Origin of the sequence: Polaribacter sp. R2A056_3_33, from assembly GCF_019278485.1 — a bacterium.
Lineage (GTDB): Bacteria > Bacteroidota > Bacteroidia > Flavobacteriales > Flavobacteriaceae > Polaribacter.
Map to the genome: position 1 here is coordinate 230,686 of NZ_CP058984.1, position 57,671 is coordinate 288,356.

The 57,671-nt window shown below is 29.7% G+C and carries 55 protein-coding genes, 1 pseudogene and 1 CRISPR repeat array (2 of these 57 only partly in view); of the genes and pseudogenes, 4 read left to right on the top strand and 52 right to left on the bottom strand.

What is annotated here, in order from left to right:
* Positions 1-543, top strand: the 3' portion of a protein-coding gene (locus H0I29_RS01150; protein WP_218754122.1) for a DUF6371 domain-containing protein. Its footprint begins 315 nt before the window's first position; 543 of the gene's 858 nt are visible here — the last part of the coding sequence; its start codon lies off the left edge, out of view; the stop codon is at positions 541-543.
* Positions 544-770: 227 nt separating this feature from the next.
* Here the strand turns inward: H0I29_RS01150 and H0I29_RS01160 are convergent.
* From H0I29_RS01160 to H0I29_RS01170, 3 genes and pseudogenes are all read right to left on the bottom strand, one after another.
* Positions 771-1,775 (bottom strand): annotated as a pseudogene (locus H0I29_RS01160) (IS30 family transposase).
* A gap of 163 nt (positions 1,776-1,938) precedes the next feature.
* Positions 1,939-2,787 carry an IS3 family transposase gene (locus H0I29_RS01165; RefSeq protein WP_254712741.1) on the bottom strand — a complete coding sequence of 283 codons (849 nt, stop codon included), beginning with the start codon at positions 2,785-2,787 and terminating at the stop codon, positions 1,939-1,941.
* Complete coding sequence (locus tag H0I29_RS01170; RefSeq protein WP_218761396.1) at positions 2,733-3,191, bottom strand: helix-turn-helix domain-containing protein; 459 nt, start codon at positions 3,189-3,191, stop codon at positions 2,733-2,735. Before H0I29_RS01170 ends, H0I29_RS01165 begins: the two co-directional genes overlap by 55 nt.
* 203 nt (positions 3,192-3,394) lie before the next feature.
* Between H0I29_RS01170 and H0I29_RS01175 the strand changes: the two genes are divergently transcribed.
* Positions 3,395-3,955 carry a hypothetical protein gene (locus H0I29_RS01175; RefSeq protein WP_218754124.1) on the top strand — a complete coding sequence of 187 codons (561 nt, stop codon included), beginning with the start codon at positions 3,395-3,397 and terminating at the stop codon, positions 3,953-3,955.
* Positions 3,956-4,046: 91 nt separating this feature from the next.
* Here H0I29_RS01175 and H0I29_RS01180 read toward each other — a convergent pair whose 3' ends face one another.
* The 21 genes from H0I29_RS01180 to H0I29_RS01280 form a co-directional block, all read right to left on the bottom strand.
* On the bottom strand, positions 4,047-4,868 hold the full coding sequence (locus H0I29_RS01180; RefSeq protein ID WP_218754125.1) for a M20/M25/M40 family metallo-hydrolase: 822 nt from the start codon (positions 4,866-4,868) through the stop codon (positions 4,047-4,049).
* Positions 4,858-5,943 (bottom strand): phytanoyl-CoA dioxygenase family protein, encoded by a 1,086-nt coding sequence (locus H0I29_RS01185; protein ID WP_218754126.1) that lies wholly within the window; start codon positions 5,941-5,943, stop codon positions 4,858-4,860. Before H0I29_RS01185 ends, H0I29_RS01180 begins: the two co-directional genes overlap by 11 nt.
* Positions 5,940-7,544, bottom strand: coding sequence for an arylamine N-acetyltransferase (locus tag H0I29_RS01190; RefSeq protein WP_218754127.1), 1,605 nt, complete (start codon positions 7,542-7,544; stop codon positions 5,940-5,942). The genes H0I29_RS01185 and H0I29_RS01190 overlap by 4 nt, the downstream gene beginning before the upstream one ends.
* Complete coding sequence (locus tag H0I29_RS01195) at positions 7,531-8,328, bottom strand: polysaccharide deacetylase family protein (RefSeq protein ID WP_218754128.1); 798 nt, start codon at positions 8,326-8,328, stop codon at positions 7,531-7,533. The genes H0I29_RS01190 and H0I29_RS01195 overlap by 14 nt, the downstream gene beginning before the upstream one ends.
* Positions 8,321-8,818, bottom strand: coding sequence for a TIGR00725 family protein (locus tag H0I29_RS01200; RefSeq protein ID WP_218754129.1), 498 nt, complete (start codon positions 8,816-8,818; stop codon positions 8,321-8,323). The genes H0I29_RS01195 and H0I29_RS01200 overlap by 8 nt, the downstream gene beginning before the upstream one ends.
* Entirely contained in the window at positions 8,800-10,065 is a 1,266-nt protein-coding gene (locus H0I29_RS01205) for a hypothetical protein (protein WP_218754130.1), read from the bottom strand. Before H0I29_RS01205 ends, H0I29_RS01200 begins: the two co-directional genes overlap by 19 nt.
* Before the next feature lie 73 nt (positions 10,066-10,138).
* Complete coding sequence (locus tag H0I29_RS01210) at positions 10,139-13,351, bottom strand: type I restriction endonuclease subunit R (protein WP_218754131.1); 3,213 nt, start codon at positions 13,349-13,351, stop codon at positions 10,139-10,141.
* Entirely contained in the window at positions 13,348-14,334 is a 987-nt protein-coding gene (locus tag H0I29_RS01215; protein WP_218754132.1) for a type II toxin-antitoxin system HipA family toxin, read from the bottom strand. Before H0I29_RS01215 ends, H0I29_RS01210 begins: the two co-directional genes overlap by 4 nt.
* Positions 14,334-14,660: a HipA N-terminal domain-containing protein gene (locus H0I29_RS01220; RefSeq protein WP_218754133.1), complete on the bottom strand. Its 327-nt coding sequence runs from the start codon at positions 14,658-14,660 to the stop codon at positions 14,334-14,336. The genes H0I29_RS01215 and H0I29_RS01220 overlap by 1 nt, the downstream gene beginning before the upstream one ends.
* Positions 14,657-14,875 (bottom strand): helix-turn-helix domain-containing protein, encoded by a 219-nt coding sequence (locus tag H0I29_RS01225; protein ID WP_218754134.1) that lies wholly within the window; start codon positions 14,873-14,875, stop codon positions 14,657-14,659. The genes H0I29_RS01220 and H0I29_RS01225 overlap by 4 nt, the downstream gene beginning before the upstream one ends.
* Before the next feature lie 186 nt (positions 14,876-15,061).
* Positions 15,062-16,513: an McrC family protein gene (locus H0I29_RS01230; RefSeq protein WP_218754135.1), complete on the bottom strand. Its 1,452-nt coding sequence runs from the start codon at positions 16,511-16,513 to the stop codon at positions 15,062-15,064.
* On the bottom strand, positions 16,513-18,627 hold the full coding sequence (locus tag H0I29_RS01235; RefSeq protein ID WP_218754136.1) for an AAA family ATPase: 2,115 nt from the start codon (positions 18,625-18,627) through the stop codon (positions 16,513-16,515). The genes H0I29_RS01230 and H0I29_RS01235 overlap by 1 nt, the downstream gene beginning before the upstream one ends.
* Positions 18,628-18,788: 161 nt before the next feature.
* Positions 18,789-19,619: an HNH endonuclease gene (locus H0I29_RS01240; RefSeq protein ID WP_218754137.1), complete on the bottom strand. Its 831-nt coding sequence runs from the start codon at positions 19,617-19,619 to the stop codon at positions 18,789-18,791.
* 18 nt (positions 19,620-19,637) lie between these two features.
* The gene (locus tag H0I29_RS01245; RefSeq protein WP_218754138.1) at positions 19,638-20,900 is read right to left on the bottom strand and encodes a restriction endonuclease subunit S; all 1,263 of its coding nucleotides are present in this window, start codon (positions 20,898-20,900) and stop codon (positions 19,638-19,640) included.
* Entirely contained in the window at positions 20,897-22,501 is a 1,605-nt protein-coding gene (locus H0I29_RS01250; protein WP_218754139.1) for a type I restriction-modification system subunit M, read from the bottom strand. The genes H0I29_RS01245 and H0I29_RS01250 overlap by 4 nt, the downstream gene beginning before the upstream one ends.
* A gap of 63 nt (positions 22,502-22,564) precedes the next feature.
* The gene (locus H0I29_RS01255) at positions 22,565-22,915 is read right to left on the bottom strand and encodes a hypothetical protein (RefSeq protein ID WP_218754140.1); all 351 of its coding nucleotides are present in this window, start codon (positions 22,913-22,915) and stop codon (positions 22,565-22,567) included.
* A gap of 478 nt (positions 22,916-23,393) precedes the next feature.
* Positions 23,394-24,182 (bottom strand): hypothetical protein, encoded by a 789-nt coding sequence (locus H0I29_RS01260; protein ID WP_218754141.1) that lies wholly within the window; start codon positions 24,180-24,182, stop codon positions 23,394-23,396.
* A gap of 224 nt (positions 24,183-24,406) precedes the next feature.
* Entirely contained in the window at positions 24,407-25,042 is a 636-nt protein-coding gene (locus H0I29_RS01265; protein WP_218754142.1) for a hypothetical protein, read from the bottom strand.
* The gene (locus H0I29_RS01270) at positions 25,032-25,493 is read right to left on the bottom strand and encodes a DUF6884 domain-containing protein (protein ID WP_254712674.1); all 462 of its coding nucleotides are present in this window, start codon (positions 25,491-25,493) and stop codon (positions 25,032-25,034) included. Before H0I29_RS01270 ends, H0I29_RS01265 begins: the two co-directional genes overlap by 11 nt.
* A gap of 173 nt (positions 25,494-25,666) precedes the next feature.
* Positions 25,667-28,338: a CRISPR direct-repeat array (repeat unit 36 nt; unit sequence GTCTTAATCCTTGTTTTAATGGAACTTACTCTTTGA).
* A 250-nt stretch (positions 28,339-28,588) separates the two neighbouring features.
* Positions 28,589-28,789 (bottom strand): hypothetical protein, encoded by a 201-nt coding sequence (locus H0I29_RS01275; protein WP_218754143.1) that lies wholly within the window; start codon positions 28,787-28,789, stop codon positions 28,589-28,591.
* A gap of 28 nt (positions 28,790-28,817) precedes the next feature.
* On the bottom strand, positions 28,818-29,138 hold the full coding sequence (locus tag H0I29_RS01280; protein WP_218754144.1) for a hypothetical protein: 321 nt from the start codon (positions 29,136-29,138) through the stop codon (positions 28,818-28,820).
* 87 nt (positions 29,139-29,225) lie between these two features.
* Here H0I29_RS01280 and H0I29_RS01285 point away from each other — a divergent pair, with 87 nt between their 5' ends.
* Positions 29,226-30,299, top strand: a complete 1,074-nt coding sequence (locus tag H0I29_RS01285; protein WP_218754145.1) for a YafY family protein — start codon at positions 29,226-29,228, stop codon at positions 30,297-30,299.
* 4 nt (positions 30,300-30,303) lie between these two features.
* Here the strand turns inward: H0I29_RS01285 and H0I29_RS01290 are convergent, their stop codons facing one another.
* The 19 genes from H0I29_RS01290 to H0I29_RS18290 form a co-directional block, all read right to left on the bottom strand.
* Entirely contained in the window at positions 30,304-30,621 is a 318-nt protein-coding gene (locus tag H0I29_RS01290) for a hypothetical protein (RefSeq protein ID WP_218754146.1), read from the bottom strand.
* 796 nt (positions 30,622-31,417) lie between these two features.
* Positions 31,418-31,570 carry a hypothetical protein gene (locus tag H0I29_RS01295; protein WP_218754147.1) on the bottom strand — a complete coding sequence of 51 codons (153 nt, stop codon included), beginning with the start codon at positions 31,568-31,570 and terminating at the stop codon, positions 31,418-31,420.
* A gap of 95 nt (positions 31,571-31,665) precedes the next feature.
* The gene (locus H0I29_RS01300; protein ID WP_218754148.1) at positions 31,666-31,905 is read right to left on the bottom strand and encodes a hypothetical protein; all 240 of its coding nucleotides are present in this window, start codon (positions 31,903-31,905) and stop codon (positions 31,666-31,668) included.
* A gap of 76 nt (positions 31,906-31,981) precedes the next feature.
* Positions 31,982-32,221 carry a hypothetical protein gene (locus H0I29_RS01305; protein WP_218754149.1) on the bottom strand — a complete coding sequence of 80 codons (240 nt, stop codon included), beginning with the start codon at positions 32,219-32,221 and terminating at the stop codon, positions 31,982-31,984.
* Positions 32,222-32,297: 76 nt separating this feature from the next.
* Positions 32,298-32,537 (bottom strand): hypothetical protein, encoded by a 240-nt coding sequence (locus H0I29_RS01310; protein ID WP_218754150.1) that lies wholly within the window; start codon positions 32,535-32,537, stop codon positions 32,298-32,300.
* Between the two features lie 176 nt (positions 32,538-32,713).
* Positions 32,714-34,084 (bottom strand): ATP-dependent RecD-like DNA helicase, encoded by a 1,371-nt coding sequence (locus H0I29_RS01315; RefSeq protein ID WP_218754151.1) that lies wholly within the window; start codon positions 34,082-34,084, stop codon positions 32,714-32,716.
* A gap of 62 nt (positions 34,085-34,146) precedes the next feature.
* Positions 34,147-34,539 (bottom strand): CRISPR-associated protein Csx20, encoded by a 393-nt coding sequence (gene csx20, locus H0I29_RS01320; protein ID WP_218754152.1) that lies wholly within the window; start codon positions 34,537-34,539, stop codon positions 34,147-34,149.
* Positions 34,540-34,557: 18 nt separating this feature from the next.
* A complete protein-coding gene (gene csx2, locus H0I29_RS01325; protein WP_218754153.1) occupies positions 34,558-35,775 on the bottom strand; it encodes a TIGR02221 family CRISPR-associated protein in 1,218 nt (405 codons plus the stop codon).
* Between the two features lie 2 nt (positions 35,776-35,777).
* Positions 35,778-38,171: a TIGR03986 family CRISPR-associated RAMP protein gene (locus tag H0I29_RS01330; protein ID WP_218754154.1), complete on the bottom strand. Its 2,394-nt coding sequence runs from the start codon at positions 38,169-38,171 to the stop codon at positions 35,778-35,780.
* Between the two features lie 10 nt (positions 38,172-38,181).
* Positions 38,182-38,595, bottom strand: coding sequence for a TIGR04423 family type III CRISPR-associated protein (locus H0I29_RS01335; protein WP_218754155.1), 414 nt, complete (start codon positions 38,593-38,595; stop codon positions 38,182-38,184).
* Positions 38,595-39,974, bottom strand: a complete 1,380-nt coding sequence (locus H0I29_RS01340) for an RAMP superfamily CRISPR-associated protein (protein ID WP_218754156.1) — start codon at positions 39,972-39,974, stop codon at positions 38,595-38,597. Before H0I29_RS01340 ends, H0I29_RS01335 begins: the two co-directional genes overlap by 1 nt.
* Positions 39,975-39,976: 2 nt before the next feature.
* A complete protein-coding gene (locus H0I29_RS01345) occupies positions 39,977-41,443 on the bottom strand; it encodes a hypothetical protein (protein ID WP_218754157.1) in 1,467 nt (488 codons plus the stop codon).
* Between the two features lie 3 nt (positions 41,444-41,446).
* Positions 41,447-42,022, bottom strand: a complete 576-nt coding sequence (locus tag H0I29_RS01350; RefSeq protein WP_218754158.1) for an RAMP superfamily CRISPR-associated protein — start codon at positions 42,020-42,022, stop codon at positions 41,447-41,449.
* Positions 42,003-43,517 (bottom strand): hypothetical protein, encoded by a 1,515-nt coding sequence (locus tag H0I29_RS01355; protein ID WP_218754159.1) that lies wholly within the window; start codon positions 43,515-43,517, stop codon positions 42,003-42,005. The genes H0I29_RS01350 and H0I29_RS01355 overlap by 20 nt, the downstream gene beginning before the upstream one ends.
* Before the next feature lie 16 nt (positions 43,518-43,533).
* Positions 43,534-44,202, bottom strand: a complete 669-nt coding sequence (locus H0I29_RS01360) for a CRISPR-associated endonuclease Cas6 (RefSeq protein WP_218754160.1) — start codon at positions 44,200-44,202, stop codon at positions 43,534-43,536.
* 142 nt (positions 44,203-44,344) lie between these two features.
* Complete coding sequence (locus H0I29_RS01365) at positions 44,345-45,379, bottom strand: YafY family protein (protein ID WP_218754161.1); 1,035 nt, start codon at positions 45,377-45,379, stop codon at positions 44,345-44,347.
* A 153-nt stretch (positions 45,380-45,532) separates the two neighbouring features.
* A complete protein-coding gene (locus H0I29_RS01370) occupies positions 45,533-46,732 on the bottom strand; it encodes a Swt1 family HEPN domain-containing protein (protein ID WP_218754162.1) in 1,200 nt (399 codons plus the stop codon).
* 314 nt (positions 46,733-47,046) lie between these two features.
* On the bottom strand, positions 47,047-47,709 hold the full coding sequence (locus tag H0I29_RS18285; protein WP_254712675.1) for a tyrosine-type recombinase/integrase: 663 nt from the start codon (positions 47,707-47,709) through the stop codon (positions 47,047-47,049).
* A gap of 6 nt (positions 47,710-47,715) precedes the next feature.
* The gene (locus H0I29_RS18290) at positions 47,716-48,249 is read right to left on the bottom strand and encodes a phage integrase SAM-like domain-containing protein (RefSeq protein WP_254712676.1); all 534 of its coding nucleotides are present in this window, start codon (positions 48,247-48,249) and stop codon (positions 47,716-47,718) included.
* 624 nt (positions 48,250-48,873) lie between these two features.
* On the opposite strand from H0I29_RS18290, the gene H0I29_RS01380 reads away from it, so the two are divergent.
* Positions 48,874-49,224, top strand: coding sequence for a hypothetical protein (locus H0I29_RS01380; RefSeq protein ID WP_218731082.1), 351 nt, complete (start codon positions 48,874-48,876; stop codon positions 49,222-49,224).
* 215 nt (positions 49,225-49,439) lie between these two features.
* Here the strand turns inward: H0I29_RS01380 and H0I29_RS01385 are convergent, their stop codons facing one another.
* From H0I29_RS01385 to H0I29_RS01425, 9 genes are all read right to left on the bottom strand, one after another.
* Positions 49,440-50,600, bottom strand: a complete 1,161-nt coding sequence (locus H0I29_RS01385) for an alanine--glyoxylate aminotransferase family protein (protein ID WP_218754163.1) — start codon at positions 50,598-50,600, stop codon at positions 49,440-49,442.
* Positions 50,601-50,668: 68 nt separating this feature from the next.
* On the bottom strand, positions 50,669-51,412 hold the full coding sequence (locus H0I29_RS01390) for a hypothetical protein (protein ID WP_218731084.1): 744 nt from the start codon (positions 51,410-51,412) through the stop codon (positions 50,669-50,671).
* Positions 51,413-51,480: 68 nt separating this feature from the next.
* A complete protein-coding gene (locus H0I29_RS01395; protein ID WP_218731085.1) occupies positions 51,481-51,975 on the bottom strand; it encodes a PPC domain-containing DNA-binding protein in 495 nt (164 codons plus the stop codon).
* Positions 51,976-52,001: 26 nt separating this feature from the next.
* Complete coding sequence (locus H0I29_RS01400) at positions 52,002-52,292, bottom strand: putative quinol monooxygenase (protein WP_158838268.1); 291 nt, start codon at positions 52,290-52,292, stop codon at positions 52,002-52,004.
* Between the two features lie 143 nt (positions 52,293-52,435).
* Positions 52,436-52,996: a cupin domain-containing protein gene (locus tag H0I29_RS01405; protein WP_218754164.1), complete on the bottom strand. Its 561-nt coding sequence runs from the start codon at positions 52,994-52,996 to the stop codon at positions 52,436-52,438.
* 725 nt (positions 52,997-53,721) lie between these two features.
* Entirely contained in the window at positions 53,722-54,759 is a 1,038-nt protein-coding gene (locus tag H0I29_RS01410; protein WP_218754165.1) for a glycoside hydrolase family 43 protein, read from the bottom strand.
* Positions 54,760-54,770: 11 nt separating this feature from the next.
* A complete protein-coding gene (locus H0I29_RS01415) occupies positions 54,771-56,189 on the bottom strand; it encodes an MFS transporter (protein ID WP_158838271.1) in 1,419 nt (472 codons plus the stop codon).
* 12 nt (positions 56,190-56,201) lie between these two features.
* Positions 56,202-57,350, bottom strand: coding sequence for an endo-1,4-beta-xylanase (locus tag H0I29_RS01420; RefSeq protein ID WP_218754166.1), 1,149 nt, complete (start codon positions 57,348-57,350; stop codon positions 56,202-56,204).
* 230 nt (positions 57,351-57,580) lie between these two features.
* Positions 57,581-57,671 carry the 3' end of an aldose epimerase family protein gene (locus tag H0I29_RS01425; protein WP_218754167.1) on the bottom strand. It continues 959 nt past the right edge of the window, so 91 of the gene's 1,050 nt are visible here — the last part of the coding sequence; its start codon lies off the right edge, out of view; the stop codon is at positions 57,581-57,583.

Here is a 57,671-nt window from a genome sequence, read left to right on the forward strand (position 1 = left end):
AAAATGGTATCACAAGCAATAGATATGTATCACATAGGGACAACAAACTATTGGTATGGAGCTACAATATTTTGGCTAATAGACACAAAAAACGTAATACGTGGTGGCAAGATTATGTTGTACAATTGTAATACAGGTAAAAGAGTTAAAAAACCTTTTAATCATGTTAGCTGGATACACAAACAACTAAAATTAAATAATTTTGTATTACAACAATGTTTATTTGGGCTACACCTTATAAACAGCATTTCTAAAAGTGATACAATTTGTATTGTAGAATCAGAAAAAACTGCAATCATCATGAGTATTATGATTCCTAATTTCATTTGGTTAGCTACAGGTAGTAAAACAGGTTTTAAAGAAAAAATGCTAAAATCTATTAAAGAATTTAATGTTATTGCTTATCCAGATAAAACTGAATATAAAACTTGGAATGAAAAAGCAATTCTTTTAAATAAACAAGGTTATAATATCCAATGCAGTACAATGTTAGAAAATTTAGAAATTGAAGACGGTGGTGATTTAATTGATTTTTTATTGTAGTACACTTATGTAAGACACTAACACTCAAAATAAATATCACTTTATACAAACATTTAGATAGTATCGGTTTGCGTGTATGAGAAGTATCGGATTAAAAAGCACTTCAGTTTCAGATTGGACTGACTTTTATTAAATGAACTGACCTTTGATTTATCACTGAATCAGCTATTTCTTATACTTGGATTCAATGTTGTAACGCAACAAACCGTTTTTGTTTATTGATGTTACTAAGCTACAAATTTAAGTTCTAAATCCATCATTTCTTTTGGAGTTTTATATCCTATAATTTTTCTTGGTCTGTTGTTCAATTTTTCTTGAATATTTTGGAGTTTATTTACGTCAATTTCATTGAAGTTTGTTCCTTTTGGAAGATATCTTCTAATGAGTCCATTTGTATTTTCATTTGTTCCTCTTTCCCAGGAAGAATATGGATGTGCAAAGTATATTTTCATACCTGTTTTTTTAGTAATCATTTCGTGTCTCGCCATTTCAATTCCGTTATCATATGTCATTGATTTTTTATAAATAGGATTTAATTTGTTTAATATTTTAGAAAACTCATTAGCTACTTAACCTGCTTTTTTAGACTCTAATTTTACTATTAAAGTAAATCTAGTTTTGCGCTCTACAATAGTTCCAATAGCACTTTTATGATTTTTTCCAATCACTAAATCTCCTTCCCAATGTCCCACTTCATTTCTAAGTTCAATATGTTGTGGTCTGTTGTCAATACTGACTTGGTTAATGATTTTACTTCCACCACCACGTCTTTTTTTAGGAGTTCTACGTCTTGTTTTTTTACGTACTAATAGTTTGATTAACTTTTTATTTAAACGAGCTTGTGGTCTAGTATAAATGTGTCTATAAATAGCTTCGTGTGAAATAGACATTATTAGATTATTAGGATACAACTCTTTTAATCTTCCAGAAATTTGTTCAGGAGTCCAGTTTGATAAAAGTCCTTTGTAGACAAAAAATTTGAGTAAAGAATAAGTGCTTATTTTATCTAAATTTCTCTTGTTTAAATAATCTTCTTTAGCACACCAATGAGCAAGTTCAGCATCATATCTATGTTCTTTTTTTTGCACCCATTTATTCACTTCTCTACCGATAGTTGAACGAGATCTATTGAGTTTAATTGCTATATAAGATTTAGACTTTCCTTCATTTAAAAGAGTCTGAATAATCACTCTTTCTTTCAAAGTTAATCGTCTATGTTTTTTTACTTCCATTTTACAAATCTATAATTTTAGATTTGTTGCGTTAAGTTATTGAATGGAGGTAACTTTGTGTATTATACTGATATAGGTTGACCTTTTTTAGGTTAATTTATACCGTTCAAAAGATTTTTTTAGCCGTTTAGAAGGCAAAAAATATTTTGAACTAGTTTTGTTTTCAAATTGTTAGTTCAGTCAAATTTACATTATTTCTTCGATATGATTTGTATTTGATGTTTGGATTTAAATGTACTTCAGCTGGTTTTCTTAATTCTAAGCTAAAATGGGTTCTTAAATTGTTGTAAATATATACTGCTTGTTTTGTTACTTCTTGAGCAATGGCAGTGTTTTTAATGCAATTTCTAAGTCCATATTCATATTTTAAAGTTCTATTAATTCGCTCTGCAACTGCGTTTTCATAAGGATCATATTGTTCTGTCATGCTCATCATTATGCCATTTTCTTCTGCGAATGCTGTGTATTTGGGGTTACAGTATTGAAAACCTCTGTCAGAATGATGTATTAATTTTTTATCAGGGTATTTTCTATTTTTAATAGCCATTTCTAGCGCTTCTGAACAAAGTGATGTCTTCATGTTGTTATCTAATTTATAGCCCATAATTTGTTTAGAATATGCATCTGTAACGATTGCTAGGTAATTGTGTCCATTGTCTGTTTTAATGTATGTTATATCGCTTACCCATAGTTGTTCTGGTCGAGTAGGAACTTGGTCTTTAATTAGGTTTTTATATTTTCTAAATTGATGATTAGAATTTGTTGTTGTCACATAGTTTTTAAGCTTAGGAACAAGTAAATTATGAAGCCTTAACACATCGTACAACTTATCTCTACCGATTTTAATACCTTGTTTTATAAAGTCTTGTTTAAGTTCATCATATAACTTAATTCCGCCAGTTCTCATACCAACTAATTTTCGATATTCTTGTATCATTGCGATGACTTTTTCATCGTTTAGTCGTTTGTTTTCTTGGGTTTTGAGTCTTTTGTAGAAGGCTTGTTTACTAATCCCAAAACACTCATAGAACCATTTTCTTTTAAACGGTTTTTCTTTTTTAGTTCTATCTCTTTCGCTAATGTTTTGGGCAACGACTTTTTTGACAAATCGACTCCAGTTATGATTTCCATGTCAGCAATAATATCTTGTTGAAATTCCTTTACAAACTCCAATTCTTCAATACGTTCCTTTAGTTTTTTAATCTCATCTAATTTACTCATACCTGTATTTTGTTGGACTAAAGTACTATATTTTTTGATCCAATACCCAATTGTAGTTCTAGGAACATCATATTTTTTGGAAGCAAAGTTCGTGGAAATCTGTCCATTCTGAATTTGGTCAACGACGAATAATTTGAGTTCTAAAGTTGCTTTTTCGTACGTTTTTTTTCGCCAGGGTTGTTTTTGAGCTTTCATAAGTGACTATAATTAAGTGTTTAATTTTTAGTCAACCTATTTCAGGAAAGTACATCATAAATAAACTGTATAACGTGTTGAATATTTAATGAGACCTTATAACTAGACATAAAAACAATTTTTAAACAAAGATACAATACACTTCGACAATCATTGTCGTACTTAGATGATAGTTTTGCCTAAATTTTACAAATACTTCTAAAATGATTACCATAAAATGTTACGGACAAGGCTGCTGGATTCACTTATTAGAATCAAATGAAAATGCGATAAAATCTTACCAAATTATTGCCTCTAAAATAAAACTGCCTATTGAGGAAGCATTATTAGATATTTCATTTTATCAATACTTTAAAAATAATATACAAGAAATTGATGATTTAATTATTGATACTTTTGGAGGTTTGTTGCACTTGCAAAATGCTACAATAGAGATTTGGTTTGGTAGAAAAAAATTAGCCAAAATTCCTTTTGAAGATTTAGTTACCACCACTACTCTATTTCCCCTTTATAAAATAAATAAAATAGACTTTAAAAAACAACAATTTGAAAAAGGAATCTACTTAAAAGAAACTGTGATTGGTTGTGTAGGGGTTTATAAAATAGGTTTTGACAATTTTGATATCAATCTACTTTCATTTCAACTTCTTAATTCTTTTTTTAACAACAATACGCTTTTAATCAACTTTACTTATCAAAATGTAATACTAAAAAAGGTTAAAGATGATTGCTTAACAAGACATCAAGAAATTGTAATTATATAATGTTTTTAATCCAAAAATATTATGAACCTAACAAAGGTAAAATAATCTTTTATAGATAACAATAAAAATTTTACTGAACAAGCTTTACCAATTACATTTTTAATTCTTTCACATAATACCTTAACAATTCCTTAAACTGCTCAAATGATTTTTCAATTAAAGGCAGAGATAAACTCTCATTCGGCTCATGAATCTTTGAATACTCATCATTAGGACCAATAGCCAAATAAGGCTGCTTTTTTAAAATATGTGTTAAAAAAGGACAAGCATCAAATTTAGTTAGACTTCTGTTTTCTGTGTAAGATGTAAATTCATATTCAGATAGAAGAGATGTTACCATTTCTTTTCCTTTAACCAGTTTAGCGTCTTCATTTAAAGTCAGAAAACGTTGACGAGAAGTACTTAAATCAAAATAACCGGTCTCCTCTATCCAAACATCTACTTCTGGTATTTTTATTAAAGGAAATTGCTCATGTGCAAATGGTGACCCTATCTCTTCTTGACCTTGAAACAACCAATGAATTTCAGGTCTTTCATCTTCTTTTAATTCTTCAATCGCATACATTCTTAAAAGCCAAATACCTAAATTGTCTGCAACACCTCTACCAAATATACGTTCGTCGTTTAGAGTTAATTCAGTAGAAAGAGAATTCCATTTTTCTTCATTTGTTGGTTCTACATCATAATGACTATATATACCTATTTTTGGTGCATCTTTATAGCTTTTTTTTACTGCATAAATAATTGGTTCATTCGTGTTTTTACCAATTATTTCAACTTTAAAATCAAGCGTCTTTAATTTTTCCATTATAAAATCCACATTATTATTAAGACCTTTTAAATTAGTTGGAACCGCATTATTAGCTACTAAATAACTTAATTCCTTTAGATATTTTTTAGTGTTAAATTTCATTTTTAAATATTTTTTTAAACTTTAAATAAGATTTATTATATACGTTTCTTCCTCTGTGATTTTGATAAGCAATACCATTAATTGCCATTGAAAGCAAAACTTCATTTAATTCATTTATACTATTTTTATTAAGCTTAAATCTAGCTATAAGTATGTCAATTGCTTTGTATCTATTTTGATCTATATACAAATATGTCCAAATATCCTTTTTTAAATTAAGATGTCTTTGAAGGAAATTTTTGGCTATTTTTGAAGCATTGAACATTGTAATTTTCGACATGCTTTCTGTTGAAGAATTATCCATATAAATATGGTTCTGATTGTTTATAACTTCTTTTCCAATAACAGGAAACCAATCATTATTTAATACTTCGTTTTCTTTTACAGTTATATTATCATTAACAGGATGCCAACTAGCGTGTTTAGGAGTATATCTAGAATTTGTAGGTATCCACAATGAAATATATGCTTTTCGTTCCTTTATCGAAATATTCTCTGAAGTTTTATGCCAAGTAAGAGCATCTAAAATAACTAAATCACCCTTTTTTACAGTAAGGTGTTTTATAACATCAGCAGAAAAAAATTTAGTATCATTTATAAAGTCAATCGGTTTTTCTTCACCCCAAAGGTGAGATTTGGGTATAATTTCTAAAACGCCTGCATCTTTATCCAGATCATTAAAAGGCAACCATATTGATAACCCATTTGGATTATCTGTTGGCCAATAAGTATAATCTTGGTGCCAAGGCACTGTTCCGTTGTTCTTAAGAGGTTTGTTTATAACATGATCATGAAGCAACCTACAACTTGCTTCTTTAAAAAATAAAGGAGCTATTTCTGCTATTTCTCCTTCCAATATTAATTGTTCATACTCCTTATCATATTTCCAAATATCTCTTATTTGAGAAATCTCCTTTTGATAATCAGAATATTTTATGAATGATTGTTTTGCTAATTTCTTTCTTAAATTATCATAATTAGTATTTAATTTTTCAATTTTCTGAGTTGACAAAAAATTTCGAATAACTAGGTATCCGTTTTCTTTGTATAATTTAAGATCATTTACAGATATCATAACATCTTTTGTTTAGTAAAACATTTAACTATCTTCTTTTTAAATTTAGGCAAGTACAGAGTTGTAAGTTCTTTTAAATGTGTTTTATTTTTTATTTCAATTTTTTCTATAGAATTGTTCTTTTGAACAATAAAAATCCTATCCCTTACTGCTATTATTTTTTTATCAGGATAAATTGCAAATCTAATTCCATTCCAAAAAGGGCCAAATTCTTTTTGAGTATAATGTTGTTCTAGTGTTTTATATATTTGTTTATATGTTTTAGGGATTAAATGTAATGTTACATCCGTTAACCATTTACCTTTTATTAGAAAATCTATTCTTAGATCACTTGAATTATAAACAGTTCTAAACGTACGAAAAAGGTGCTCCTTAGTGATGTTTTGATCAATAGGTATTGGCTCAAAATAAGGTTGCCCATCTCCTAAATCTATTGTATAAAACTTGTTCTCTAAATTTAATAAAATCGCTATATGGTCATTTTTTTTCATCATTGTTCCATTTATTAATGAAACATTAAATCCTAGCTTATAAAGTACTGCACCTATAAAAATGTTCATAGTGGCACAAGTCCCACCATTTAACGAAAGCATATCTTCTTTAATATCTTTTCCTTTAGGAATATAGTTAAACCCTCTTTCAATCATTTTATAGTTCTGAAAAGGTATTTTGTGCAAAACTTGGCTTGTAAATTTATTTAGAAAAGGCAAACTAATTTCAGTTTTAGATATCTCTATTTTTTCTAAAAACGTATCTAACTCGGATTTTGATACATCAACACCAAACCTTTCAACTAAATTTATTTCTTTCAGTCTTTTAATTGTTTTAGTGATAAGAAATTGGTTTAGAATATTTTTATCAAAATATTCTGGAAGCCTTTTATTAAAAGAACTGCTATTTGTGTGTTTTATCTTATTTATTTTACTGGTATCGTCTTCAATTAGAATAGTAGTACCTTTAATGGCTCTTAATTTTTTATTAGGATAGTAAGCTAAGTGAACTGCTTTCCAAAATGGCCCATAAAAAATATTATTATAATAATTTTCTATTATGCATAAAAAATCAACTTCTTTGTAAATACAGAGATCAAACACATATTGAATTTCCCATTCACTATTCTTTTTTATATATAGATAATATTCCTTTGCTACTCTTTTAATTCTATACGAAATTAATCCCCTTTTTATAATTTTATTATCTATTAAACTTATAGCTTGGTAATAAGGTTGCGCATCACCAAAATCTATAAAATAAGGAATATTACTAATCCTAACAACTATAGCAATATGCCTTTTATCTTTATGGTTTCTACCACATAGAATATATTGAACATCAAAGCCAATTTGACTTAAAAAATAAAACATAAATCTATTAATATCTAAACAAATACCTCCCTTACCGTTAAGCATATTTATTTTAATACTCTCTAAAGTAGGTGTTTTTTTTAAACCATTAGTAATCATTGTAATATTTTGCCAAGGTATATTCTCTGCAACTTTTAATGATAATAAATTCAAAAAATCGATGGAAACATTTTTTAAATCTTTATTGATCTTAATTAAATTCAAAAAAATATTTATTTCAGTATTAGATAATTTCATTTTCAGTCACAAATATTCTTTCTAATTCATAATTATAATTCTTTGCAAGCTTACTAGATTTTATAGCACATGCATAATCTATATTTTCAGCTTTTAATATATCTATGGTTTTAGCGTTATATTGTCCGTCTGTATAGGCATAAGACTTTATATTAATCCCTATTTCTTGCAAAGATTTTCTTGTTCTTTGTACATCTTCTATTATCTCCTTTTTACTCAGTTTAGTGTATATATTATGATAGTAAGAGTGACCACCAATCTCATGGTCTAAATCTTGAAGTTCTCTTAATTGTTTTGTAGTCATATAGGAAACCTTTGTTTTAGGTTCACTAGAAAAAAGGGTATTAACAAATAATTTCTGTTCATTAATAGAAAGACTTAAAAACTCTTTTTTTTGTTTCCCTACAATCCAATCTTCTTTGTTTTCACTGCCTATATTCTTATTAACATATAGATAGTAATAATCTAACGGGGCTATTTTCTGTTCCTTACAATACCCTATAACAGGGTAAAATGTAGCTTTAATATTATATTTTTCTAAAATAGGTTTTACGTATAGAAAATTATCAATATAGCCATCATCAAAAGTTAATACAACCTGTTTAGATCTTGAATTTTCTTTAAAATTTATAATCGTTTTAAAAATAAAACCTTCTTTCAAATATTGAGCTATTATATTTTCTAAACGCTCTTGAGAAATAAGTGTACCTCTAATAAAATAAGCATCATTAACATCTATCTTTTCTCTAGGTAATACCCTATGAAACATTAAAATATCAATCATTAGTTAATAATTTACAAAGTTCCTCAATTGAGTTAAAACCGACTAATAAACCTTCTTTTCGATCGTCTAAATTTTGCCCCGCTAACCTCTTACTCCATCCCTCTACTCCTGTATAACAGAATACTTTTTTACCAAATTGCCAAGCATAACTAATCTCATTTAATGTGCCTGCACCACCTCCTAAGGCTATCAAAATATCAGAAGACAAAACCAACACAGAGTTACGAGCAAAACCAATACCTGTTGGTATTGTTATATCTAAATATTTATTTGCTTTTTTAGCATCTTCAAATGGCAAAACACCAACAACTTTACTTTTTGTATCACCAATAGATTTCACTCCTTTTGAAACCGCCTCCATTGTACCTTGCATTCCTCCATTTAAAACGGTATATCCTTTTTGTCCTAAAAAAGCTCCCAGAGTATAAGCAAATTCATATAACTCATTAGAACACTGGCTTTCGTTTGACCCTATGATGCCAATTTGCATAATTTTATTATTAATTGGTTTTTAATTCTTTTAAAATCTTCAAATTCATTTATAAAATGTTCTTTATCCAAAGAATTAATTTGAACATCTAACTCTTTTAATTTACCTATTTCGGTTCTAAATTCATTTTCATTAATATTTTCATATAACAGTTTTAATATTTTTTTTATGTGGTTTTGATGAAATTGAAAACGATTATCAAATTCTTTTTTTCCCTTATACAAATACTGAATAAGCAAAGAACCAATCATATCTGAAAAGTATTTTTCTGTAGAGTTTTCAATCGATGAATTTGCAAATGATCTATTATGCACAAGTGTAAAATAATTAACATCTACAACATTAAAACCTAATTCCAACAGCAAATGAGAATGTATCATATCGCTACGTCTTGCAGGAATATGATTGTTCTCTGAGAAACCAAAATGTGGTATTCTAAAAACATCTATATTGAAAACAATAAAATTACCACCCCTTAATAGTTTTGACTTTTTTTGCTTAGGTATGAGATTCTCTTTTTCATTAAAAGCAACTTTAGTAATAGGTTTGCCTGCAAGAATACTTTTTACAATTTCATTTTTATCTTGTGTTTCAGAAAGGAAAATTGAGTAATACTTTTCTGTGTTGTTCTGATTATAATAATCATGATACTCCTCTGAATTAAAAGACTCTCTCGCTATATATTCACCATTAAAAACATCTTCTAATTGTGTCTTACAATATAACAAAGAAGGTATTGGAGGCACATAAGATGTGGGAGCAATAATAGCGTCGATACTTTTATTCTCGTTATAAAACTCAACAATTTTCGAAAAGTAATCAATTGTAAAAGTTACAGTATGTTGGTTCTTTTTATAGTTACTTTTCCCAAAAAGAATATCGTCATCTACTTGCCAAATAATTGAATCTTTAAACTGATCATAGTTTTCAATAATATATATCTGTTGTTGTATTCTTGCTCTTTGTATACTGTCTATTTTAGTACTACAATTAGCTGAGTAAATAAATTTAGAATGTTTTTCTTCTAATTCTTTAATTTTAGATTGACCGATTACATTAATACATAAATCAAATTGTTTAATAGCAGTAAGTATATTCTGTGTAAGCGTTTTATCAAAAATGGTTATAGTTAAACTATAATTCTTTATTTTTTTTAAAGAGTATTTTTCAAGAATACTCCACAACAAATTCGTAGTATTTTCAATGTTCTTTGTTGAAAATATTATGTTTATTTCTGTTTTATTCATTTAATTTTTTCTGCCTTTACTTCTTTTTTAAATAATGGAATGAGTGGTAAAGGGATCATATTATTTAAGCCTTTCAACTAGCTCTTTGATTATAAATACTCTTGCTATTACCATAATAATTAGAGTAAATATGTTGATATACACTAGCTGTCTTTAAACCTACTTCTTCATCATTATAAAAATCTTCTGGTAAATACAGTAGATTATCATAAATAGTACTTTTTACTTGCGCTTTTACTTGTCTGCTTTCTCTCCAATTTTCAACTTTAAGCTTTTCTGACTTTAGAGTTTCTAACGTTTTAACAGCAACTTTCTTAACCTCTTTAAGCTCTTTAGTTGTTAATTCCTTTCCTTCTTTTAATAAATCAAAAATAGCTAAAGTTTCTTGGTCTTTAAGATTCTCTCTAACCACACGTTGTTCTTCAAAAGATAAGTCCTTTATAAAATCATTTAAATTATCAAACGTCTTAACCGTATCTTCTAGACTCTTTCCTTTGTTGTATTCATCTATGATTTCTTTGTAACGTTCATAAAATTCAATACGTAATGGATTTTCTTTAAGCATTTGTTCCAATTGCTGTTCTATAGCTTCTTGTAAGTTAAAAACCAATGTGTTTTTACGAGGCGTTTTAGCAAATGCTGCTTTCAATTTATCAAAATCTAAAGAGGATAAATCAACATACACTTCTTCTTCGTCCTCATTTAATTCATTATTTTGAACAACTACACTATCACTTACTATGGTTTGCAATTCCATGATAATTTGTGTTACATCTGCTGATTTTACATTTTGATTTAAAGCTGTATAAATAGCCTCAATTGCATTAAAATCTGAAACATGTTTCTTTAATTTATCATTAGGAAACAAGGCTTTGTATTTTCTAAATACATTTCTTGCCATCATTTCAAAAGTTGTACGCGTGGTTTCATTTAAACACACACAATCTGTAGCATCTTTAATTTTAGCAATTTTAGACATTGGTTTTGCATCCTTTAAATCTTGAAGCGAAAAGTTCAATTCTTTTAAATAGGCTTTAACATCTTTTATAGCTTGTTTTAATTCTACCTCAACATCTTCTAAAGGCTCTACAGGACTTCCTGATCCTTTATCTTTCCCTCCAGATTTCCCTCCTTCTCCATAAACCGAATACGCATGTTCTAATTGCTTATACACATTACCATAATCTACAATTAAACCGTTTTCTTTTTCATCGTCATACACACGGTTTGCTCTTGCAATGGTTTGCATTAACGTATGTCCTTTTATAGGTTTGTCTAAATATACTGTCGAGACACAAGGTGCATCAAAACCAGTTATCCACATAGCGCAAACTATGGCTAAACGAAATGGATTCTCTTCATCTTTAAATTCTTTTTCAAGATTGCGCTCCACCATTTTTCTACGATGCACTTCAATATCTAAATCCATTTTTTTGAATTTATCTACTTCGTTTTGCTCGCTACTTACTACAACGCAAACCTCTGTTTCTTTTACTTTGTTGTATTTACGTTTTAGTTCTTGTTCATCTTGTTGGTCTTCTGCGTTTTTAATGCGCTCTTCTAATTCTTTTAGGTATTCTGGCCAATAGCCTTGAATCATCTGGTACATTCTAACCGCTGTAGGTTTATCTAAAGCAACATACATCGCCTTTCCTTGATAACCTCTTTCGTTAAAATGCCAAACTAAATCTTTTGCAATAGCATCTAAACGTGGCTGTGCTGTAAGAATCGGATAATTCCGACTAAATAAATATTCTAATTTCTTCTTTTGGTCGTCGTCTAAATCTTCATTTTCAAAAACGGCAGCCATTTTATCATCCAACTCCGGATTGGTAATATCTAGTTTTTCACCTCTATTTAAATAACGTAATGGCAAAGTTGCTTCATCTTCAATAGCACGTTTAAAATCGTAAACAGAAACGTACTCACCAAAGATATTTTTGGTTAGCTCTTCTTCTTCCTTTATAATTGGAGTTCCTGTAAAACCTAAATACGATGCATTTGGCAAGCCATGAAAACGCATATTTCTTGCATAAGTTCCAGATTGTGTTCTGTGTGCTTCATCACTAATTACAATCACGTTTTTACGATCTGTAATTAATGGATACTCGGTTTCTAATTTTGGATCTATCGAAAACTTATGAATCAATGAAAACACATATCTGTGATTTTCAGACAATAACTCGCGTAAATGCTCACGACCAGTCATCCCTTTCTTTTTTCCTGCAATACTGTTTTTATCGTTCACTGCGCCAACACCAGAAAAGGTATCGTATAATTGATTTTCTAATTCGGTTCTATCTACAGCAATTAAAAAGGTATAAGAACCTCCTAGTTTTCGGTGAATCTTTTCACATAAAAACACCATAGAATACGATTTCCCAGAACCTTGCGTATGCCAAAACACACCCAACTTTCCTTCTAAATCTTCAATATTATTTACATTTTCTATTACTTTATTTACACCAATGTATTGGTGGTTTTTAGCCATTAATTTCACTATATCACCTTGTGAATTATCAAATAACAAATAGTTTTCAAAAATATCCATTAAGCGATGCTTATCGCAAGTACCACGTAACATGGTATCTAAACTTACTTCGCCTTCTTCATCTTCTTCTATACGTTTCCAGTCTAAAAAGTATTTATACTTACTAGTAATGGTTCCTACTTTTGCATCTAATCCATTACTTAAAATAACAAATCCGTTATTATGAAATACATGTGGAATGGTATCTTTATAATCTTTTAAGTTATCGTTATATGCATGACGTAAATCTTGATGATGTGCTTTTAACTCAAAAAATACCAACGGAATCCCATTCACAAAACCAATAACATCTGGTCGTCTTAAATACAATTCGCCTAAAACTTCTAGTTGACGGACTGCTAAAAAATGATTGTCTGTATAATTATTAAAATTGAAAACCTTTAGTTTGGTTTTTATCAATTCTCCTTTATCATTGGTGTAACTTACAGGAACACCGTTTTTAAGTAAATGGTTTTTTTCTTTATTGATGCTCCCTAATGTTTGATCTGCTACATTTTGAGTGATTCTATCTACAGCTTGCTGATACGCTAACGCTGGATGGTTTGGATTTAATTTTTTAAGCGCTTGTAATAAGTACCGTGTTAGCACTACTTCGCTTTTATCTTCTCTACCTAATAAACCCGTTTCTCCAAAAGATTCTTTATGCCATGCAGTAACCACGGTCCAACCCAATTGTTCTAAAACATCTTGTGTTGCGTTTTCTATTAAACCGTCTTCTGAATATTCGTAGCTCATGGTCTTACTAATTTATTTAATCTGGTTTGATACCCTTGTGTATAATTTCGTTTTGATTTGTCATTTAAAAATGAGGCTTCAATAAGTGTTAAAACTTCATTTTGCTTAGAAGTTAGGTCTTCAAAGACTTTTTTAGCTTGTTTTTTTGAAATTCCAGCCTGTTCAGCTAAAACATAGAACTGTTCAGTTACTTTTCCTTGTGCTAAATTTGGTGGCAATAAACCATCATCTAGCGCAAAATCTTTATCATCTATATGTAATCTGCTATTTAATAAATCGTAAGCAGGACTTAATTTAAAATCTCCTAAAGGCGTTTCTATTAATGAAAAGTTTTTAAAATGTGCATCACCATTAGAGAACAAATAGTTGAAAAGAATGCGCTTAAATAATTTTATAGATTCTACAGTATAAGCAGGTGTGTACTTTTTTAAAACCTGGAAAAGCTCAAAATAATTACCTGAATATTTAAAATCTTCACCATGTGTTTGCGGTGTTCTACCTGCTAACGAAGCAAAATCTTCCTGAGCCCATTTACTACCATCATCTTTAACATCAAAACGTTTTGTAATATACGCTGGATCTCCATTTTTAAAGAAAATAAGCGCATTTTCTGCGGTTTCCATAGCAAATACCTGACGTGCAATTTGCATAGTTACATGCTCATTAGCTGGCATTTGATTCGCGTTTTTACCAACATTTGGAATTGGTTTTAAAATATATTGTCCTTGCTCTCCTTCTTCTATTAAGCGTAATTTATTTTTTTCTAATAAGACCGAAAATTTTTCTTGCACACCAGAAATAGACATTCGACTTCTATTATTGGTAAATAAAGCATCTGTAATAGCGTTACTTGCTGGCGAATCATACGGTAAAATGGCGCTTACCTTTTTACCATTAAATACGCGTCGTAAAGCGGTGTTGCTATACGATATATTGTCAACAGCTAGTGTGCTTGGGCAATTATTTATTTTTGGCAAACCCATTAATTATTTATTTTATGTATTTGAACAGCTCCAATAGTATCATATTTTGCAGTTGTTATTAAAATGCCAAAATGGTCTTTTGTGTCAATTCGATTTTCGAAACAAACCGTTTGTTTATTAGTACCTTCTGGTAACATATTATAAAAAAAAGGAAATAGATATGTCGATGTATAGTCTTGTTGTGTTTTGGGTAAGGTTAAACTAATAGCTGGTTTAGTTGAATCATGAAACCATTTATCATGATAGGTAAATATAAAATTACCATCGTCTAACTGCGTTAACACACCTGCAGCTTCTTTTTTATATAATACTTGGGCTTGTCTCATGAGTTAGCATTTAAGTCTTTAACAGTAAACGTGAGTTCCATACCTAGAGTGTTTCCTATTTTGGTTAACGTCTCTAAGGTTGGATTGCCTTTACCACTTTCAAATTGTTTTAGTGTGCGCAAACCAACATCAGAAAGCTCTGCAAGCATTTCTTGTGTTATTTGAAGCGTTTCTCTACGTGCTTTTACGGTTTCTAATAATGTTTTATAGTGCATTATATGGCTCTTTTAATATAAATATATGCAATTTTATTTATCAACAATACAATAAGTGCTTTTTAACGCACTATTAGAGTTGTTTTGTGATTTATTAATGGTTAATTACATGGATAGTGCTCTTTATCGCACTATTTGTATTTCTTTTTCTATTAAACCGTCTTCTGAATATTCGTAGCTCATAGTTTATATCACTTTTAAATATTGATCTTTTATACTTAGACTATTCTCAATTAATAACTCTATTCTCATTAGAAAAGCTTTTTCTGAATTTAATAAATCTTCCATAGTCATATTTTCATTTACAAAAACACCATCAACAATAAACTTGCTAGTTTTTGAATCTCCTTTACCAAATAAACTATTTGAATATGCTTTTTCTTTGTTTAAAGGTTTAGATAATGGATAAATTAAACCTCCAATAATAACATCGGGTTGATAATATTGCATATAAGTATGAATTTGATAAAAATCACTTCTATCTAAATCTGAATATTTGCTTTGCTTAGTTTCTAATTTCATAGTTTTAAACTTGGCATCAAAAACAATAATTTTATTGGAGTATTTATGCTTTAGAACTAAATCAGGAAGCATCTTTCTACTATAAAATAAGCCATTATATAATTTTAATTCCTCTTGACCTGTTACATACCAATCTTGAAAGTGACGACTTAAAAGCTTCTCTAAATACACTTCAAACAACTGAGAAATATCAAATAAATAACCAGAAGTTTCAAGATTATTGTTTGTTTCTTTTGGACTTAAATCACGTTCTAATAAAATAATCTCCGCATACTCAATCACTTTTTTAAATGAAGCATACATTGGATTGCTAAGTATTCTATGATTTTTTGCTTTACGTAACGTTTCCATATTTGCAAAGCGACCAGAATAATTTTGCTTTAATAATTGACTAACACTAAATAGTTTATTATTAATATCGTTACCAAACTTTTTTTGCAATCTTTTTACAGTAAGATACAAAACATCAATAATCTCTTGAATATAAATTTGCTCTCTATAAGTTGTTGTTAATTTTCCTCTAAACGGAATATCTTTTTTTAAATATGCGTTCAAATCTATTTTACCTCTTACTTTATGACTGCGTTGTGTGATACTTTGGTATTCTTTTGGCAAACCTAAAACTGATGCTTTTTCTAACGATTGTATAAATAAATATGCAATTATGTATTGAAACTCATTTTGTTCTTCTTTTTTAGATGCTTTGGATTTTTCTGTATTTATATAAATATCATTTACAAAATTTAGCATTCTACGAAGAAATACATCGCCATGCCTTGTCGTTATATTGAATTTACAACCTTTATAATAAACTGCTCCAGAAAATAAGCCAGACTGAATGAAATACTCCTTTTCATTATTAGCATTCTCTTTTGTATATAGTTTTAAAATTAAATTTTCTTCTGCAAGGGTATTCTTCTGATTTTTAAAACCAACTATCTGCAATTTCTCTACACTAGCACTGTTCGTTTTTAATTCATAAACAGAAGAAAATAAATCAGAAATTAATTTTCTAGATTTTGTTTTTGAACGTATTCCTGTCTGTTCAATTAAGTGAGTTACACTTAATGGGTTTTCTTCATAATAATTATGATTATTTGGAACACTTAACTCCATTACTTTTGCTTTTTTGAAAATAGATTTTTAAATATATCTAAAGCCAAAAATAGTTTAGCATCTAATTCACTTTCAGGGTATAATGCTCTTAAATATTCTTTTAATGTTGGTTTCAAATAAAGATTAAACAATTGCTCTATATTGTTTTCTGTAATTGATGGTCGTTTTGCTATATCTTTCATCTTCATAAAAAAGGAATGTCCGAATTCATATGATCTACCCAAACCTAAGTCTTGAGATATATAATTATTTAGTTTTTCACATGCTGCTACATATTCTTCAATATTACCAAAATCATTACCATTTTTATATTTAGTCTCATCTAAAACCACATTATAATCACAATCTTTTCTAATCCACTTAAAACGTCGTCTTAGAGCCAAATCAAACGTATCTATACTTTTATCTACATCATTCATCATACCAATAAAATAAACATTACTTGGCACACCAAAATAGGCTTGACCGTTTATTAACTCATAAGCTAATTCACTTTTTTTATCTTTATCTAATTGCTCTATAAGTGATGAATATTGTGTTTTAATTAAATTTAAACCATCTTTATTTGCAACATTATGCCTGTAATCTTTTTCTAATCTTGATAAGGTTTCACCAAATACCGATGATAAATTTGCTCTATTAATTTCATCAACTACAAAATAGAAAGGCTTTGGATCTCTTTTCTTTTCTATAGCCTTTAAACATTCTTTTTTAGCTCTTATACAAAAGAGTTTAAAAACACCGTTAACTAATTCAAATTTAATATTACCATCTTTTGTAACTCCTTTAGGTTTTATCCCCTCTATAAAATCTTCATACGTAAAAGAGGGATGAAATTGTAACATTTCATATCTATTTTGCTCTCCTTGACAAACAAAATCTAAATTATTTGTAACCTCATATGTTTTACCTGTTCCTGGAGGACCGTATAAAATTACATTTGGCGAATTTTCATCAGCTAATCCTTGTGCATTACCATATTTCCATAAAAAGAACGACAGTAAAACACTTTCTACTGGGGTATCTTTTACATCTAATAGCTTATTAACTACTAAGCGTAATTCATGGTTTTTTGCTAAATTACTTGAAGTTTCACTTTTTAAGAAATCACTATGTAAATAATCAATCATGTCAGAATAGATAAACAAGAAATCATTCATATGATCTAATACTGCTAATTTTCGTAATATCTGTTTTGCTTGATATTCACTATTCTCAAAAATACTTGCTTTGTCTATTGCATTTTCACATAAAGCTACTCCTTCAAATAAAGGTTTAATTTTTTCATTAAACTCTTTATTCGCTTCTTCTATGCTTTCATTTGACCTATTTTTTCCTATGGAATAACTTCCATTTTCGTTTAACTTAACACCAAATGCAAGTGCAGAACCAGCAGGTTTAGCTGATCCAAATACTGATTTAGTAGTTCTTTCTAAAAAATTACATAAATAACCACCAGGCATTTGATCTTTATCTTTATCAATACGATTCGTATAATCTTCAATAGAAAAAGTGCCATCAACTATTTTATCTTTATACTTTTTCCATTCTGCTTGAATTTGCTCAATATCATTAGCAATATCATTGAGTTTATTTTCTGAGAATTTCTGTTTATATTTTTCCCATAATTTTTTGATTACTTCAATACGCTGATCTGATAAATTTATACTATTCATAAGGTTTTTCCTTTTTGCCAATTCATACCAATTAATAACTACTTGTGAAGTTTTAGTGCTTAAATCATTACAAATTGACAAAGTGCCTCTTGGTTGAGGAATATAAAAATTGTAATCATCTTGATAAAAGTCTAATATTTCTATTTTTCTTCTAAGGTTAAACCAATCAAAACTACCATCGACAGTATTTAAATGATAGGCATCACCTAAAACACGCACTATAGATATAGGAGTTTGACCTTGTTTAATAACAACAATATCTCCAACTCTAATTTCATTCTTAAATTGCTCAGGTGCTGTAACAGGATCTCCATTTTTATTATTCCAGGAATCACCTAAACCAATAATCTTTTTTTTATTAATTATGTCTTTAATTAAATAAGGAGGGAACTCATCTTTTCTATCACCTGGATGCATTTGCATATGCCAATAATTCATTCTTATCTTTTTCTGTTTAGCTTTTTATTATTTTTCTTTTACTATCCTTCTCCACATTAACTCCATACCTATCACTCCACTCATTAGACATTGTTACAAAATATCACTCGCATCTTTTAAGTGTTTGCCTTGACTATATATTCTATTAAAACTCATATCAATTAATCAAATTTAGGATAATCACTTTTATCTTTAGGCAAGCTAATTCCTTTACCATCATATTTCCAATATTCAGAATCTTTCAAAGATGGATGAACTTCAATCTTAAAATCCGAAGAAATACCAATCAACCTTTTTTCATCTTTATACAAATCAAACAAGTCGTGAATATCTGATCGTAATAAAATGCCATTATTCACAACACTTGTATGAGCTCCATTATAAGGCTCTATATGTGCGGCTTCTAATATTTCTAAAACTCTACTTCCCGTTACAGCGCAGGTATTATTATAGGCTTCTAAAAGTTCTTTTCTAAATTTAGATTGCCCTAAACGCTTCTTTATTTTTTGAAGTGTAAATTCAGGGTCCTCTTCATTAAATTCAGTATCACTCAATACATCAAGTGGGTTTTCAAAAAGTTTTTCTAAATCAAAATTATCTGAATAAACTAATAGTCTCTTAGTACTATTTCCTCCCGTAGTAGATTTTTTTTGTCCAGATTGTTTAATTCCCTTTTTTATATCTTTTAATAAAGCACCAAAGTCTTGTACTTTAGTTAAATCTATTATGTCCTTGCCATTAAATGATATTTTGCGTTCATCAATGTTTGCATAATTTGAAGAATTAGAAGCTACATATATTTCTAAATCTGCAACTTTTGCATTGTGCATTTTTTTTAAAACATCGGTTAGTAATAAACTGTGTTCCGGATTTCTATAATTATTAGAATTTTTTGTTCCTCCACGCGATTCTATAATCAATCCTTTCAGCCCTATTTTGGCCTCTATTCCATAATTTAAAGTTGCTTCAAATTCTGTTTTAATTTCTTTCATTGTTTAACTTTAGATTGACTAATTATATTTCTCACACTCCTCCGCAACCATACCCAAATACTTATCTACCTCCAAACCATCAACAACTTGCCCTGAGCTTCTAGAAGGGTCTATCATCCCACTCATTAAACGTGGTAACAAAATATCGCGTGCTTCTTTTAAGTGTTGGTTTTGGTTTTGAAGATTATATATTAATTCCAAATTTTGCTCCATTGGTATTGAAAATTTCTTTTGAATATCTAATGGTGGTAAATTGATTTGAATACTTTTAAAAGCACCATGATTCAAATCTGGCTGAGCTGAACCTGTTGCAAGTGATTTTGCTGTTTCTACTATAGATGGCGATATTAAAAAATAATAGAGTAATAACCTTTCAATTTTATCATTTGCACTTACTCTGAAACAATTATTATAAATAACTCCTCTTCTTCCCATAAAAGCATGACCAACTTGTCCTGTTCTACTATAAATGATTTCATTTTCATTAACCAAAAACTGCTTTGGAATAGTCTCTTTTACAAACAATGTTTCTGTGCCATTAAATAAATCTCCAATTTTCAATAATGGAAAACCTGTTTTTTCTTTTGAGATATGGTGGTTACTTTTTTTATTTAAAGCAAAACCTTGTTGCAATGAAACTAATTCTTCTAATGTTCTCTTCTCCCACCCAACAGGCAAACCACTAACCGCATCAACATCCACATCCTCATAACCAGGAAATTTAAAACGTACAAACCACTCTTCATAGGTTTGTTGTGCTTGTTCTTCTAATAATTTTATGCGCTTTAGGTTGTTTTCTATTAAATCATCATAAGCTGATAAAATGGATGCTATTTTGCGTTGGGTTTTTAGTGGTGGAAGATTGATTTTATATTGAGGAATAGATTTTTTATTACCACGTGGCATCTTAGTTCCATTTGCTCCCGCCATCATAAAATCAAAGAAATCATCTTTAGATAAATAATAATACAGAAAAGTTGAGTCTGCCAAATTCTGATTAGTTCTAAAAACAATAACATCATTCGAGCATCCTCCATTTTTATCTGCAAACCAAATCTTCTTAAAATAAGGTCGAATATTTGAAACTAATATATCGTTCTTTTTAAAAGTTGTTGCTTTCCCAGAATCTTTTACATAACTTGATTTAGTAACTCCACCTTTGTCAGGAAACATGTTTTCTGCTGAAATAAAGTTATTTTCATCTAATTCCTTAGTTTCAATTTTTCCATTCCAATATGGCGCAACTTTTTTAAGCTTTTCTTCTTTCCAACCTTTAATCATAACTTAACAGATTGTATTTGCTCCATTAAACTATTGGCTTCGGTATTGAGTTGTGCTAATTCGGTATGGATTTCGGTCATACGTGTTTTGTAGTCAAAATCCATATCAATATTTATCTTCACACCAACGTAGCGTCCTGGTGTTAGGCTGTAGTCTTGTTCTACTATTTCTTCAATAGAGGCTATTTTGCATAAGCCTTCTACGTCTTGGTATTTGTTTTCTGGGAAGTGGGTTTTTAGCCATTCGTTATTTTCGAGAGATTGCTTCGTTGTGCCTCCTCGCAATGACAGGTCGTTACTCCTAAACGAATTCATAATAGCGGTTAAGCCTTCTAATTGATCATCGCTAAAATCGTTAATAGTGGTGCTTACTTTTCTGTATACATTTCGTGCATCTATCATTAAGACTTTGTCTTTATTCTCTTTCTTTTTGCCTTTATTAAAAAACCAAACATGGCATGGTAAACTACGTGTGTAAAAAAAGTTGTTGCTAATGGCAACCACACATTCTACATCTCCTGTTTCTATTAATTTTTGGCGTATTAGTTTTTCGGCATTTCCTGCATCGGTTGCAGAACTTGCCATGACGAATCCTGCACGTCCTGTTTCATTTAAATAACTATGAAAATATTGCATCCATAAATAGTTACCATTGCTTATGGTTCCTTTTCCTGTTAATGGTGCTCCAAATGGCAAACGATCATCATCTGCTAAAAACTTATTTTTACCATCAACTTTATCGACATTAAAAGGTGGATTCGCCATAACGAAATCGCACTTTCCTGTTAGGTTATGCGGATTGGTATAAAAACTATTGGCTTCTATAATTTTACCTTCTATACCATGTATGGCAAGGTTCATTTTTGCTAAACGTGTGTTGTTACTTTTTAGCTCTGTTCCATAAACTCTTATGGTTTCGTTTACTTTTTTATGTTCGTGATTTTCTACAAAATGAGCGGTTTGTACAAACATACCACCAGAACCACAAGCAGGATCGTGTATAATTCCGTGATTGGGTTGTATAAAGTTTACAATTAGGTTTACTAAAGAGGGTGGTGTAAAAAACTCACCTCCTTCTTGTGCTCCTGCACCTTGCATAGAGAATTTCATTAAGAAAAACTCGTAAATACGTCCAAACACATCGCCTTTGGCATTTTTTACGGCGTCTTTATTAAAAACACGTACCAAATCGCGCAATAGTTTATCATCAAACTCTTGGTAGCTTTTTGGTAGAATCCCTTCTAAATCTGGATATTCAGCTTCAATAAGCTTCATGGCATTGTTAATGGCTTCGGCTATGTTTTCTTCTTCTGGTAAATCGGCTAGATAATCGTACTTTGCTTTTTCTGCAATATACATAGCTCCTGCGCCTGCATAATCGCCTTTATTGGCTTCACGCTTTTTGCCTGTTCTTGGATTTATAGGAAGTTTTTTTTCTACTTCAATTTTAGCATCCTCAAAACGGTTTTGCGCAAAACGCAGTAATACTAAACCTAACAATGGGTCTTTATATTCGGCTGCTGTTAATTTAGAATTTGCTCTAAGATCATCGGCTGCGTCCCAAAGTTCGGTTTCTAATTGTTTTATAGTGGTTTGGTTCATTTTTATGTTTTATACTGTTGCGTAACAGCGGTAGTGTACCTTTTATGCTTAAGCAAAGTTTATTTAATCTCCTCCAAAAACACTATCGTAGTTCATAGAATCTTCATCAAAATCTTCATCGTGTCTATCCGGAAACATTCTGTCTAGCTCTGTTTCTGCATCATATTCTCGAGTACCTTTTACAAATTTTTCTATTTTTTTAATCAGTTTTTCTAGTTTATCTAACTCTATAGAAGCAGGCACTTCTTCGGTAGGAACAAAGTTGTATTTAGGGTGCTTTTCTGCTTGTTCAAATAAGTATTCCGTATCATACTTTATTTCGTTAATTAATTCATAGAAATCTCTTTCTTCAATCTCAGAATTTTTCTCTTTAAGTTGATTGAATGCTTTTTGATGATTTTCGAAGTAAGTCATTTGTTTTTTTTGCAATTTAAAATACGTATACGCCAAAAAATGACGTATTTACGGAACTATTTATTTTTTCTTTTTCAGAAACTAAAAATACTAAATCTGATTGATATATAAATATGGTTTTCCATAATTATATAAAACGATAGTTAGAATAAAATAGCGCGGAAATACTTACGTATTCTTTTAAAAATAAAACAACCTCATAACCAGCTAACTACATATATACTGATTAAAAATTATCATTAAAAAAATTAAATTATAGTTTTTAAAACACTACTTTTTTGGGGGGTAAAAATTGCTTTTTAAACGAGTAAAACCAAATTAGTCTTAGGTTTTTACTTTGCGTGGCAATAGTATCTTATTCGGTAACTAAACAAAAAAAATTACTAGGTACCTCTTCTTTTAAGAACACATCTTTTTTTTACAATAATTGAAGAAATAATAACATTAGGTTATTTATTTTTCTCTTCACTAATTTTGCTTATTTTCTTAAATCTCCCTTTTTAAAAAGAATTGAATCTAAATTAGGTGTTGGTCTGTACTTTACGGCATCGTCCATTACAAAATGGGCACTATCAAACTGTAGTTTTCCTTCTGTAAATTTAACTTTTGTTTTTAGATAAATAGAAGGACAACAATGCGCATCATTATAATGACACACGGTAAGCCCTTTTAAAAAACCGTCTTCTATTTTTTGATACCTAAAGCTATTTGGCCAAGAATTGCTTTTACACCCACAAATTTCGGTTTCATTTGTAACATCTTCTAATTTAAAAGTTGTTCCTTTATTTATAAACACATAAAAGAACGTTACCTCTTCATAATTATTAGCTCTAAAAACACTAATAATGCAATCTCTTTTATCATCTCCATTCAAATCTCCAAATAAAATGGTGTTATTTCCATATTCTTGTTCATTTATATTTGTTGCAACTGGATAATAACGAATATTTTCCTCGTTTTTTTTTCCTCCAAAAAACGCTATAGAGTTTTTAGCATCGTACGCTTTTATAACGTTACTATAATTACTCTTTTTCTTGAAATTATTAAATTCTTCTTCTGTTATTACTTCTGGCTTATACTCCTCTACAAGAGAATCATATATAGCTTCATAATCAATATTTTCTTTATCTACTAGTCCCTTAACAGTATCTTTTTCCTCGATTTTAACATCTGTTTTTAACTTATTTTTCGCAACCTTTTTATCACATTCTATACATACTAAAGAAACTGAAATTAATAGCAAAAAGTACAATTTTTGAATTCTCATTTTATTGATTTTACACGCTTTAATTTAAACAGAACCCACCTCATTATTTAAAAAGCGAAACACGCCTCTTTAGCATTTACAATACCGTGTTTGTATAAGCTTTGTTGCGTAGTTTAAGCAATGAATTTACTAAATAAACACGAACGGCGAAATTCCGAAGGAATTTCCCAAGTGAGCCAAAACTAGCAATAAAGTTTATACGGTGTTGGCAAACAGGCTTTATTTCAGACTATTGTTTTAAATTCATTGTATTCCTCTTCAGTAAATGTTTTGCCTTTTAAATTATTAACTTGCCATAGTCCACTTTTGAAGATTTTCTCTTTTGGTGATTGATAACCTAACCAATCTTTTGAAGGAATTAACTCATTAGAACTTCCAAATGTCGAAATTAATTTTTTCTCAAAATCTAATCTTCTTTTTTTGTCATTAATTTCAATAACACAAAAAGTAAAGTTTTTTTGAATAATTTCACTAATTTGATTCTCTATTTGTTTTTCAAAATCAACATCTAGTTTCCATAGATTTTTTTCTTTGTCAATTCGTGATGTTGTATCAAGTTCCCAATTATCAATATAAGAATCATTGTTCTTTTTTAAAATACATCTACCAATATTTTTTCTAAAAATACTTCGATTTTTATTTTCCATTAAAAAGTGTTGCCTCAATCTAGGAATTAGTTGATTTTCTCCAGTGTGGCTTCCAATTCTAACGACTCTGTCATATTCTTTATATTTTTCTCCTTTTTCGAATAAAATATAAATTCCGTTTTTTGGAATTAAACTTTCTTGTTGATTATAAGGAAAACTAAATCTTTTTTTTTGATTAAAAATAATGTGTAATTCGTTTACTTTAGATTTCATTTTTAAGGTTTTTAAGATGTGAGATTCTATCAAATAATCCAACACCTTTCAAAGGTTGTTCTAAATATGTTAGATTTGAAATTATTGGTTTAACATATTCTAATCCTGCTAAAACAATAAATAAGTCCTTTTCTAAATCTGAAAATTTTGACAAGCTTTCAATTATTTGTTTTCCCCAAATAATTTTTTCGGCTTTAGTAAGAACTTTTAATTGAGGTTTTTTTTCTCGATTAGCTTTACTAATATTCGCAATAGTTACATCATAAGGTTCAATTTCAGTGTCTAATTCAAGTAGTCCATAATGTGCGGAAAGAATAAATATCTTGTCGGGATTCAATTTTATAGCATATTCTAAACTATGTTTGAATAACGGACTTTGATACATATTTTTAGCTTTTGTTTTTATGCTCAATTTTTTTGAACCACAAGAAATAAGTACAATTTTTTTCATTTTTTTTTTAATGTTCGGATTTTTTTTTAGCTTGTTGCCAACTTTTGGCTTTACCTATTTTTTATTTTTGATGAGCACAAACGTACTACAGAAATGTGCAATCTATTTGCACATTTAACACCATGCTGAACATTTCTTTATTTTTCTTGGTTTGTAGCGCTCTGTTTACCCTTTATTTAATCCTTGTTTTAATGGAACTTACTCTTTGATACATTCAGAAGAATTACGGGCCTGACGCACGAACTCCTAAGTCTTAATCCTTGTTTTAATGGAACTTGCTCTTTGATATCTTAGGGAAGCTATCCCTGATTTAGAAGAGGAGGAGTCTTAATCCTTGTTTTAATGGAACTTACTCTTTGAGATCTCTTAACGATGCTAACGCTTTGTTAGAGGTAGTCTTAATCCTTGTTTTAATGGAACTTACTCTTTGAGTAATTTCAACCAATCGTATGGGAATCATTTAATGTGTCTTAATCCTTGTTTTAATGGAACTTACTCTTTGAGTCAAAAGTAATATACACCCAAGAAGAAAAACATGAAAGGTCTTAATCCTTGTTTTAATGGAACTTACTCTTTGAGTTTATTATCTATTTACTCTACCTCTAATATTCTTAGGTCTTAATCCTTGTTTTAATGGAACTTACTCTTTGAGATGAATTCGGACAAAAAGAATGCTACTTGGCTAGCAAGTCTTAATCCTTGTTTTAATGGAACTTACTCTTTGAGATTTATTAATAAAATTTAGAGGTCAAAAAGTTGACAGTCTTAATCCTTGTTTTAATGGAACTTACTCTTTGAGTTATCTAATAGAGGATTAGCCAAGATAAATAGGGTCTTAATCCTTGTTTTAATGGAACTTACTCTTTGAGAGTATCAAAAAATGCATTTCTATAGCATGTAATCAACCGTCTTAATCCTTGTTTTAATGGAACTTACTCTTTGAGACATTAATTGGTAACACAGGAAAAGAAGTTGAGTTGTCTTAATCCTTGTTTTAATGGAACTTACTCTTTGAGTAATTCAACCTGCAGGTAACCCTGCATTCTTAAGCACGTCTTAATCCTTGTTTTAATGGAACTTACTCTTTGATACTTAGAAGAAGTAGAAGGTAGTTATAATCATCTGTAGTCTTAATCCTTGTTTTAATGGAACTTGCTCTTTGAGGATTACACCGGATGTGAAGTATGGTACTCTTTCAGTGTCTTAATCCTTGTTTTAATGGAACTTACTCTTTGAGCTCAAAGGAGTCAGTTCTACAAAATATCATGGACTGTCTTAATCCTTGTTTTAATGGAACTTACTCTTTGAGATAATTAACTTTTTACTTGCACAGTAAATAAATTACCTGTCTTAATCCTTGTTTTAATGGAACTTGCTCTTTGAGATTAATACAACTACGGCAAGAGTATTAAAAGGTGCGTCTTAATCCTTGTTTTAATGGAACTTACTCTTTGATTAGAGTGGAAACAGACTGGAAGTTGCAGACTTATTCGTCTTAATCCTTGTTTTAATGGAACTTACTCTTTGATCTAAGATAGCAGCAGCTAATGTAGACTTCATGGCGTATTAATCCTTGTTTTAATGGAATTTACTCTTTGATAAGTATGCTAAGTACAATCAAAGCACAACTGAACAAGTCTTAATCCTTGTTTTAATGGAACTTACTCTTTGACACGACTGGATAATGCCAATTGACGTAGAGAATAAAAAGTCTTAATCCTTGTTTTAATGGAACTTACTCTTTGACATTAGCATACGTTAAACACACGGCTCAAGTTGACTAGTCTTAATCCTTGTTTTAATGGAACTTGCTCTTTGATTAGTTTGAAGATATTAGCAGGTAATAGTTATTCTGTCTTAATCCTTGTTTTAATGGAACTTGCTCTTTGATAAATTAAGGTATAAACTATGGAGGTTTATAGAAGAAGTCTTAATCCTTGTTTTAATGGAACTTGCTCTTTGATCATCAGATAATGATGAGATTACAGAGGAGACTCCTACGTCTTAATCCTTGTTTTAATGGAACTTGCTCTTTGATATCTTATTTGAAGACACAAGTATTGACTATAATGAAGGGTCTTAATCCTTGTTTTAATGGAACTTGCTCTTTGACACAGAAAGCACAGCATTTTTTAGACACCGTAAAACTGTCTTAATCCTTGTTTTAATGGAACTTACTCTTTGAGTTGTATTACTACCGGCATGTGACACTAAAATTAAAAAGTCTTAATCCTTGTTTTAATGGAACTTACTCTTTGAGCCTTAATTTCATCATCACAAAATATATAGCTTAATTAGTCTTAATCCTTGTTTTAATGGAACTTACTCTTTGACGTGAAAAGAGCAAACGGAAATGTAAACGTTATGTTGTCTTAATCCTTGTTTTAATGGAACTTACTCTTTGAGTCTAAATGATATCGAACCAAATACTGTTTTCACCCAGTCTTAATCCTTGTTTTAATGGAACTTACTCTTTGAGTCCTCTAAAAATTGATTATGAATACTTTATAGATGGGGCTTAATCCTTGTTTTAATGGAACTTACTCTTTGAGATAGCAAAGCTATACGCTATGATGAATTCAAGAGTAGTCTTAATCCTTGTTTTAATGGAACTTACTCTTTGACATGATACGGTACTAGCGTCCGTATATCTTAGGGAAGCGTCTTAATCCTTGTTTTAATGGAACCTACTCTTTGAGAAACCGATGGAGTGGATTACCACGAATCATGGATAGTCTTAATCCTTGTTTTAATGGAACTTACTCTTTGAGTCAGCCATCTATATCTGCACACGTGTTGTGTCAGATGAGTCTTAATCCTTGTTTTAATGGAACTTTCTCTTTGAGGACTGAATACCCAAATCTCTAAAAATCAATTTATTAAAATTCACTTCATCAATAAAACCTTGAAATAAACCAAATTTTAGTACGTTTTTTTGAGTTTGCAAAATTATAAAATATTTTAACTAAAATACATATAATATTTAATTATTCTATAAAAACTTTTAATTTCTGAGCAAAACTTTTTGCCCAAAGCTCAATATGTATGGTACGAGATCTACTTTACAAAAGTTTTCTGAACAACGAAAGTTCTCTTTAAATTCGGCTCCAATAAAATAAGGTAATTTTCTTTTTTAAAAAACCAAAAGAGGTTTTATCTAAACGCTTTACTTTTCTAAGCTTATCTACTGTATATTTTAAAGATTTGTCTGAGAATTTTTCTATTAAATTACTCAAAGATATTGCTTTAAGAGGCACTGCGTTTAATTTTGAAATGTCTGTACTGTAATAAACCATTAGATTTTGTTTTTAAAATTGTAAATAATTAACTTAAATATTTGTGTTTTCTTTTTATGTTTTTCCAGGCTTTTAAGTTTTTATAAACCGTTATAATTGCTTCTCCTCCTCCACTTGTCATTACCACTAAATTCATTAAAGAATCTCTTTTTAAAGATTTTGGAACCTCTTTTTTTCCATTGTTTTTTAAACTGTAAAAACAAAATCCTTGTTTATAAATTGGCGTAGCATTTTCTAAAATAAACACAATACTTTCGTTTTTTACACCACGTTGTTTAGATCTTTTATTAGAATGATTTGTGTGGCTATAGGTATTATTAATTGATGTATTTATTAAATTAGAATTCATAATTGTAGGTTTTAAATAATTAGTTTAAATTTGAGTTATAATAACAATATAGACCTCACTTAGAAATCTATTTTCCAAACCAAAAAAATGCCTGTTAGCTACTCTCCTGATCTTAGATTAAAAGAATTAGAACAATTATTGTTAAATACCATGCACTATCCAGAAGGTTGCCAAAAAGAAGAATATAAAGGCGTTTGGACACCAGAAGAGTTAGCAGAAAAAATTTCTGAAATATTTGATTTAAAAAGAATATTAACCGATAAAACCATAGTAAATGATCTTAAAAAAATGGAAGTAGACTACAATGCTCCCATTGATAAAAAAGATATTTATGTACCAAGTTGGAATGGAAAAGCGAATGGCAAAAATGTAAAAAAAGTAGGTTATTTTTATTATGATACCACAAAAACCATTTTTAATAATAATAATTTATCGCAAGCAGATTTAAAAAACTTAAGAACTGTGGTAGATATGCTAAAGCAGTTTAAAGGTTTTAAATATTTTGAAGATGTAGATGTATTGGTAGATAAATTAGAGTTAAAGGCTTCTAAAAACAACCACGCCTCTATAATTTTTGAAACTATAGACGAGTTTACGGGGTTAGAACATATAGATCTAATTGCAAGTGCCATTAAAAACAGCAAAGTTTTAAAAATAAAATACCAGCCTTTTTATGAAAGTAAACCGGTAACCTATACCATACACCCATACCAACTTAGAGAATATAATAACCGTTGGTTTGTTTTAGCACATACAGAAGAGTTTAAAGAAAGAAAATTAGGTGTTTATGGTTTGTCTAGAATTACAGAAGAACCAACATTAATTGCCAAAACTTTTATTAAAACCTACACCAATTTAGTAAAAACTTATTTTAAAGATATTATTGGTGTTACCAACTACTTAGATAACAATGTAGCACATATTGTTTTTGAGGCTTATGGTATGCGTGCAAATTACATTAAAACCAAACCTTGGCACCCTAGTCAACAAATTGTTTCAGAAACAGCAGATACTTGTACTTTTTCTTTAGATATTAAAATTAATAATGAGCTAATAGCGTTAATCTTACAATTTGGTCTTGATATTAAAATATTAGAACCTGCATCTTTACAAAATACTATTGTTGATAAATTAAAAAAAGCTACAGCATTATACGATTAATCATTTAAAACTGAAACGTAATCTTTTTCCAATGTTGGGGAGTGTAATATTTTAAAGTTAATTGTGCATTTTGTACGGAATGTTGAAGCTCTTGTACAAACTCTAAAACGGCTTGCAAATTGTTTTCTGGCACAAATAATTCGGCTTTTTTAAATTCATCTAATTCGTTAATAAGAGATCCAAAACCATCTTCGTTATTATTTTCTTTAAAATAAATAATACTGCCATTAGAAGTGTATTTTTTAGCAATATATTTAATAGCATCTGATTCTTTATAAACCATAGTTTGTTTGTCTAATGCAAATTGAGTTGTGCTTTTCATGTAATTGTTTTTAATTGCTTCGGATCTATTTTTTATTATTTTTATGACTATTTTCTACGATGACTGCCACTACAGCTAAAGTAGCTAATGCTATTTTATACATAATTCTGTTTTTTTTTTGATAATTTAATTGATTTGTTACTTTACATTAGTTTGATTTGGCTTCTCTTCATTGGTCCCTTCTGCAACTATCGTTACTAATAAACCTAAGCCAGCGATCACTATTCCTAATATTCCTTGATTACTCATAATTTTTTATTTTTATTTGATTTTTATTTATTTTCTTTCTCTGATAATCTCTTCTCTTTTTCTTGATAACTTGAAACTAATAAACCTACTGTTGCTACTAATGCTGTTCCTAAAATTGTTAGAATTTGTTTTTTCATTTTATTTACTTTTAATGTTGTTTTTGTTAATTTACTGATTACGATTACTTTTCATTAGTTTGATTTGATGCATCTTCATTGATTCCCTCTACCACTATCGTTACTAATAGACCTAAGCCAGCGATCACTATTCCTAATACTCCTTGATTACTCATAATTTTTTATTTTTATTTGATTTTTATTTATTTTATTTCTCTGTTGATCCCTTTTCTTTTTCTTGAGTACTTGAAACTAATAAACCTACTGTTGCTACTAATGCTGTTCCTAAAATTGTTAGAATTTGTTTTTTCATTTTATTTACTTTTTTATGCTACTTAATTAATGCCACTTCTTTTCACTTGACTTGTATTATTATTTTTGATACTTAAAATATAAACGTCGCATAGAAATCTATTTTCCATCTCAAAAAATTATATTGGAATCACTTCTAAAATTTCATTTTTATTAGTGTTTCTTGCATATCTTGGATGCTTTTCTAGGTTTTTCCTTTTTTCGTTTTCTAAATAAATTTCAGCTGCTACTGTTGCTAGTCCTAAAACAGCTACTACTATTTTTAAATTCATGTCTTTTATTTTTATTAGATTATTATTTTTTAGTTATTTACTTTCTATACTTACAATATAAACGTCGCATAGAAATCTATTTTCCATCTCAAAAATTATATCGGAATTACCTCTAAAATTTCATTTTTACTAGAATTTGTTAAATAGCGTGTATACGCAGCAATATTTTTAATCTTATCATAAATTCTTATAGATCCATCACTGTATTTTACTTTAATGGTACTGCCTCCTGGTTGATGTGATAATGGATTTGTTCTATATTCGTCTGCTACTAAAAATGAATTGTTTGATTCTTGTACTAAACTATTAAAAACTGAATTGCGATTATAAGACATGATATATGGTTTTAGTTATTTACTTTCTATACTAACAATATAAACGCCGCATATAAATCTATTTTCCATCTCAAAATTATATCGGAATCACCTCTAAAATTTCATTTTTACTAGAACTCATTAAATAGCGTGTATACGCAGCAATATTTTTAATCTTATCATAAATTCTTATAGATCCATCACTGTATTTTACTTTAATAGTACTGCCTCCTGGTTGATGTGATAATGGGTTTGTTCTATATTCGTCTGCTACTAAAAATGAATTGTTTGATTCTTGTACTAAACTATTAAAAACTGAATTGCGATTATAAGACATGATATATGGTTTTAGTTATTTACTTTCTATACTAACAATATAAACGCCGCATAGAAATCTATTTTCCATCTCAAAATTATATCGGAATCACCTCTAAAATTTCATTTGTACTAGAACTCATTAAATAGCGTGTATACGCAGCAATATTTTTAATCTTATCATAAATTCTTATAGATCCATCACTGTATTTTACTTTAATAGTACTGCCTCCTGGTTGATGTGATAATGGGTTTGTTCTATATTCGTCTGCTACTAAAAATGAATTGTTTGGTTCTTGTACTAAACTATTAAAAACTGAATTGCGATTATAAGACATGATATATGGTTTTAGTTATTTACTTTCTATACTAACAATATAAACGCCGCATAGAAATCTATTTTCTAACTGAAATTTATAACGAAAATTACTAAATAACATAAAAAAACAAGGCGTAGTTATACAAGGTAATTACTAATAATTTATAAAAGATAATGAAGTCTAATACCTGTAAGTTAATAGGAATAAGAATATAATTCTTTAGATGCTCTGGTTACAGCTGTATAGTTCCAACGTAAATCTTTCCAGTTTGTAGTTTTATGTAGATACACATTTTCCCATTCTCCACCCTGAGATTTGTGTACAGTTAAGGCATAACCAAATTTAGCTTGCATTGCACTCATATAAGCATCATCATCGGCATTTTTAGATTTTTTGTAAGAATCGTTAACCTTAGACTGTTCAATTGCCAATTTTATAAATATTTCTTTACTTAAATAATCTGTATCTGTATATAAAAAGTCGGTTAGTATTTTTGTAGTTACATATAACGGAAGCTTATTTACGGCTGTAAATTCAACTTTTACCGTATGAAACAACAAACCACCTCTAACGCCGTCTTCCTCAATTATGCTCACAATTTTACCCGTTTCTCCTTTTGGAATAACAACAGATCCATTGGTGTATTTAGCGTTTAAATAAATAATATCACCAACTTCAATTGTTTTTACTTGAGGGCCAAAAATATTTTTACGAACATCTAAGTTCATTTGCAATACACTCTTTCTTGTCCAGCCAAGAGCAATGGCTTTTTCTTGTTTTGTAGCATTAAATTTTAAAGAAAAATCTTGAATAAACTGATTGTAAGATTGAAATTTATTTGGGATATTTATATTTAGAAACTTGTTCTTTAAATCAATTTTATTTTTTACATCTTGAGCAAGTTCTATAATATAAGAATCACTTTCTTGACGTAATATTTTTGTAAGTTCAAATTTTTCAATCCCCTTCGAGTAGTGTTCTTTCATATACACTATATCTAACGCAGGCGCAATTCCATGATATCCAATTGGAGGAAGTTGGTAACTATCCCCAACAAACAAAATTTTGTTTTCAACACCTAAATATTTTACGTGTTTATTCAAGTCTTTTAATAAAGAGTTTTTTGAAATTAAATTTCCTTGTTCTACCGCAGTGTCAGATATCATTGAGGATTCATCAACGATAAATAAAATTTTATGTGCTTTTTTTTTGTCTAAATTATCATCAAATAACAAACTGTTTATTTTTGGAACAAACATGCTCTGAATTACAATGCCATCTTTATTTTTAATTTCTTTAATGGTATATATTTCAGAATGAATGGTATTTGTTTCAACACCCGATTTTTTTGATAAAACTTTGGCTGCTCTATTGGTTGGTGCCAATAAAACTACTTCATCTACATCTTCTGCAACCTCATTAATAATACTTTTTATAACAGTTGTTTTACCTGTACCAGCAGCCCCTGTTAAAATAAAAATATCTTGCTTAGAGTTTACATACGTTCTTATAGTGTTAACTGCTTCTTTTTGATTTTCTGTTAAAGTAATTATTGAATTTTTCATGTGTGTTATTTTCATTTAAACACAGTATATCCTTTAACATGGAAATCTATTTTCTAGGTCAATTATTTCTGATATTTTCTAAATTGTACATGCTTAAAATTCTTAGAAATTTTAATCGTTCCGTCCGGTAAATATTCTTCTTTATGAACTCTTTTAGAAGTTGCATAAATTGGGATAAAATCTTGCTCTAAACACCAGTTAATAATATTAAAGGTTACCCCAAAATCTCCCTGAACAATTACTAAATCATTTACAGATGCTTCTGCCTTTAACCATTTTTTAATTGGTTCAATAATTTCTAATATGTCTTTTGGTTCTGGAGGAATATTTCCCCATAAATTTTGAAGCTCTAGAGGTAACCGTACAATATCGGTAACTTTATAAGTAGATTTTAGCTCTATTACTTGATCTTCTAACAAATTATGGGAAAATAATACAAATACTTTTTTTTTCATTTTCATTTAACTTGACTATTATTTCATTAATCTAGTTGCCTTACTTAACCGTTTTTCTAAATCATTAAAATCGTTTAAATAAGTGTCATGTCTTTTATCTAACATGTGAGCTACGTTCCTACGTATTTTATTTACAGATGTATACAACTTACCTAATTCTCTATCAATTTTATACAAATCAACCTTAGCCTGATGTCTTACCTTCTCATCAAAAGACCTATCAAAATCTATCTTCTCTGCTGCATAGGTTATGATAGATTCTGTTAAGGTTAAATAAGAAACCCCAAACATTCTTTTTGAATAATACCATTTTGCTAGATCTAATTGAAATAAAGAATTCTTTTTAGAAGTATCAAAACTATTTTTAAAATCTTCAAAAGCTTTTTCTGCAATTAACCGTTCTGTTGCATCTAGTTTAGAAAAATCAAATTTTAAAATACGTTCGTATTGTTTTTTTATTTCATGAGAATAATTAAGACTTAAAGCTGTAGAAAAATTCTTAATTAATTTAGATAAATCCTTATTTTTAGTTTCTAGTAATTTAGCTAACTCAAAACCATCTGCTTTTTCTGTAAAAGTATTGGCCGCTTTAATATTCTCATGTAATTCTGAAATGACATCTAACTGTACTATAGGAGCGATATCATTATTCTCTCTCATAATATCTAGCATTCCATAAGAAATCTCTTTAATTTCAAAATTCTTTTTACTTACATCTTTTAAGTAATTTAAAACATTCATTATTAATAGCGGAAGAGATCTAAAACTATGTGTTATATCTAGATATACCTCATCTCCATCATTTATTAATTCTTCGATTTTTAAGACTTGTTGTATATTAAAATCTAACTCCTCTTTATTTAACCCATATTGGATTAAAATTGGAATTAATTTTTTTTGATGTTCAAAATGTTTTAAAATTTTGTATTCATTCTCTAATACCTTAGAATCTTTATTAAATTGCGGTACAATGTCATGCAATTCTAGATAATTATCTGCAAATTCTCCATCTTCACCAATATAGGTTCTATAGACTTCTTCCCACATAGATCTTAACGTACCTATATAAAGTATCTTATCTATATTATAATGAATATCTAAAACCTTTGTTACAAATGATTCTTCGTATATTTTATCATCTATTTCATACTTTACAGTATTATATTCTCTTCTTTCTTTTTTACTTTCTCTATCAACACTCCCGGTTCCTAAAAAACTAATTAATATTTTTGCCATATCTATACTATCTTTTTTAAACAATCTTTTGCAATAGCAGCATTATACCACTTGGTAATTCTCTTTTCATTTGCTTTACCTTCTTGCCAAGTATTCACTAAGCGTTTATTTTGTGATTCTAATTCTATTTTCCCAATTTTAATAAGTAAGGCCAAATGCTCTTCTTCAAAACCAGAACCCAAAATTGTTTTGTTGGGCAATTTTTTAACCCAACCATCTGTATTATTAGCAAATTGTTTAAAGTTATTTTTATTACTAATAATTTCCGGAATTCCAGAAACTGCTTTTAATTTACGCAAAGCCCCCTCGACTTCTTCTTTATATTTTGAAAACTTATAACTATTCAGAAACTCTTCAAATTCAGCTATTGAATTAGAGTTTATGGCAGTAGTATACGCTTCTAATTCTTGTTGTTTTGCTTTTTCAAGTTCAATGGATTCTATAAATTGAGGTAGACTTCCATCATCTTTTACCAGCATAGCTTCATTGTATAATTCTAAAGCTACTATAAATTCACCATCATTTTTTGCTTGTTGGGCTTCTTGTATTTTAGTATCGAATTTTAATTTTAAAGCGGCTTCTCTTTTTAATTTTTCTTGATGCATAATTTCTTGTTTTGCATGCATTTCCTTTTTAAACTCTGAAGTCAAAAGAGATCCTGGGCCCCTAAATGAATTTATACTAGAATAATCTGCTAAATATTTACTTTCTGTTTTGTAATTAATAAAATCATTTTCACCTCTACCTCTACCCATAACAGGGTTTACCAAAGTGTCTTCTGTTTCTTTTGTAGGCGAAGAGCTTAACGCAAATAATTCTACAATAGCTTTTTGCTCAATCCAATTACTACCAAGAAAAGAATTCATTGCATATTCAAAAATCTGCATTTCATTCATAAAATTTTCTACAGTACTCACTTCTACTTTAGCTTTACCAAAACCCAATGATTTTGCCAATCCTAAATTATGAAAACCTTCTTTTTGTGCATGCAATGAAATAGCAGAGACTAAAGCCCCTAACTCAACAGGTCTTAAATTGTGATACCTAATTTTAGTGGTAAATACACTTCCTTTTTCTAAAGGTCTAAATGTTGTAAATACCTTTTTATTTTTTAATTGATCGCTAGAGTACTTGATATTTTTAACATCATTATGAACTGGGTATTTTTTAAATCCTTTTAAATTCCCTTGCTTTTGATACGCATTTTTTCCAAGTGATTTCTCTAAGTAAAAAGGAAAAAAAGAAGCTTTTGGCCCTCCTAAAATTTCTTCATATAATTTATTACTAACAACCGCATTAGAACTTCTAGCGTGCCCAAACATAACACGACCTTTTAAAGCCTCGTTCTCTTCACCCAAATTAGTATAACCAAACATAGTTGTTGCTAAATCTTGTGAGGTACTTTCTTTATTATAGCTAGCGATAGGAAACATTTCGTGTATGCTATTTTCGTAAGGCAATTTATACATAAATGCCAGTCCAAAATGTTTAATATCTTTTTCATTCTTATTAAAAAAAACAGGAATAGCTTCTCCTTTTCCCAATCTTTCACGCCAAAACTCCCAAGCTTTAGAAATATTTACTTTATCATGGTCTAAATAAATAAATTTAAAATCTTTTTGTTGTTTATCTGTTATCTCATAGGTCGTTTTTGTTTCATGAAAAAGTACAAACTCATGCGCTTTTCCTGAAGCTGATTTACCTCCTTCACGTTCTTTACGTTGGCTAGATTGCCCTGTAAATACAATCGTACCACTTCTCCCTTCATTATCAGGAACTGCCACAGATTTATTTTTCCCTTGAACTGAATTAAAAGTGCTCGTAAGGTTTTTTCCTTTTACTTTATTATATTTATCAATAATAGAAGTATCAGAAGGTCTTGTTTTATAGTCAGATCTAAAAGTTGTCCCTAAAACAGCATCTACTTCTTTATGATGTATATGTAGAAAATTACATTCTTCAATAATCCACTTCCCACCTTCTGTCATTTTCATCCAACCAGCAGAAACTTTATTTGTGTTATAAGATTTCATATATAGAGAATCTTGAGTTAAATCTCTAAATGAATATCTATCATCATTTACCAAGTTTGGGTTTAACCTCGAAAAACTCATGATCTCCAAAACAGAACGAAACATCCCTTTTAAAGATGATCCAGGTATAAAGTAATGTTTCTTACCTTCCTTATCAAAATAATGAGAGAACTCATTCGTTTCAGCATCTTTAGCATGTCCATTTCTTATAAAAATGGGAGTTTCTGCAGTAATTTTTAGTTCAATTTCACCACTTTCTCCATCAGAAAAAGGAATATCGTGACTCACTTGGTTTGCCCATTCAGGTTTATATACTTGATCCTCACTTGGAGCAGGAACAAAATTATACGTTGACTTTATCATAGTTTTTTTATTATTTGGCTTTATTAAATCCACAAAACACCACAGCTTTCATTTTTAAAACAGGCATCCCTTCACATAACCTATCTTCCTCTTCTTGCCATATTTGTTTAAAACTTACATTTTTTACAGCAGGTGACAATCGGTGAGGTAAATATTCCTTTTCTTCGAGAACAGCACCCGCTTTTTCAAGTGCTTTTAAATCATATTCAGCTATTTGATAGCTTCCTGTATGTTGTATATGTATCGCCGTATTTTTTTCTTTACAAAAAAGTAATGCTTCTATTATAAAAGGGTTGGTTAAAACAGTATCAAAATCATATATTTCGTTTAATAACACTTCTGGTTCGCTTTCATCAGACTTCCAAATATAACCTTCAAAAGCCATTTTAGGTATTTCTTTTAAATTATGATATATCGCTTTCATTAATTCTCTTTTTTAGTATTATAGTTATACATTTCTATACCATTTTTAAGCACTATTCCTGTAAACACACCATGTCCTTTCGTAGTCATTCCTCCTAACGGTAGTAATCCTTTCGCAATATCTTTCAATGCTTCCTCAAGAGATTTAGTAATTTTTTCATCATTTAATGCTTCTTTTGATTCTTTTACATACACATCAAAACAAAAACCATTTCCCAATAAATTACTCACCTTTTCACTAAACAAAGCACCATTAAGAGCCCCTCCCGTAAAACGGTCTATAGCAACGTGATTAAAAATTTTATTGTTAGCAATTTCTTCATCAGAATAATACCAATCATTTATAAATACATTACCCGCTTGTGGCTCTGTAACGTCTTTACCTGCTTTACCAAATAAAGTTGCAACGGCTCTATTGTTAGACCCAATAGCTCCATTCCCTTCATTTGCATATTGCTCTTGTTTTTTATTACAATGAAATGCTGTTCTATGAGCTATCGCTCCCTTAATAGAAGATGCAGGAATTACAGTTTGTGTTTCAAAATCAAGTTCATTATTTTTATAAACAACAACCTCTTCTTCTAAAGGTTTATTGTCTACATCCTCATCTCCAAAACCTTCACTAAACACAAAAAAGGAATCAGGTGACAGATTCAATTTATAATGTGTATATCCAACTGTTGCACTATTCTTTGCTTCTACAACTATTTCTTTAAAAGGTAAGCTGACATTAAATGATGGACTAAAATTCAAATATTCTTTAAAATCTTCTTCAATTTCTAAGTTATATGTTTTATTAAATAACCCTATTACTTTTAAACTACCATAACCATTTCTGGTTCCTGAGCCAATTCTAAAAGTAGGGCTTTGCACTTGTTCTATTAATGAAGCCCAAATTGCATTATCGTCTGTAGTACCTTTTAACTCCATTTCAAACACAAATCGCACCCCTTTATAAACAACTTCATTGTCAAAAAGACCATTTTTTTCTGCAACCCCTTTTTCTGTTATGCGAACATGTTGGCGAGATGGTAAATTGTTAAATCTGGCTGAAATTAGTTTATCTGGGTATTCTATGATCCCTTCACTTACTTCTGTTTCGTTCAACATCATGTATGCAGCACTTAACTTCAATAATGAAGCTGCACTATCTTTATTACTTGCAGCATCTCCAAATATTCGTGAACACCACTTTTCATTGTTGAATGAATGCCTTAAAACACCTGTAAGTGAAGTTCCTAAAATCATAGGAAATCCATTGACATCTTTTTGTACTAGCGCGTCTTTCAATAATGAAGATTCTCCTGAGCCCACGAACAAAGGGGTTTCTGCTTCTATAATAAATCTTGCGATATAACGGTGTGTATGTATCTTTTTCATAATTAGCTTCTTTTATTTTCTTTTGCCATTTCTGCTGCAAACTTGGCAATAAAAACCGTTCCTAAATCCCTATATTTTAAAAACAAATTTTTAAAATCATTTCTATTTCTTCCTCCATTTTTACCCCAATACTTTGTATCTGCTACACCGTGTGTTAAATAGCCATTTTCTTTATCAAAAAGTTGGATATCTAAAGCATCCATATTCTTAGCCTTGGTTGCGTATGCACGGATTCCTCCCCATTGGCTAGATGAAATCTTTTTTAAATCTTGTATTTCACGGCTATTTGAATACATCTCTTTTTGAATACTCTCAGAAATAGCTAGGTCAAATTTTTTCAGTTCTTGTTGCTGTTTTAAAAATTTCCCTAAAACTGTTTTAAAATCCTTTACCACCCCTGTAGCGCTTATTTCGGGAGCATTATTAGCTTCCCGTTTAAAATCAAAACCCGCCATTGGTTTTACAACACCTTCCTTCAAAAACTCTGGATTATAAATTACGCTACCAAAGCCCTCTGCTTGATGTAACCCTACCTGATTTGTTGCTTTCTCTAATACACCATTCTCAACATAAAAAACGGAACCTTTTAAAATACAATCACGCTGTGAATTCGTAGTATTCCTTTTAAAATTCCAAGAAGAATAAGAGTATGTTCTAACTTGGCTTTTCTCCCAATCAATTGTACCAGTAGACATACCCAATTGTTCTATAGTTGGTTGGAAGGTAGACTGACCAAAATTATTGTTAAAACAAAGATTACTCTGAGCATACACCAAAACATACTCTTCATTTTTAAATGTAGAAATTGTAGATGGACTCGTGATTTTTTTGATTTGCACTTGTCCAAATTCGGCATTTTTAGATTTACCCAACCGTTGGATACCTGTTAAACTATCAGAAACGGCTTTAATATATGTATCATCTTTAAAACGAACAGAAAAAATAAATTCTTGCCCCTTCTCCAAAGATTCAAAACCAAACATAGCTCCGTCTTTAGAATTTCTTGTTTTTCTGTCTTGCGCAGATTTTATGGCAAAATTCTTTTTAATTGATTTCAATGTTTGTCCATCAGAAAACACATAGCCAGCCCTTTGTTGTTTAAGCTGCAAGCGACTTTTATCAGCTTCACTTAATGGTTGATTATTTATATTTATTAAGTGATGTAAGTACACATTAGATGTATCTGTACCAATTTCATTATTTAATTTATCCATAAATAACGAAGAAGGCATTGAATAACCAATGGATTCATTACAAGAAATAGTAGCATCTCCAAAGGAAACCAAACCAGAATGAAAAATATCAAAAGCATCTTCTGATTTCAGATTACGATACATTTTTCCTGCAACAATTCCTAAAAAATTACTACCTGGTATATAATCTAAAGTACTCATATTTCCTTCAGTAGCTAGCGAACTGTTCAATACAACATCCGATAATAAGGTACATTTATAAAATTCTTCTTTCATAACTTAATTTTTTAATTCAATAGTACATCTTCCTAACCCTCTATTTCTATTCGATCCTAAATGACGTAACATTTTTAATCCCATTTCTACTATTGGTAAAGCGTCTTTATCTAAACCTGCTATATAGCCCTCAATTATCAACGGAATACAAACTTTTATTGTTCTTAATGACGACTGTTGTGCTACCCCAGACGTCTTGTCTATTGCTGTAGAAGCTATATTTCGATACAAAAATTGAGATACGGCCCCCATAGACTCATTTCTTTCAGCGGCAGGTAGCTCTGCATTTGAAAAAAACAAACTGCCCGCTTCCGTTTTCACAACCTTTCCTTCTGTATCTTTTACTTCGGAACCAAAATACTTATCAATAAAAGATTTAAGAACTATATTGGGTTGGACCTCCATAATATCAATTAAAGAGTCCTTTAATAAACCTTTCATAGTTTTTCCAGGTAAATAAGGTAAATTATTAGCATCTTTAATTACCACTGCATCTGAATCTGCTCCAGAACCTAAACCTGACCCTGCGTGCCAATCACTTAAAAAGGTAATTTTATAATTAATTCTCTCTGTTTCCATAGTTAAAGTTGTGAAGGGTGATTAGATCTAATAATTGTGATTTTTTATTTTTCTCGGCACTATTTTTTTCATCTTCCAATTGAAGATCTGTATAAAAATTACTATTTATTTCTTTCATACGTTCCAACATAAAAAACGCAGTAGCATCATCTTTGTAGTATTCCGAAACAATTTGACGAAGTTTACCTACCGATTTTGATTTAGCGGATGATTCAGCTTCTTTAGAAATGATATCTAATTTGTTCTTTAATTGATCAACTTCATTCATTAAGTATGGTCCTGCATAAAAATCTAGACCACTCGGTGTTGTTAAAGTTCTTTCTTTTAATTCTTTTAAATCTGCTACAAATGAATCCTGTACCTTATAAAAAGCTAAAGATGATTTTGGTATGTTCCCATATTTATTTTCACAATCGGATGCTTTCACCTTTTTCTTAGCGTCCCCGCAAAGATCTTCTGCTAAATTTAATGCGTAATGCAAAGGATAAGATTCTTTTACATAAGCAATACCAGCGCAGGCAGTAATACCTTTTTCATAACCTGCCAAACCTAATGCTTCAAATTCCTCTCTACTTGTAATCTCAAATGCTTGTAAAAATACTTTTGTAAATTCTAAGGCTAAATCAGCACGTATAATAACCGTTAAATCATCTCCTCCTAAAACAACCGGCCTAATCGGATACCTATATTTAGGATCATAATCCTTTGAAACAACGTCTTTAAATGCTTTTTGAACCGCATTTTTAGTAGCGGTTTCAATAGCTGTTGAAAAAGCACTAAATTTACTTTCTTTCATTAGAGTTCCACCTACGTTTTGAATTACAGCACCTAATCCATTACCATCTGCATGAATTACTGCAATCCAAGAATTTTTACCAGAAGCTGTAATGTCCTCAATATCAAATGCTATTTCGTTATTTTTAACTTCTAATCCTGATATTTTTTTAAATAGACTTTCTTTCGATTTGTTATTCTTTTTTTCTTTTTGTGAATCAATAGCGTTTCTTTTCCTATTTGTAGATTCACAAATAACTTCAAAGGAGCCTTTTCTGTTCTTTCTTTGCGTAAAAGCAACTCCTCCAGTTCTTCTAGCTCTTTCTAACCCCATAAACCCCATTTCAATAGGTCTTTGAGATATATTTCGTTGTGTTTTAAGTTTTTTCTCCAACAAGTCAATAGCACTTGGTAAATTAGTATTTTCTAAATTTATAACCGCTTGACTAACCGTTACTCCAGGAGCATGCTCCATTGCTGATTTTGGGAAGTTCCTCACAACTTTCTCACAATTAACCTGATTATCAAATACATACTTTACATTTCCAGCGGCTCCCATTATTAAATTTTCTTTTTTAAAATCTGGTACCGATTTTTCAAATAAAGAGGTGCACAATTGTTCTATCAACTCACTTGCACCTATAATTTCTGCAAGTTTATTCGTTTTAAAAATAAAACCCTGAATACCTTGAACGGAGGCTCCGTATAAATATTTACTCATATAATAGCATTTTTTTTTAATTATCAATAGACTCTAAGACCCCATATCCTAAACTTGCATTTTTACCGATACCAATATAATTTGGCAACTTAATGTTACAAGAGAATGTTATATTAAATGCCATTCTGGGGTTTTGTTTAATTGTTATTTTTTTTATGTTATTTACTTTATTGATACGTACTTTTATTTGGCTAGTTAACAGCCACCCGATACCTTTTGCAAAGGATAATATATTTCCAGTTATAATTCTTTCAAGAAATTCTAATTGTTCAATTTCTGATTTTAAAGAAAAGTACACTTTATGATTCTTTTGATTTAAAGGCAACCAATCCATTAATGTATAATTAAAACTATCATTAGTAACATTTAAAGAAGCCGTCGCTAAATTTAACTCATCTACAACTAAATCATACTTACGGTTCCCTAACATTATTCCTTCCTGATGATTAGAGAAAAAATGAAAACTACTTTCTACCCCTTTATCCAAACATAACAATAATGGTTTCCCATTTTTTCTTTTATATTGAATTAACGGGTATGCGTATCTAAAACCTTTATCATTATGATTATGAAATAGCTCATTCTCTAATCCTGATGTTTGAATTATAGCTCCTCTAAAATATGGAATTTCAAGAGAGGATATACTGTTTTCAAAGGTAACAGTCAATATTTTAATCTTTTTCATTTATTTTTTTAAAATTATTTTTTTGATTAAAATCAAAAACATCAATCACAATCATTTTTATGTCAACTATAAATTAAAAGTTTATTTAAAAATAGCAATGCAAATATATAATTGAGTTATGCAATGTAATTACACAACTGATTTATGAATAAATATTTTTCATTTCACTTGTTATTTTTTTTAATTCTTCTACAACTACTTTTGGTTCTAAAACTTGTAAATCTTGACCAAAAGATAATAATGTTTGATATAGCTCTTTATTGGGAAATAAATTTAAAATTATGGTTCTTTTTTCTGGATCTGTAACATCTAACCTTTGGCTAGCTCCATGAATAGGTTTTGTAAGAACGTAAGGAATTCTTTTTACAGAAAATCTTAACTTAACCTCAATTGGCTCTTCATTTACAGATCTTGAAACTCCTATCATTTCATCAAAGAAATCTCCCCAATTCGTTTGATTAGGTTCAATTTCTTCTATGGTTTCTGTAATTGCAATAATTCTATCTAAAGCTAGATTTGTAATTCCTGTATATTTTTCACTTTTTTCTAAAGCTAATAAAAACCACCGATCATTATACTGCTTTAAATGATAGGGGTGTATTTTTCTTAAGTAACTTTCTACATCCTTAAAACCTTTATATTCTATAATTAAAACTTTCTTACGCAATAACTGATTATACAACTTTCCAACCCAAGATTGTCCAGAATAATCTCGGTTACTTTGATAACTTATTAAGCCATTATAATCTTCATGAACAATATTAAATGATGCTTCAATTCGTGGAAATAATTCATCCAACCAAAAGAAATCTGCCCTATTGCGATAACGAGATAAAATAGCTAAAGTTTCTTCTAACTGTTCTTGATCTGATTTTGACAATAATTGATTACCCAATGCTAAATTTTCATTAACATACTTAAACACTGTTTTTTTTCCATCAAATAATCTTGAAAAAAAAACAGGGTTGTCAGAAAAATCGATATTTTTACTTTGATTATTTTCTATAGTTTCTCTGATATATTTTATATCATTTTGAATGGTTTTTCTAGAAACGCTTAATTCTAGTCTTTCCTCTACAACTTCTTTTAACCGATCAAGAGTATATGCCCCCGTTCTGCTTGCGAAGCATTCATCTAAAACTGTAATTCTTTTTTGAAAATTTTTATTTTTTGACATGTAAGTATTGTGTACTGAACTACCCTAACAAAAAATCTCCGTTTAAAATATAAACAAAAAAATACGAGTAATTAAATTTAATATTTATCAAGCTTTTTAACTAATTTTAGAAAAAAATAAAGATATCTAATTTACTGAAATGAATTTAAATAGTTATTCATTTTTTACTTGACTAAGTTTAATAAAATCTTTTTCAATCACATCAACTCTAAAAATATCACCACGATTGAAATAAGACTGCACCCAATTTTTATACAATCTACCTGCAAAAATTCTTGGTGTTGCATTGGAATTTGCCGTTCTGTTTATTTTACCAATTGTATAATTATTCGGATTGTCTCCCAATTGAATTTTTATTTGTGATAAGTCATCACCAAATTGATCTGAATACCGGACCCTCACATTAAAGAAACCATCTTCGTAGTATTTTTTACCCAACACAACCACAAAACTATCTTTAGATTCTGATACTTTATCTACTATTCTTTTTTCCTTAATTTCTCTGACTGGTGTTTCATCTTTTTTTTCTTGTTGAATCAACAAATCATTCCAATCATCTAATCTTATTTCTAGACGTCTTACTTCCTTTTTCACAAACGGAGAACAGTGTGCAATAGGAACCCTTAAACGATTTAAATCTATTAAAACTTCATTTACTGAAGTTAAGTTTCTTTTGAACTTCACATTAAAAACATCCCAATGAGTGTTTATAATTTTCCTAAGGTCACCAAAAGTAGTGTAATCTATTCTTCTTTCAGATCTTTTTGTATGTGAAGTATCTAACTCGTATTCTAAATTATTTCCCACATTACGTTTTACACGAGAATCTATACGCTGCCACCAATTATCCCCAAAAGATTCGTGCATTACTTCTTCTATTAAAATTCGAATAGAACGCTCTAAGTAATAAAATTTTTTATAGTACCCACTCATTTCAATAGCCTCAGTCTCGAGTTTGTTTTGACCTAAAAATGAAGCACTTATACCCGAAACGTTTCTATCAAGCTTATTTACAGGTAAATAAACTACTTGCTGATCAAGTTCTTCATATTTATTCTTATCAATAATTTTTATTCTAAGAAGATACTCTAAGAACTTCGTTTTATTAGAAATAATCCATTGACTGCAAACTCTGTATTCTAATTGATTTACTCGAAAACTTGGTTTCCAAAATCTATTTGACTCTTCATTAATTATATCATCATCTATCTTTACACAAAAAGGATAATTAATATCAAAAGTATCTTTAGAGTATCCTTTATGGCAAAGTCTTTCTAATTCTCTAAAATCTATAGAAGTACAATAATTTAAAATATGTGGTATGTAGTTTTTTACTAATTCTCCTATTTTCAAAATCTAATATTATTTAAGCAATTTTATTAAAAAAAGATAAAAACTAAAGGTATGTAATCTACCTAAATATGGCAATATGAATTAAATAAAATACTCCTAAAAACATTTAAAATAGATTATAATTTGGAAAGATACAATCACTAGTTGACATAAATTTACGGTTTCCCGTACTTAGAACTTTACTTTTACTAAAGCGGTTTTTAATAACAACATTCGTTTCATTATTAAATAAAGAGAAAAGTTTTATTTCACTAATAATGTACAAAAGCAATAAATAGTTCAAATCACTTGCAAAAAGGATCAATCTCCAGACATTAAAACTCTACAACTTTATCCAAAGCATCATCAATATCTTGTTGCATAAAATTAGACTGATACAAAATAGTAGTTGTAATTGAAGAATGTCTGTATAACTTTTGAAGCATTTGAATTGTAATTTTATCTCCAGAAATGTTACCAAAACTATGACGAGCAATATGCATTGTTAGTTTTTTATCAATACCAGCTTTATCTGCTACCATCTTCAAGCGTCTATTAAAATTTCTAGTGGCAGTCTTTATTCTCGTTTTCAAATATCTGTCGTTATCTAAATCAACACCTTCTAACTCTTTAAAAAGATAAACAGTTTCCTCATCTCTATCTAACTGACTAAGAATACCTTTTACTTTATTTGGTACTTTTAAAGAAACAAGTTTTTTATTTTTCCCCATTCTATAATGCAATCTATTATCTAAGAAATCTTTCCACTTCAATAATAAAACATCGCTTACTCTAATTCCGGCAAAATAAAAACTAAGTAACCATGCATTTAAAGCATATTGTTGTGCTTTAGTAAGATTTTTTATATTTTCTAAAATTCTAATTTCTTCAATAGTTAAACCAATCTTAACTGATTCTGGAAATTTTATTTGATACTTCCCTTTACCAAAAGGATAACTTACATTTTTAATCGAAAAATCAGAAATAGCCAAATTCAAAATCGTTCAAATTGTAATCATATAATTTGCAATCGTTCTTTTAGCTAATTTCCTTTTAGTAAATAAATGATTTTCAAACTCCTTCATCAACCGTACATCAAAATCTCCTAAGTTGAATATCTCTTTTTTTATAATTCTTTTAAAAACTTGAATGCGCTGTTTTTCGATATCTACTTGATGGAATTGTTTTCTATTTTTTAATTGATTCAAATAATAATTAGATATTAAGAAAAAGTCTTCGTTTTTTTTATTTAAAACTTTACTTTTTATGGCCGTTACCGACTGATAGTTAACTTCCATCTCAGCATCAATTAATTTTTTATTGGTATCAGACTTTTTATTTAAAATAAGTTGATTGATATATAAAAAATCAGGATGAGACTTTTTAACAACGCTATTTTTATTATCCCAGTCAATTTGTTTTATATATTGACCGATATAAATAAAAGTAGCTTTTCTATCTTTTATAATCCTAAGTGCAATAGGATATAATTTTTGAGAATTTGCTTTTTTTCTTAAAACTGCTTTAATTGAAGACACCTTATTAAAATTTATTATCTAAAGATACTAAATTCAGGTACAACATAGGTACAACATTTGATGATATTATATGAAATTATTCGATATCAACAAAAACTAACACACACTTAATCAATTAATTACCAATACATTTAGTTTATTTTAGCATATACTTTTTAGAATTCATAACCCTGAGGTCACGGGTTCAAATCCCGTTCTCGCTACAAGTATAATACGGAAAGTCAAGATTTATATCTTGGCTTTTTTTTTGTTTAGGTACAACAAATTGTTTTTTTTAATTCTTTACAACAAAACAATACAAATTAACTTAAACACTATTAAATAATGCTATTAGCTCTTTAAATAGCTTGATTTTATGGTAATATAGTATATAAATCTCCATTAGAAAAAGCAGCCATTCTTTAGCATGTAACTTTTTATCGCCTGGTGGACAAATCAAAAAAATTGGCAAGCCCCCCCTTATCTTTAATGAGTTATGGAACCCCAAAAGGATATTTTGAAATTAATTTTAATAACGATAATTATAAAATACAAAGGAGTTAATTTACCAAGTAATTTAGTGTTTGGTTAGGAGATTATAATTCTGAACCATTATCCTCTTTATCAAAAAATAATGAATTTTATGTGAATGTATTTTCGGGTTCAGAAAACAGAAGTGTATCTGTAGAACTGGATGATAACAATAGTATTAATTTAAGGAGAGAAAGAATAGCAGCCCCTTATGTTAACTATATAAAGCGTTTTCAAAAAGAAGATAGTAGTCCGGATAAAAACAGTAAAAAACCACCTTACTTAAGAACAAAATCTAGACATATATGGAAAGGTATTTTTCCTGATAATTTTAAAAAAGGATATAATAAAATAGTAATAACAATAGAAAACCCATATTTCGAAACAATTAAGGAGTCTTTTTGGGTATTAAAAAAAGTAAATAAAAAAATGTGCTTTTTTGATCAACAAAAGATAATGTTCTAAGACTACTGTTTACCCCCCGATGTTAACTCAAAATTATCTTTTTTTTCTTCTTCAATATATTCTTCTAAAACAGAATTTGAAAATAAACACCTCTTTTTTTCATCTAAACATGTTAATTTATAGGTATGACTAAGTAAGAAGTATACTCCATGCTTATGTAGCAAATATGGAGTATCTTCTATGACATAAAAGGTGTGATGGTGTAATTATTCTTGTTAGAAGTGTTTTAATATTTGAGCAGTTCCCAACCCTAATTCATGTGAATACCCATTGCTTTTCAATGCTGATTCAATAGCTCCAACCGTTGCCAGTAAATCATTTTTGTTTACCGATCCCATGTGTCCAATTCTAAAGTAATTATTTTTTAATTGAGGTAAAAGACCTCCAGCTAATATAACGCCTCCTTGGTTTACTGACTTTAAAAAAGTAGCAATGTCTATTTTACTGGGATATAAGGGAGCCGATAACGTGTTTGCAGAAACGTGTTCTTTTTTTGATAATAAATCCAAGCCTAAAGCTTTAATTGCTGCTCGCATGGCTTTACCTGCACTTTTGTGTCGATCAAAACGATTGTCTAAACCTTCCTCTAAAATGAGTTGTAAACTTTTTTCTAAAGCAATTACAAGATTTACTGCAGGTGTTCCAAAATAAGAGGCTTGTTTATTTTCATAAGCTTTCATTATTGGTAACCAATTGGTCCAATCTCCATAGTAATTAGAAACAGGACTTGTTCGTTGTTCAAATGTTTGCATTGCCTTTTTAGAAGCTACTAAAAGCGCGAGTCCTGGAGGAACTCCTATTGCTTTTTGAGAAGCTGTAAGTACAACATCAATTCCCCATTCTTCTTGTTTAATTTCTTCGCCAGCAACAGAACAAACACCGTCTAGAATGGTTAATACGTTGTACTTCTTACCTAAGGCACCAATACGTTTAGCATCATTTAAAACAGCTGTTGATGTGTCAACATGTGTAAAAGTTAAAAGTTTATAGCTTTTAGATTTTAGTTGCTGTTCGATAAGCTCTAAGGGTACAATGTTACCGACTTCAGCTTCAAGTATATCTACTTGAGCACCATATCGCTTTAAGATTTCTGCATAACGTAACCCAAAGTAACCTGTCGATATTACAAGGGCTTTATCACCAGTTTCTATTAGGTTTGCAGCAGCCATATCCATAGCAAGTGTACCTGTTCCTGCTACTATGAATGCTTGACCAGATGGGCATTGCCAAACTTCTTTCATTAGTTTTAAACTATTGGCAAAGAGGTCTATAAAATCTGGTGAAACATGGCTAGGAGTTGGTACTGCCATACATTGCATCACTTCACTTTCAAATTCTATTGGACCAGGTATCATTAATAATTTTCTCGATTTCATCTATTGCGTGTTATCGTTTTTTTAACGATTTTATTAGTTTTTTTTTGACAGAAAATGATCATTAAATTTTAGTATTCTACCTTTGACTTATTCTTTAATTTATTTTCTAAGATAGGATATAGATTATAAGTTGCATAAATTTCTGTTGTAAAAGCTTTCCATGCAGTTCTCTCAATCGCTAAATTTACAGCTGATAGTTTTGACGCAGGAAGTTCTAAAACCACCACTTGACCAAGTCCCATAACTACAAACCAATTAACTACAGAAGTACCTTCTGGAGGTAGGTTTTCATAAAAGCCTTGGTCCGTTCTTATCTTTTCAATCTCACTTAAAGTCATACTTTGATCATGTTTAAGAAAGACGGTTAATAACAACTTGTCATCATCTTTTTTAGAACTAGCTTTTAAATCAAGCACTACCTTTGACTTATTTTTTAATTTATGCTCTATGATAGGATACAAATTGTAAGTTGCATACATTTCTGTTGTAAAAGCTTTCCATGCAGTTCTTTCAATTGCTAAATTTACAGCAGATAATTTTGAAGCAGGAAGTTCCAACACAACTACTTGGCCAAGTCCCATAACTACAAACCAATTAACTACAGAAACACCTTCTGGAGGAAGGTTTTCATAAAAGCCTTGGTCCGTTCTTATCTTTTCAATCTCATTTAAAGTCATACTTTGATCATGTTTAAGGAAAATGGTCAATAACAACTTGTCATCCGCTTTTTCAGAGTTGTTAAGACTATCATTCGATTGTGCATGGACAATCATTTGTATTAAAAATAATGGAAGTAATAATGCGTATTTCATGTTTGTTATTTTTAGATGTTTGTGATAAGTAAGACAGAATGCTCTTTAAGTCATTCTTTTCTATGCTTCTAAAACTTGTACAGGTTTAGACCAGTATCCTCATCATGATAGCGATCAACCGCTCCATCAAAACTTTCTATAACAAATTCTCCAGCTCCATTAATTTTGGCTGTAAGAAAGTGTCCCGCTAATGCCGTGTAATCGTTACGTCCAAGTGTTACATGCATGTGTACGTAGTGTTTTCCATCTTTTTGAGATATATTACCGGTTAAGTTGGTAATCTCCATTTGTTCGGAAAACGTTTTATCTACAAACTCTTTAGTAGCTGGATCAAAAAATCGTAAAGTAGCTTCATTAACAGCCCCCATACCTACAATTGTTCCTGCTTTTATATCCTGCTCTTCCACAAACGCAGTGATTGCTTTTGTAATCTCAGCATGGTTTTGAATGCTTATAACGTACTTGTTACCAAACTGCTTGTAGGTGTATAGTTTAGAATTTGATTGTGCATTTGCTAAAAAAGATACCGTAATACACAATACTATTAAAATTGACTTTTTCATGTTGTATACTATTTTAAGTTATAAAATTAATAAGACGCTCTTATTATATCTATCGATAAACTATCGGCCTTTTTTCCAAGTTCGTTCTTTAGTATTAAAAAATGATCTGTTTGATTATGAAAATCAATCGCTTCCTGAGATTTCCATTCTTCTAGAATGATGACCTTTGCGCTGTTATTAATATCTTCATGCAATACATAAGAGATATTACCTTCCTCTTTCCGTGTGGCATCCGTTACGGTTTGCAACATATTTAAAACATCTTCCTTAAATTCGGGTTTTACAATAATTGTAGCTATAATTTTTAATTCGCTCATAATAAATACTATTTTAATTTATTTTTTTTGATTAAATTTATTTTTTGAGTCCATACCATCAATATGAACTTTTAATTGAGTTTAAACAGTTTCCGTTTTAAATACGGCTATTTTTTCCGCATTAAAGCGAACCTTTAACTCTTTTATTTAAACCAAATTTTGACTAATCCACCACGCTTACCTAAAAGCGGATCTTCATTTGGTATTGATAGTGACAATATATTATTATCTGCAGTTGGACGCTCTCCTTTAGCGCCTCGCATTAAATCCCAGTCTCTACCATCAGGATACGCACCTACTACACCAAGATTTAAACTTTCAATTTTTTTGTGGCCAACACCAGCAGGTATAATAATAACATCTCCTTTGGTAACTTTAATTTTTTCACCTTGCTCTCCTCCTAAATGAATGATCGCTTCACCAGAATATATTCCCAAAACTTCATGAGAGGTACTATGGTAATGGTGAAAAGGGTAGATACCATTTGTCCATGAATTGGTCCAATTATTGGATTTGAAAGTTTGTAAAAACCATTGGCTAGGATTCTTTTCGTTTTTTGGCAAAGCATCTTTAATAAGAAGTAATGGTAATTTACTATTAGGTATTAGTCCATCATCTTTAAAATAAAATTTCTCATAGTGGTTTTGTTTGTCACTATTTTCAAATAATTTTGAAACAGGAAATATCAATGGCGTTACCCCCAATAAGCGTATAAAATTTTTTCTATTCATAAATTTTCGAGTTTTACAACATTATTTGTTTAGGTAGATTAAATTTTATCTATAAATGTTTTTTCATTTTTTACAACTAAAATAATAAGGGGAGTTTTAATTAATTTTAGCAGAAGCAAAAACGAAATTAGCTGTTATTTGCTAATAAATAAAAATAGAATATCTAAAGTTTTCTTAATTTATATAAAAATAAAAGAGGCCATTAATGTTTTCTTCTTTTCTTTTAAAAACACACTTTAATCACTACTATACAATTACTTAGATTTAATTTAGTATTTACAGGAGTAATACAGGAAATTGTGTTAAAAACATATGGTTTGGCAAGTGTCATCATTATCTCATGATTACCAAGAATAAACTCGAAGTAGAATGTTTTACTTTTTTCAATTTACCAATTAAGAACACCCTTACTATCAAATCTCTTATCAACCTAATTTCCAAGAAAAACAACTTTATCAAATCATGTTGAAAAATAGTTTTTAATGCGTTTATACTACCATGTATATCTCCAATTGCGTAAATTGCCATGATACCTTTTGTTTTTAAACTATATAACCCAAAGCTTATATTAAGTTTTTTTGGTTGTTGATAATCATTAAAATGCTAGTAATCAACTTTTAATTGAGTTTAGCCAGTTCTCCCTAAATTTTATATTATGTAAAATGTTTATTGATCTACAAACTGCAACTTGTAAAAAACTAATCCCTATAAGGTTCTATTGTTTGTATTGTTCCATCCTCGTTATAATTAATTTCTATAACTTTTACAGAACGTAAATGTGTTACTCCTTTTGATAAACTAGAATCATGATAGAATAAATAGTCTTTACCGTCTACATTACAAATAGAGTGATGTGAGGTCCAACCAACCACTGGCTCTAAAACCTTACCTGCATAGGTAAATGGTCCGTAAGGATTATCTCCTATAGCATAACATATAAAGTGAGAATCTCCTGTAGAATAAGAGAAATAATATTTTCCATTGTGCTTATGCATCCACGCTGCTTCAAAAAAGCGTCTATCAATATCTTTTGCTAATAATAAATCTCCATTTTCATCAATAATTTCTATCTCCTTTGGCTTTTCATCAAATTCTAACAAATTATCAGTCATTTTTGCTACATAAGGCAATAAAGCTGGTTCATTATCTTCAGGAATAAATGCTGTTGGACTTTCTGGTTGGTCTGCATTAAACGCACCTGTTCTCCAGCGCTGTAATTGTCCACCCCAAAGACCACCAAAGTACATATAACAACCACCATCTTCGTCTTTAAAAACAGCTGGATCTATAGAAAAACTACCTTTAATTGCTTCTGGTTCTGCTTTAAAAGGTCCTGTTGGAGAATCACTTATTGCAACACCAATTCTAAAAATATCATCGTGTGCTTTTGCTGGAAAAAACAAATAATATTTCCCATCTTTTTCATTTGCATCTGGTGCCCACATTTGTTGTTTTGCCCAAGGAACATCTTTTACATGTAAAGCCAAACCATTGTCTACAGCCTTACTATCTATAGTATCCATAGATAGTACATGATAATCTTCCATAGCAAAATGGCTTCCTAAATCATCAAAAGCTTCTCCAGCATCAATATCATGAGATGGATATATATATATTTTACCATCAAATACATGTGCAGATGGATCTGCTGTATACATATGAGACACTAATGGTTGTGAAATGGCTTTTTTATTTAATTCATCAAAATTGATGTGTTCTATACTTTCTTCTGGCATTGTATTATTTTTTAAATTGCTCTTCTTTCGTTTAACTCTTTTTCTATTTTTAATTCCATTTTTTTATCTATTTCATAAAAATATAATAACCCTACTCCTATTAAAAACGGAATTGCAGCATACACACTAATTAATAACTTTGTACCATTAATAGCTGCTTCACTTTGTATTTCTAAATGAGAATCATATCCATAAGCTCCTAAAATTGATGAAACTAAAGCACTACCAATACTAATACCTCCTTTTAAACCAACCATCATTGCAGAAAATATAATGGCAGTTGCTCTTCTGTTTGTTTTCCATTCAGAAAAATCTGCTACATCGGCAATCATCGTCCAAAGAATTGGAGTCCCAATTCCGTAAAAAAACATGTGTAAAATCTGAGTTACAAAGATTAACTCTATAGATTCTGGTTGATAAAAATAAAAAGCAATAATAAATAAGGTTGAAATAAAGAGCGAAATGGCAAAAACATTTCGTTTTCCGAATTTATCTGCCAAACGTTTAGAAAGAATGATACCTATTAAACCAACTAGAATTCCAATTCCGTTAAACACCCCTAAACCAAAAGAGGTTTCATTTTCAAATGTGGGTAATATCGATCTATATGGGTCTAAAAACGCTCTTAACTTTTCTTCGTTTACAAAGTTTTCGAAATAATAAACATAAGAACCACCTTTCATTGCTAATGTGACAAATATTAGTGTTGTAAGCACCAACATAATCACCCAAGGTTTATTTTTAAACAAATCTGATAAATCTTCTTTTAAACTAGATTTTTGTTCTGGCTTAGGTATTACTCTTTCTTTTGTGGTAAAAAAGGTAATCATTAACATTATGGTTCCTATAATGGCTAAATAGGTCATTACGGTTTCCATACCTGCTGCTTTGTTACCATCACCTGCCTTTAGAATTAAATCATACATAAAAACTTGCACAAAAAACTGTGCCCCTAAAACACCCACAAATCGATATGCAGATAAGCTATTACGCTCTTTCATATCTCCTGTAATAACACCACTTAAAGCAGCATAAGGTAAATTATTTGCAGAGTATAACAATAACAATAAAGTATAGGTAATTACAGCATAAATAACCTTTCCTTGATATTCAAAATCTGGCGTAGTAAAAGCTAATAATGCAGTTACTCCTAAGGGGATTGCAGTCCATAAAATCCAGGGTCTAAATTTACCCATTTTGGTATTTGTTCTATCTGCCAAAGCACCCACCATAGGGTTAAAACCAAACGCAGCTATAAGTCCAACTGTTAAGGTTACTAATGCGGCATCTTCTGGTTTTAAGCCATAAATATCTGTATAAAAATAGGAAAGATAGGTTACTAGAGTTTGAAAAACTAAATTGGCTGCTAAATCTCCAAGAGCATAACCTACTTTTTCTTTTACAGATAATTTGTGTGAAATAGTTGTCATTTTCAGGAGTTATTAGTTTGCCTTATTTTTAAGCGCAATTACATTATTATATACTTCTTTTGGTTTATCATCTCGTCCAAAAAGTAATGGATAATTTGTTCTCCCTTTAATTGGCCAATCATTTAACCAAGATTGCCCATCGTTAACTCCCCAAAAAGTAACACGGCTAATTTTATCTTTGTGTTTTAAGAAAAGATTAAATATATCTTCATAACGTTTTGCTATTTTTAATTCAATGTCTTCTGTTAATCCATTTGGATAAGGATTCATTTTTGGATCATTCTCGTATCTTTCATAGCTTTGCTCTACAGCAGCTCCATCCAACTCCCAAGGATTTGGCAGAACGGTAATATCCAACTCTGTAAACATTACTTTTACTCCTAAATCTGAATACGCAATTATACTGTTTTCAATATCTTCTAAAGATGGACCTTCTAGACTCCAATGTGCTTGCATACCTACACCATCAACTTTAATACCTTTTGCTTGTAGATTTTTTACAATTCTAATAACTCCTTCTCTTTTTGCTGGTTTCCAAAGATTGTAATCGTTGTAGACTAGCTCTGCATCTGGTGCTGCTTGTTCGGCAAGTTTAAAAGCTAATTCTAAATAGCTTTCATCTCCAAAAATTTTATAAAATAGAGATTCTCTTGGAGACCCATCTTCATTTAAAGCTTCATTTACAACATCCCAAGAATCAATTTTCCCTTTATATCTACCTGCAATTGTATTTATATGCTTTGTAATGGTATTTACTAAAGTATCTTTATTTGTAATTTCATGTACCCAAGGTGCAAGTTGACTATGCCAAAGCAGGGTATGCCCCACAACATGCATATTATTTTTATTACCAAAAGCAACATAAGCATCTGATACCTCAAAATTATAAGTGTCTTTTTTAGGGTGAATTTGCTCCCATTTTAAATCGTTCTCTGGAGTAATAGCATTAAACTCTCTTGTTATTAAAGTTGTTTGTACTGCATTTACTTCTTTAATTTGACCTGTATTAAGTGCTGTTCCTAGTAAAAAATCTTCTTTAAAACTATCTTTTAAAGACGTCTTATTTTGAGGTGTTTCAATTACAGTTTCTTTTTTTGCTTCTTTACAGCTTAAAAGGCAAATTGATAACAAGAGTAACGTTGTATTAATTTTATTAAACATATCTATATTGAATTTATTTGTGAATTTCTACGGATGTCAATTACTGTTATTCAGTAATCTTTTTAAGCTAAACTAACTAACAAATAGTCTTGTAAAAAAAACGCCTTGTTATTGGATTAAAATTAACTGTAATCTATAGATTACTGTAAAACAAATACTGCTTTTAGTAGAACAATTCTTGCATTACAAGAAATATTTTATGTTTTAAAAGTGTTACTTAATTCTAGCAATCACTTATAAACACTAAACTTATAAATAGTTCTTGAAAAATACTTTTCTCTTGGTAGCAATAAGGTTGATGGAAAGCTAGTTTGATTAGGA

Excerpts from the sequence above, each read along its gene's own strand:
- H0I29_RS01255 (WP_218754140.1), bottom strand. The coding sequence starts at position 22,915 with ATGACTTACTTCGAAAATCATCAAAAAGCATTCAATCAACTTAAAGAG.
- H0I29_RS01310 (WP_218754150.1), bottom strand. The coding sequence starts at position 32,537 with ATGTCTTATAATCGCAATTCAGTTTTTAATAGTTTAGTACAAGAACCA.
- H0I29_RS01215 (WP_218754132.1), bottom strand. The coding sequence starts at position 14,334 with ATGGGTTTGCCAAAAATAAATAATTGCCCAAGCACACTAGCTGTTGAC.
- H0I29_RS01205 (WP_218754130.1), bottom strand. The coding sequence starts at position 10,065 with ATGAATAAAACAGAAATAAACATAATATTTTCAACAAAGAACATTGAA.
- H0I29_RS01245 (WP_218754138.1), bottom strand. The coding sequence starts at position 20,900 with ATGATTAAAGGTTGGAAAGAAGAAAAGCTTAAAAAAGTTGCGCCATAT.
- H0I29_RS01195 (WP_218754128.1), bottom strand. The coding sequence starts at position 8,328 with ATGATTGATATTTTAATGTTTCATAGGGTATTACCTAGAGAAAAGATA.
- H0I29_RS01315 (WP_218754151.1), bottom strand. The coding sequence starts at position 34,084 with ATGAAAAATTCAATAATTACTTTAACAGAAAATCAAAAAGAAGCAGTT.
- H0I29_RS01365 (WP_218754161.1), bottom strand. The coding sequence starts at position 45,379 with ATGTCAAAAAATAAAAATTTTCAAAAAAGAATTACAGTTTTAGATGAA.
- H0I29_RS01250 (WP_218754139.1), bottom strand. The coding sequence starts at position 22,501 with ATGAACCAAACCACTATAAAACAATTAGAAACCGAACTTTGGGACGCA.
- H0I29_RS01280 (WP_218754144.1), bottom strand. The coding sequence starts at position 29,138 with ATGAATTCTAATTTAATAAATACATCAATTAATAATACCTATAGCCAC.
- H0I29_RS01275 (WP_218754143.1), bottom strand. The coding sequence starts at position 28,789 with ATGGTTTATTACAGTACAGACATTTCAAAATTAAACGCAGTGCCTCTT.
- H0I29_RS01285 (WP_218754145.1), top strand. The coding sequence starts at position 29,226 with ATGCCTGTTAGCTACTCTCCTGATCTTAGATTAAAAGAATTAGAACAA.
- H0I29_RS01200 (WP_218754129.1), bottom strand. The coding sequence starts at position 8,818 with ATGCAAATTGGCATCATAGGGTCAAACGAAAGCCAGTGTTCTAATGAG.
- H0I29_RS01170 (WP_218761396.1), bottom strand. The coding sequence starts at position 3,191 with ATGAAAGCTCAAAAACAACCCTGGCGAAAAAAAACGTACGAAAAAGCA.
- H0I29_RS01305 (WP_218754149.1), bottom strand. The coding sequence starts at position 32,221 with ATGTCTTATAATCGCAATTCAGTTTTTAATAGTTTAGTACAAGAATCA.
- H0I29_RS01175 (WP_218754124.1), top strand. The coding sequence starts at position 3,395 with ATGATTACCATAAAATGTTACGGACAAGGCTGCTGGATTCACTTATTA.
- H0I29_RS01240 (WP_218754137.1), bottom strand. The coding sequence starts at position 19,619 with ATGAAAGAAATTAAAACAGAATTTGAAGCAACTTTAAATTATGGAATA.
- H0I29_RS01235 (WP_218754136.1), bottom strand. The coding sequence starts at position 18,627 with ATGAATTATTGGCATATGCAAATGCATCCAGGTGATAGAAAAGATGAG.
- H0I29_RS01385 (WP_218754163.1), bottom strand. The coding sequence starts at position 50,600 with ATGAAATCGAGAAAATTATTAATGATACCTGGTCCAATAGAATTTGAA.
- H0I29_RS01210 (WP_218754131.1), bottom strand. The coding sequence starts at position 13,351 with ATGAGCTACGAATATTCAGAAGACGGTTTAATAGAAAACGCAACACAA.
- H0I29_RS01230 (WP_218754135.1), bottom strand. The coding sequence starts at position 16,513 with ATGGAGTTAAGTGTTCCAAATAATCATAATTATTATGAAGAAAACCCA.
- H0I29_RS01355 (WP_218754159.1), bottom strand. The coding sequence starts at position 43,517 with ATGAGTAAATATTTATACGGAGCCTCCGTTCAAGGTATTCAGGGTTTT.
- H0I29_RS01180 (WP_218754125.1), bottom strand. The coding sequence starts at position 4,868 with ATGAAATTTAACACTAAAAAATATCTAAAGGAATTAAGTTATTTAGTA.
- H0I29_RS01295 (WP_218754147.1), bottom strand. The coding sequence starts at position 31,570 with ATGAATTTAAAAATAGTAGTAGCTGTTTTAGGACTAGCAACAGTAGCA.
- H0I29_RS01415 (WP_158838271.1), bottom strand. The coding sequence starts at position 56,189 with ATGACAACTATTTCACACAAATTATCTGTAAAAGAAAAAGTAGGTTAT.
- H0I29_RS01330 (WP_218754154.1), bottom strand. The coding sequence starts at position 38,171 with ATGATAAAGTCAACGTATAATTTTGTTCCTGCTCCAAGTGAGGATCAA.
- H0I29_RS01410 (WP_218754165.1), bottom strand. The coding sequence starts at position 54,759 with ATGCCAGAAGAAAGTATAGAACACATCAATTTTGATGAATTAAATAAA.
- H0I29_RS01400 (WP_158838268.1), bottom strand. The coding sequence starts at position 52,292 with ATGAGCGAATTAAAAATTATAGCTACAATTATTGTAAAACCCGAATTT.
- H0I29_RS01420 (WP_218754166.1), bottom strand. The coding sequence starts at position 57,350 with ATGTTTAATAAAATTAATACAACGTTACTCTTGTTATCAATTTGCCTT.
- H0I29_RS01300 (WP_218754148.1), bottom strand. The coding sequence starts at position 31,905 with ATGTCTTATAATCGCAATTCAGTTTTTAATAGTTTAGTACAAGAATCA.
- H0I29_RS01390 (WP_218731084.1), bottom strand. The coding sequence starts at position 51,412 with ATGAAATACGCATTATTACTTCCATTATTTTTAATACAAATGATTGTC.
- H0I29_RS01360 (WP_218754160.1), bottom strand. The coding sequence starts at position 44,202 with ATGAAAAAGATTAAAATATTGACTGTTACCTTTGAAAACAGTATATCC.
- csx2 (WP_218754153.1), bottom strand. The coding sequence starts at position 35,775 with ATGGCAAAAATATTAATTAGTTTTTTAGGAACCGGGAGTGTTGATAGA.
- H0I29_RS01335 (WP_218754155.1), bottom strand. The coding sequence starts at position 38,595 with ATGAAAGCGATATATCATAATTTAAAAGAAATACCTAAAATGGCTTTT.
- H0I29_RS01290 (WP_218754146.1), bottom strand. The coding sequence starts at position 30,621 with ATGAAAAGCACAACTCAATTTGCATTAGACAAACAAACTATGGTTTAT.
- H0I29_RS01185 (WP_218754126.1), bottom strand. The coding sequence starts at position 5,943 with ATGATATCTGTAAATGATCTTAAATTATACAAAGAAAACGGATACCTA.
- H0I29_RS01270 (WP_254712674.1), bottom strand. The coding sequence starts at position 25,493 with ATGAAAAAAATTGTACTTATTTCTTGTGGTTCAAAAAAATTGAGCATA.
- H0I29_RS01265 (WP_218754142.1), bottom strand. The coding sequence starts at position 25,042 with ATGAAATCTAAAGTAAACGAATTACACATTATTTTTAATCAAAAAAAA.
- H0I29_RS01260 (WP_218754141.1), bottom strand. The coding sequence starts at position 24,182 with ATGAGAATTCAAAAATTGTACTTTTTGCTATTAATTTCAGTTTCTTTA.
- H0I29_RS01350 (WP_218754158.1), bottom strand. The coding sequence starts at position 42,022 with ATGGAAACAGAGAGAATTAATTATAAAATTACCTTTTTAAGTGATTGG.
- H0I29_RS01220 (WP_218754133.1), bottom strand. The coding sequence starts at position 14,660 with ATGAGACAAGCCCAAGTATTATATAAAAAAGAAGCTGCAGGTGTGTTA.
- csx20 (WP_218754152.1), bottom strand. The coding sequence starts at position 34,539 with ATGAAAAAAAAAGTATTTGTATTATTTTCCCATAATTTGTTAGAAGAT.
- H0I29_RS01225 (WP_218754134.1), bottom strand. The coding sequence starts at position 14,875 with ATGCACTATAAAACATTATTAGAAACCGTAAAAGCACGTAGAGAAACG.
- H0I29_RS01395 (WP_218731085.1), bottom strand. The coding sequence starts at position 51,975 with ATGAAAAAGTCAATTTTAATAGTATTGTGTATTACGGTATCTTTTTTA.
- H0I29_RS01345 (WP_218754157.1), bottom strand. The coding sequence starts at position 41,443 with ATGAAAGAAGAATTTTATAAATGTACCTTATTATCGGATGTTGTATTG.
- H0I29_RS01190 (WP_218754127.1), bottom strand. The coding sequence starts at position 7,544 with ATGAAATTATCTAATACTGAAATAAATATTTTTTTGAATTTAATTAAG.
- H0I29_RS01340 (WP_218754156.1), bottom strand. The coding sequence starts at position 39,974 with ATGAAAAAGATACATACACACCGTTATATCGCAAGATTTATTATAGAA.